Raw genomic sequence first — 56675 nt, 5'->3', positions numbered from 1 at the left:
CGTTCGACCGGGTGATCGCCTCCCCGGCGGTACGGGTTCAGGAAACGCTGGACGACGTCGGCCAGGGATTCGGGCGGATGACGCCGGAATGGGACCGGCGGCTGTATCTGGCATCCGCCGCCAGCCTGCTGGACGTAATCCGCGAATGCCCGGCCGATGTCGGCTCACTGCTGGTGGTCGGGCACAATCCGGGACTGGAGGATCTGGTGCTGATGCTGGTCCCCGACGAACGCGGCGGGCTGCGCGACAGCGTGGAGGAGAAATATCCCACCGCGACGCTGGCGCAGATGACCTTCGCTGTGGACGACTGGGCGGCGGTGGCGCCCGGCGGCGCCACGCTGACGCGCTTCATCCGCCCGCGCGACGTCGATCCCGAACTCGGCCCCGAAGCCTGAGCGTCAGCGCGCCGCCGCGCCGGCGCACCGCACCTGCGAATCGGCCGACGACCGCACCGTGCAGGCCGGGTTGCCGGCGACATCCACCACGCTGCCCGCCGATGCGCGGACCGTCGCCATAGAACGCGCGGCCCCGCGCACTCGCGCCGCATCGCCCGCCTGAATGACCAGCCGGTCAGCGACCAGCCCCGCCGCATCGACCGTCCCGGCCTGCGATCCGATCCCGCTCGCCGCCAGCCGCACCTCGGCCGCGCGGCCCGACAGCGACATGCTGCCCGCGCCGATCAAGGTCGCGACCAGTTGCGGCGTGTCGAGCGCGGTAACGGTCAGCGCCCCCTTCCCCGTCACCGTCAGCATGACGCGGTCGCCGCGCATCCCCGCCACGGTCACCGGCGCGTCGGCGAACAGCGCCACCGACCGGAGCCGCGGCACCGCGACCGTGACGACGCCGCGCAGCGACGTCGCCGGACGCACCGCATTGCCCGCCAGCCGGATCAGCAGCGTGCCCGCGTTGACGGTGACCTCCAGCCCATCCAGCACGCGCGGATCGTCCGCGGTCGCGCGCACGGCATTGCCCGCGCCGGTGGTGACGGTCACCGCCAGCGGGGCCTCGACCTGCAACCGCTCGGCGCTGCCCAGATGCCAGCTGCGCTCGGACGCGGACGCGGGGATCGCGCCCAGCGCCAGCACCGTCCCGGCGATCCATCGCATCGTCCGCCCGATCATCGTCGCCCCCAATGTTGTCAATGTTGAGTCGATCGCAGGGTTTGCGCAAACGAAAAGGGGCGACCCGTGCGGACCGCCCCCTGTCGTCATCGGAAAGGATGCCGGATCAGGCCGGCACCTTGTCCTTGTTGTAGATCGCCGCGGCGGTGCGCAGGATCTCCAGGATCTTCTCCTGTGCGGCCGGCTCGTCGATCTGCTCCATCGCCGCCAGTTCGCGCGCCAGGCGGCTGCACGCGCCCTCGAAGATCTGCCGCTCGGAATAGCTCTGCTCGGGCTGGTCGTCGGCGCGGAACAGGTCGCGGACCACCTCGGCGATCGACGCCAGGTCGCCCGAGTTGATCTTCGCTTCGTATTCCTGCGCGCGGCGCGACCACATGGTACGCTTCACCTTGGGCTTGCCCTTCAGCGTTTCCATCGCCTCGCGCATCGTCTTGTCCGACGACAGCTTGCGCATGCCGACCGATTCGGCCTTGTTGGTGGGAACGCGCAGCGTCATGCGCTCCTTCTCGAACCGCAGCACGTACAGCTCCAGCTGCATGCCCGCGATTTCCTGTTTCTGCAGCTCGATCACACGGCCGACACCGTGCTTGGGATAGACGACATAGTCACCGACATCGAAATGCAGAGCCTTGGCAGCCATAGGTGGCCTTTCCGGTGTTGTTGCCCGGGACGCGGCGCCGCGACACGGACCGTCGCGGGAGGGCGTCGTCAGGGACAGATAGGTTGGACGTCTCCATCGGGCGCGGGAAATGACAAAGCGCCCGTGCCGGACGTATGTAGCATCGCCGCAACAAAATTTCCAGCGCCTTTGGGACAGCACGGCTGACGCGCGGGAACCTTTCCGGTTCCGCGGCGGGACGGTGGCACCGGCAGGAGCGGCGGGCAGTGCCCGCGCGCGGCAACGATCTCAGTCGCCCGCGCCCGGCTCCGGCGAGAAATACTTGTCGTACTTGCCGTCCTCGCCCTTGTGCTCGTCGGCATCCGCGGGGGTCTGATCGGCCTTGCGGGTGACGTTGGGCCATTGCGCGGAGAAGGTGTTGTTCAGCTCCAGCCACTGTTCCAGCCCGCTTTCGGTGTCGGGCAGGATCGCCTCGGCGGGGCATTCCGGCTCGCACACGCCGCAGTCGATGCACTCGGACGGATTGATGACGAGCATGTTCTCGCCCTCATAGAAACAGTCGACCGGACACACTTCGACGCAGTCCATATATTTGCAGCGGATGCAGGCGTCGGTGACGACGTAGGTCATGGATCGGGTTCCTCTGTTCCGGCGCACGCTTTTGCGAAGCCTGACGCCTGCGTCAACGCCCCAGCATCGTGATGCGACACGTTCGCGGGCGGATCGACCACCAGATCCTGGTAACAGGCCTGCGCCTCCGGTGCCGGGCCGCGCCGGTGCGGCAGCGCCTCGACACGCAGCACGCGCACCCGCCCGGCGTGGACGAAGGTCAGGATGTTGCCGATACGGACCGGCGCGTGCGCGCGGTCGATCGCGCGTCCGTCGATGCGCAGATGGCCCGCGCACGCCATGTCCTGCGCCGCGTCGCGCGACCGCGCCAGCCGTGCGAACCACAGGAAGCGGTCGAGCCGCATCGACGCGCCGCTCACGCCGCACCGCTCACGCCGTGTCACTCACGATCGCCCCCAGTCGGCCAGCGCGGCAAAGGCATTGTCCGGCGCGGGGCGCACCGGCGCCGCCACGGCGCGCGCGCGGCCACGCCAGACGTAGCGCGGCGGGCCGTCGCCCCCCGCGGCCGGGCGGAACCCCAGTTCGGCCATCAGCCGCGCGATCGTCGCCGGCTCCAGCCCGATCGACACCGCCAGCGCGGGATCGGGGGTAAAGGGCGCGCGCGGCGAATCGCCGCCGCGCGCGTCGTGCACCGCGCGGGCGATCCGCTCGACCATGTCGATCCGCACCGCCTGTGCGGCGATCAGGCGATAGCCCATCGCCGGTACCGCCCCCGCCGCGCCGCGCGGCAGCACCGTCGCCCCCTGCGCCGGCGCCTCGGCCACGGGCGCACCCGCCGCCCGCAGCAGCGCGCGCCGCCACCGCTGCGCGCCGGGCTTGAGCAACCGCGGGTCGAACAGGTCCAGCGCGCCGATCGTCACCCCCTGCCGCCGCAGCCAGCGCCGCTGGTCGGGCGTCAGCGCCTCCACCGAGCTGCGCAGCGGCAGCCGCTCGGCAAAGCCGCCGCCCGCCTCCAGCGCGCCCGCGATGCTGCGCAGCGCAGGGCCGGCGGATTCGGCCCGCGCCGCCTGCGACAGCGCGGCAAGCGCGGGGAGCGCCGTCCCCGCCGCGCTCGCCACCCAGTCGCGCAGCCGCGCCGCGACCCGATCGCGCACGCCCGGATCGAGACAGTCGAGTGCGGGATCGAGCATTAGTTGCGGCCGCATCAGCGACGACCCGCGCGCCAGCCGCGCCACCGCCAGCCCCTGCGACAGGATCGCGCCGTCCTCGCCCAGCGCGAAGCCGTGGTCCTGCGCGGCGATCAGCGCCTCCGCGCGGCGCCGTCGTTCCCCGGCGAGCCGCTTTTCGGCGGTGGCCAGCAACAATCGCTTGTCCGCGGCATTGGCATCGGGCGCGACCAGGAAGCGAAAGCCCTCCAGCCGGCCGATCGGGTGGGTGTCGATCGTCACCTCGCCTTGCGCATCGATCTCCACGGGCAGCGCGCCCGCGCCCCCCCCGATCTTGCGCGCCAGTGCGGTCGTCCGCTTGTCGACGAAGCGCTGCGTCAGCCCGGCGTGCAGCGCATCGGACAAACGCTCCTCGATCGCCAGCGTGCGCGCCGCCCAATGCGCCGGATCGGCCAGCCAGTCGGGGCGCTGCGCGATATAGGCCCAGCTGCGGATTGCCGCGATGCGCCCCGCGATCGTCTCCACATCGCCCTCGACCCGGTCGAGCCGCGCGACCTCGTCCGCGAACCACTGGTGCGGGATATACCCCTGCGCGAGGTAGCCGAACACGCGGCCGACGAAACGCGCATGCGGATCGAGGCCCAGCTTCGCGAAATCGGGAATGCCGCACGCCGCCCACAGCCGCGCGACATTGGCGCCGCGCGCCCGGTCACGCACGCCCGCCTCCTCGGCCAGCCGCTTCAGCACCTTGACGTCGATTGCCTCGGGCGCGGCGCGCAGCCGTTCGTGGTCGGGGCGCCGCGCCAGGCTGGCGATCAGCGCGTCGAGGCTCGACAGATCCGGTTCGCCGTCACGCCAGTACAGCCAGTCGAGCCGCGGGAAGCGATGCCCCTCGATCGCGGCGACCTCCTCCGGCTCGAACGCATCCGGCCCCTCGGCGACCAGCGCGCCGAACGTCCCGTCGCGCTGATGCCGGCCCGCGCGTCCCGCGATCTGCGCCATCTCCGCCACCGTCAGCCGGCGGCGCTGATAACCGTCGAACTTGGTCAGCCCGGCGAAGGCGACATGCCCGACATCGAGGTTCAGCCCCATGCCGATCGCATCAGTGGCGACGAGATAGTCGACCTCGCCCGCCTGGAACATGGCGACCTGGGCGTTGCGGGTCCGCGGCGACAACGCCCCCATCACCACCGCCGCCCCACCGCGCAGCCGCCGCAGCATCTCGGCGGTGGCATAGACCTCCTCCGCGGAAAAGGCGACGACCGCGGACCGGCGCGGCAGCCGCGACAGCTTCTTCGCGCCGGCATAGCTGAGCGTCGAGAAGCGCGGCCGCTCGACGATCTCGACGCCGGGGATCAGCGCGCGCAGCACCGGGCGCAGCGCCTCCGACCCCAGGATCATCGTCTCCTCACGCCCGCGGGCGCGCAGCAGCCGATCGGTGAAGACGTGCCCGCGCTCACGATCGGCGCCCAGCTGCGCCTCGTCCAGCGCCACGAACGCGACGTCGCGCTGCAGCGGCATGCTCTCCGCGGTGCACAGGAACCAGCGCGCGTCGGGGGGGACGATCCGCTCCTCCCCGGTGATCAGCGCCACCCGTTCGCGCCCCTTGATCGCGACCACGCGGTCGTACACCTCGCGCGCCAGCAACCGCAGCGGGAAGCCGATCATCCCGCTGGAATGGGCGCACATCCGCTCGATCGCGAGATGCGTCTTGCCCGTGTTGGTCGGCCCCAGCACGGCGGTGACGCGCGGGCGATCGTGAAGCGTCATGACGATGGTGTACATCGGGTGTCGGCGCGCGCGATGCAATCGCTGTCGCACATCGCGCGCGATTCGGCGCGGCGCGCCCACGCTCTGGCGCAGGCGCGCGCGCCAAGTCACCGGGTTAATTTGACTTTAGCCTTTGGCGTCCACAACGCTTCCCACCTCACGCCGGGGGGTAGTCGGCGTTCGTACAAAGGGGCTGACGCGGGCGTGTTCCTACGCGAGCAACAGGGTTGGGAGTTCGCCGGCGGGGCTGGCGCGCGCGCATTCGGGCGGCAACTCGTCCCGCTCGCCGACCGCAGCCTGTACGATCGCCTGCGCATCGCCGCCGCCCATACCGATTGGACGCCGGACCTGGGGCAGCGCATCGGCAGCCGCGACTGGTGGCGCGGGCTGGCGACCTGCACCGCTTTGTGCGCGGGCGCGTGGATGCTGGCGCCCGGCTGGCACCCGATCATGGGCTATGCCGCCCCGGTGGAAACCGGCGCCGCGTTCGAGGAGACGCGCACCCAGTCGATCGCGCCGATCGCGCTGGGCGCCACCACCGGCCGCCGGATGGCCGCGGGCGCGCTGGTCCGCCCGCTCGCCGAAACCCCCGAACGCCCGCAGGTGGAACTGACCGCCGCGCTGGCCGACGGCGATACGCTGCGCAACGCGCTGCAGCGCGCCGGCGTCGGCGGTGGAGAGGCCGGGCGCGTCGCCGATCTGGTCGCCGGCGCGGTGAAGCTGGACGATATCCGCCCCGGCACCGTCCTGTCGCTGACGCTGGGACGGCGCGCGACGCGGTTCCAGCCGCGGCCGCTGGAACAACTGGCGTTCCGCGCCGCCTTCGACCTCAACCTGACGATCCGCCGCAGCGGCGACGGCCTGTCGCTCGACCGGCGGCCGATCGCGATCGACCGCACCCCGCTGCGCGTCCGCGGGATCGTCGGCCCCAGCCTGTACCGTTCGGCGCGCGCCGCGGGGGTGCCGGCGCGGATCGTCGAAGGCTATATCAAGGCGCTGGCCGCGCGCATGTCGATCGGCGACGTGCGCGCGTCCGACACGTTCGAGATCGTCGCCGACCAGGCCCGCGCCGCCACCGGCGAGGTCGAGGTGGGGCAGCTGCAATATGCCGGGCTGGACCAGGGCGGGCGCAAGCTGCAACTGGTCCGCTGGGGCGACCGCGACGGATCGGGCGGCGGTTTCCAAGACGCCAACGGCCAGTACGAACAGCGCGGCGGCATGGGCATGCCGGTCGCGGGCCGTGTCACCTCCACGTTCGGGATGCGGATGCATCCGCTGCTCGGCTTCATGCGGATGCACAAGGGGATGGATATCGGCGCCCCCTATGGCAGCCCGATCTATGCCGCGATCGACGGGGTGGTGCAGTTCGCCGGCCGGTCGGGCGGCTATGGCAATTTCGTCAAGCTCGCCCATCCCGGCGGCCTGGCCACCGGCTATGGCCATATGAGCCGGATCGCGGTGGGGCCGGGCGCGCATGTGCGCCGCGGCCAGGTGATCGGCTATGTCGGGTCGACGGGCATCTCCACCGGCCCGCACCTCCACTGGGAAGTCTGGAAGAACGGCCGGCCGGTCAACCCGCGCTCGCTGTCGCTGTCCAGCGTCCAGGTGCTATCGCGCGAGACGATGCGCGCGATGAAGGCGAAGATCGGGCGGCTGCTGGGCCGCTGACCCGGCGGAGCGGCCGGCGGGCGTCACCCCGAAAGGAGCTCAGGCTAGCGCCCCAGCCGCCAGCGCTGGATCGTCCGCGCGATGCTCTGCTCCTCGCCGCCCTGATCGCACCACAGTTCCGAGAAGACCGGGTCGGCGGATGCCGGCCGCCGCTCCTCTTCCAGCGTATCGAACGAGGCACGGATCGGGATCGACACGCCCTCGCCGCAGATGATGCATTCGCGGTTGCGCAGCGCCGGCAGCGTGTCGAGGAAGCCGCGTGCCCCCTCCGGCATCGCCGCGCGGACGAACGCCTGGTCGCGTTCGTTGTTGAGCCGCATTGCGATGATCGTGCCGCATTGCGACAGCACGCCTTCGGCCAGATCGGACGGGCGCTGCGTCACCAGCCCCAGCGCGACGCCGTATTTGCGCCCTTCCTTGGCGATCCGGCCCAGGATCCGCGACACCGAACTGACCGCCTCGCGATCGGAGGGGACGTAGCGGTGCGCCTCCTCGCATATCAGCAGCACCGGGCGGCGCGGTTCGTTGCGCGACCAGACCGCGAAGTCGAACACCATCCGGCTCAGCACCGCGACCACCACCGACGTCACCTCGCTGGGCACGCCCGACAGGTCGATGATCGAGATCGGGCGGCCATCGCCCGGCAGGCGGAAGACGCGGCTGACGAATGCCGCCATCGAATCGGCCACCAGCATACCGGCGAACATGAACGCGTAGCGCGGATCGGTCTTGATCTCGTCCAGCTTGTTCTTGATCCGCAGATAGGGCGCGACATCGCCTGCGCGGTCCATCTTGCCCATTTCCTGCTGCAGGATCTGCGACAGGTCGCTCAACAGATAGGGGACCGGCGCATCGACGGTCAGCTTGGGAATGTCCTGGCCCAGCCGGCTCTTGGCGCGCGCGGCCAGCAGGCATTTGGCCAGGATGTCCGATTCCAGCTGCCGGTCGGCGCCGCTCGACTGCAGCAGCACCTCGCAATGTTCCTCGAAGTTCATGAGCCAGTACGGCATCTGCAGGTTCGACACGTCGAGCAGTTCGCCGCGCCCGCGGAATGCCGCGCCATATTCGCCATGCGGGTCGATCATGACGATGTGCGCCTGTGGCGCGCTTTCGCACAAACGGTGCAGGATCAGCGCCGCGGCGGTCGATTTGCCGGTGCCGGTCGAACCGAGCAGCGCGAAATGCTTGCCGAGCAGCGAATCGACGAACAGCGATGCGCGGACGTCGCGCGTGGGATAGACGCGGCCGATCGTGATCGCGGGCTTGCCGGTGACCGCATAGACCTGCCGCAGGTCTTCCTCGGTCATCGGATAGGCTTCGTCCCCCGGCATCGGATAGCGGGTCACCCCGCGCCGGAATCCGCGCAGACCGTCGCCACCGGTATCGACCTGCGCCTCGCCCATGAAATCGATCTGCGCGACGATCCGGTCGGTGCGGTCGTTCGAAAGGCCGAGCGAGCGGACGCTGGCGACCAGCCAGCGATCGTCGACGCGCACCTTCACCTGCCCGCCCATCTGTCCCGCCGCGGCGACGATCGGGTCGGCATGGCGCGCCAGCGGCGCGAGCGCCGCCACGTCGAACACCAACTGGCTGCCCGCGCCGTCGACGCCGGACACGTAGCCGATCGGTTCGGCGGTCGGCGCACAGGCGCCGAAAGCGGCCTGGATCGCACTATGGAAGCTGCCGGTGGCGGACAGGTCGTTCAAGCGGGCTTCTCGCACGATGGCCGATGATCGCGCGATGGTTACCGGGAAACGGTTAACGTAGCGTGCAACGGGTCACGTCCGCGCGGCGATCCGCCCCGCCCCCCAGCCCAGCAGCACCGACAGCGCCACCGCGAACAGTCCGTAGAGGATCGCGTGACGATCCGCCGCCTGCGCCACGAACCGTTCGAACCCGGATTTGCGGATGTCGATATCGCGCACCGCCGCCGCCAGCACGCGCCCGTCGCGGATCAGGAAGGTTTCCGCGGTGAACCGTCCGACGGGGACGCGCGCGGGGATCGACACGCGCGCGCGGTACAGGACGCCGTCGGTGATCTCCACCGCGCCCGGCGCCTCGTAGAACAGCCCTGCGCGGCGACGCAGGTCGACCAGCCCGCGCGTGAACCGGTCCTGCACCGCGGACGGTGCGGCCGAGGCGGGGGACAGCTGGAGGCCGTCGAGGCCCAGTTCGTAGATCGCGCGGGTACGCGCATCGACCAGCCGATCGAGCGGGCGGGACGAGGCGACCGCGTAGAAGGACGGCGCCGAACGATAGCGCAGCCGGCCGGCGTTGACCCAGATGCCGGCGACCTTCTCCTTCTCACGGATGACGATCGACTGGGTCGGCCCCTTCACCACGATCACGACGTCGGTCGGCGCATTGCCCTCGGGCGAGCGTCCGCCGGGGTAGAGGATCGCGCCGAACAGCAGCAGTTCGGCGCCGGTGAAGCTGTAGGCGATGTCGATGTTGCGCTGGGACACGTCGGGGACCAGCACCGGCTTGGCCTGCGCGGTCAGCAGCGGTGCCGCCAGCGCCAGAGCCAGCGCGCCGCGCCTCACGACAGCTCCACCGAATAGATGTCGTCGGGCCGCCACCCCAGCCCCAGCCCGATGCGGAACGCCACCGCCAGCACCATCAGCGCGAGCGCGAGGCGCAGGTATTCGGGCTTCGCGCGTGCCGCGAATCGTGCGCCGACCTGCGCGCCGACCACCGATCCGACCAGCAGCAGACCGGCCAGCACGATGTCCACCGCCTTGGTGGTGGTGGCGTGAACCATCGTGGCCGCGGCGGTGACGAACAGGATCTGGAACAGGCTGGTCCCCACCACGACCTGCGTCGACATGCCCAGCAGGAAGATCATCGCAGGCACCAGCACGAAGCCGCCGCCCACCCCCAGCAGGATCGTCAGGATGCCGGTCGCGAAGCCCAGCAGCAGCGGCGCGAGCGGCGAGATGTACAGGCCCGAGGCATAGAAGCGCATCCGGAACGGCAGCGCCGCGACCAGCGGGTGATGCCGCCGGCGGCGCGGCGGCGGGGCGCGGCGCCCGCGCGCCACCGCGATCGCCCCCACCGCCTCGCGCAGCATCAGCAGGCCGATCGTGCCGAGCAGCAGGACGTAGGTGATCGCGATCGTCGTATCGATCTGCCCCCATTGCTGGAGCAGCCGGAACAGCCAGGCCCCAAACAGCGACCCCAGCACGCCGCCGGCCACCAGCACGCCGCCCATCACGGTATCCACCCCGCCGCGGCGGAAATGCGCGAACACGCCGGACACGCTGGCGCCGGTCACCTGCGACGCGGCGGAGGCGGCCGCGACGGTCGGCGGGATGCCATAGACGATCAGCAGCGGCGTCGTCAGAAACCCGCCGCCCACGCCGAACATGCCCGACAACAGCCCGACGCCGGCCCCGAGCGCGATCATCACCCAGGCGTTCACCGACAGGTTCGCGATCGGCAGGTAGATGTCCATCGTACGTCCGTCGCTAGCGAATTCGCGGCCGCCGCGCCATCAGAAGTCGGTGCCGATCGACAGCGCGGGGCCGGAGACCGGGCGCGCATCCCCCGCGATCCGTTGCCGCCAGTCGAGCGACACGCGCAGCGCACGGTCACCCAGCGGCAGGGTGATCGCGGCGGAGGGACCGATGTCCAGCCGCGCGGCACCGCGCTGCGCCGCCCCCCACGCACCGAGTCCCAGATCGACCGCCATGCCGCCGCCCAGGTCGGCCACCGGGCGCGCGACGCGCAGGGCGCCGTCGGCATAGCCTTCCCCGCCGCCCCGCGCGATCACCCCGGCCTGCCCATAGCCGTCGAGGCGGAAACCCAGCGGCAGCGGCCGATCGCTGACCCCGCCGACCAGCCCCAGCGCGAAGCCGCCGGTGGTGCGCGCGATGCCGATGCGGCGTTCGGCGACCAGCCGCAGCGGGCTGCCGCGCGGGCGCCATTCCACGCCGATCGCCGCTTCCTGCTGGCGGGTGGACAAGGCGCCGGCGACACGCCCGGCGATCGCCAGCGCGCCGCGATCGTCGAGGGCATAGGCGATCCGCGCACCCGACTGGCTGCCCCCCAGTTGCGGCGTCGCGACGCCGGCCAGCTGTCGCCCGCCCCGCACGACCGCCCACACGCTCGCCGACCAGCGCCCCGGCCCGGCGGGCGGCGGCTCGGCATTGCCGTAACGGACCAGCCCGAGCATCGCGAGCGTATAGGCGTCAGCGCGTGTCCGGGCGTCGGGGGCGGACGGAGCCGAAGCCGGAGCTGGCAGGGGCATGTCGTACCGATCCGATATCCGCCGCGACGCCGGGCTGGCCGGATGGCCGCGCACGGGCATTCCCGGCATCGCGGGCCTGATCGACCACAGCGGCAGCGGGGCGCCCGCAATCGCCAACGTGCCGCGCATCACCGGCCGGTCCGCGATGACCAGGGCCGCAGGTCCGGGTGGGGCGCCCGCCTCCCCCCGCTCGGCGACCACCGGCGTGGCGGGCCAGACGAACCAGATGCGCATCGCCACCCAGCCGCCCAGCACCATCGCCAGGAACCGCAGTGGCCGTCCGCCGCGCCTCACGCGCGATCCGGCAGGGTGGCGGGGAAGCGATGCGCGGTCTTGTCCCACCGCGGCGGGCCGCCCCACAACAGCCGCCAATATTGGGCGAGCGCCCGGCGCGCGGCCATCATCGCTATCATGTTCGCCACCACCACCCGCGGGATGGCGCCGATCCCTTCGCGCCAGCCATGGTCCACCGCGGTCAGCCGCATCCGCATCGACAACCGCCACGCCAGCAGCCCGGCATTGACGATCAGCAGCACGCGCAGCCCGGCCCCGGCGACCGGCGCCGCATCGCCGCGCCAGCCATGCGCCGCCAGCGACAAGGCCTCCCCCGCCAGCGCGCCATAGGCGGCCAGCAGGACCAGCGCCGCCAGCACGCCGCGCCGATCACGCATCCGCATCCACAGTTCGGCCGGGCGCCGCTGCGGCCCCCAGCCGATCCGGTCCCAGCCGGCCAGCGCGATCCCGGTCAGCCATCGCGCCTTCTGCCGCACGGCAGCGTCGACGCTGTCGGGAAAATAGGCGCGCGTCGCCACCAGCGGCCCGCCCGCGCGCTCCCGCCAGCGCGCGAAACAGGCGCCCAGCCCCATCGCCCCGACGCGTAGCCCCAGTTCGTAATCCTCGGTCAGGCTCTGCGCCTCGAACGGGGCGCCGTCACGCGCGGCGGCAAGCCGCTCCAGCGCGTCGCGGCGGATCGCGCAGCCCACGCCGGCAAGCGGCAGCGCCGCACCCAGCGCCGCGCGCGCCGGCAGGTCGCGGGAATGGGCGCCTGCGAATTCGTCGGCATAATGGCCCGACACCAGACGCGTGCGCGGGTCGATCAGCGGCACGACCGGGACCTGCACCAGTGCGGCGGTGCGCAGGTGATGGTCGAAGACGCGCAATTCGGCGGGATGGACGACATCCTCGGCATCGTGGAGGACGATCGCATCGGTACGCCGCCCGTCCGCCGCATCATGCACGACCAGCGCATGCCACAGGCTGTTGAGGCAATCAGCCTTGGTGGTCGGACCGGGCACGGGATTGAGCACCAGCCGCACCCGCGCGTCCTGCGCGGCGACCGCCCGCACCGCCGCGATGGTCGCGCCATCGTTGGGATAGCAGCCGACGCACAGCGCATAATCGGGGTGATCGTAGCGGGCGAGCGCGGCGCGCAGCATCGCGCCGATGACGCGCGCCTCGTCCCACGCGGGGATGAACACCGCCAGCCGCTTCGGCGGCGCGGACGGCAGGCCGGCGAGCAGCGGGTCGGCGCGGCGATGCCGGCGCCACACGATGTCCACCGCCAGATCGTCCAGCCCGCCGATCAGGATCATCACGCCCGCGAACAGCGCGACCTCCCCCAGCGCCGCGTCGAGCAGCGCCAGGGCCGCACCCGCCATGTCCGTCATGATCCCCCCGTGCAGCCCCCTTGCACGACGATCATCCTGACGTGGGTGTGGCCGATCCGCAACGCCTTTCGGCCAAGGTGACGACGGCGCGCCGACGCGCGAACCAAAGTCCGAACGGGGCGTTAAGCGCCCCGGTCCCTTTCCCCCTTTCGGGACCGGTGCCGACCCCAAGCCGGTACCGGCCGCGTCGTCGCGTCTCGGCGGCGCGGCCGAACCGTGCGGGACTTACCAGTAGAAGCCGCGGATCACGTCCAGCACGACGCCCCGGCGGTAGTCGACCAGCAGCGCATCGTCATAGTGCCGCACCCAGCGCGCCGTGCGCGGGGCGGCGGGCAGGCGATACCGCCACGGATCGGCGATGACGTAGCGCGTGCCGTAATAGGCCGGGGCGATCCGCACGCCCGGGCGGAACGTCTGGTAGCGGAACGGCGCGCGCCAGTTGCCGCGGGCATAGAGCGGGCGGTTGGCATCGTGCCAGCGGCGCCAGTCGTCGCGTCGCCAGTCGCGCTGCCATTCGCGTCGATCGCGCAGATCCTCGCGATATTCACGCCGTGCATCGCGCAGGTCGCCGCGCTGCTCGCGCACGTCGCGCCAGTCGCCACGGGCATAGGCGCGGTCCAGCTGGCGCTGTTCGCGGTGGATTTCCTGCCGGTCGCGGTACAGTTCGGCGCGCGACTGGGCGAAGGCCGCGCCGGGCACCAGGGTCGCGGCGATCAGCGCCGCGGTCATCAGCTTACGCATCACATACCTCCGTTCACGACGATGGCGTGTCGATGCCACCGTTGCAGGAGGGCTACACCGCGCCGGCTGAACCGCGCGGGAATGGTCGCGTCAGCGAAACGACAGCTTCGCGGCGCCGATGCCGGATCAGTTCGGCCCGGTCGGCCCGCGTCCGCTCGGCCCGCCGGCACCCGCACCCGGCGCACCGACCGTGCCGATGTTGCCGAACAGATCCTGGAAGAAGCCGCGCTTGCGGCCCAGCGTCGGCGTCGTCTTGCTGTCGGGCTTGATCGCGGCGACCTGATCCATCCCGGACTTGCGCACCGCGGTGACGTTGCCGGCCTGGTCGAAGCTGATCTGCAGCGTCAGCTGATCCTTGGGCTTGGGTGGGTTGAACGCCAGGTTGCGGCTGTCGCGCGCGATATAATACCAGTCGCCCTGGTTGAACTGCGCCGCGAAGCTGGGCGTGCCCAGCGTCGCCAGCACCGACTGGCGGTTGTCCACGCCCGGCTGGATCGCGTTCACCAGATCGGCATCGACGATATAGCCCTGGTGCGAGCGGAGCGGGGTGCAACCCGCGGCGGCGACGCCGGCGAGAAGCGTCAGGACGAGAAGGGGGCGCATCGATACTCCGCTCAACAGGCGATCGGCCGCCAATGTCCGGTCCGGGGCACATGGACTTTGCGGCCGTCCGCCTCAATATGCCGCCCGAACCGGCGAGACAAGCGCGCCGCGATACGGGATGGACGCATTTGGGTTGGTGGCAACGAATAACCGGCGGGCGCGGCGACCAGCAGGCGGCGCTGCCGCTGTACGATGCGGTGGTCGCGCGCGCGCGCCAGCCGCACTGGTACCTGGCCGGGCACGTCCCCGACACGCTGGACGGGCGGTTCGACATGGTCGCGGCGGTGCTGTCGATGGTCCTGCTGCGGCTGGAGGCGGAGGAGCCGGCCGGCGCCACGCCGACCGCGCAGCTGACCGAACGCTTCATCGAGGACATGGACGCGCAGGTCCGCCAGATCGGCTTCGGCGACATGGTGGTGGGCAAACATGTCGGGCGGATGATGGGGATGCTGGGCGGCCGGCTGGGCGCGTATCGCGACGGGCTGGCGGGCGCGGGCGACATGGATGCGGCGCTGGTGCGCAACCTGTACCGCGGCGAAGCGCCGCCCGCCGATGCGGTGGCGCATGTGCGTGACGGGCTGGCGGCGCTGCGCCGCGCGCTGGACGAGGTGTCGATCGACGCGATGATGCGGGGGGAACTGCCGTGACGCCGGAATTTTCGCGGATCGAGCGGCTCGACACGATCGGCGGCGACGAGCGGGTGGTGTCGATCGCCGCCGACGAGGGCGAGCGCGCGGCGCTGGCGGCGCGATTCGGGCTGGTGGCGGTCGAGCGGCTGGAGGCGCGGCTGGCGATCCGGCGCGGCGCCAACGGCATCGACGTGCGCGGCACCGTCACGGCGGCAGTGGTGCAGGCCTGTTCGGTGACCGGCGATCCGTTGCCGGCGACGGTCGACGAGCCGGTCGCGCTGCGCTTCGTCGAGGCGGCCGCGGACGAGATCGAGCTGGACGAGGTCGAACTGGAGGGAGACGCGCTCGACGTCGTCGAGATCGAGGGCGGGGGAATCGACCTGGGCGAAGCGGCGGCGGAGACGATGGCGCTGGCGCTCGATCCCTTTCCGCGCAGCCCGCGCGCCGCCACGGTGCTGAAGGAAGCGGGCGTCGTCAGCGAGGAGGAGGCCGGACCGTTCGGCGCGCTGGCCGGGCTGAAGGCGAAGCTGGCCGGCGAGGACCGCGGCTAGATCAGCGCCAGGTCGCTGAGCCGGCCGATCAGCGCGGGGGGCATCGCGGCGAGGCTGTCGCTCGCTTCCCCGCCCAGGTCGCCGGGGGCGTCCGCCGCCTCCAGATAGCGCCAGCCCTGATGCGCGCGCTTCGGGCGGGAGTGGACCAGCCGCAGCGCCGGGTCGATGTGGATCGCGACGCGCCCGCCGTCGGCCTCTCCGAAGCCGAGGATCGGCGAGCGGGCGACCAGCGTGTGCTTGATGATCCAGAACAGCGAGCCTTGCCCGGCGATCTCCTCGTGCCGCTTGGGCAGGTAGCGGGTGGTCAGGAACACCGGGCCGTCGGCGGCGCGCGCGGCGAGCCGCTGGCCCAACAGGTCGACACTGGCCGCGCCGAACGCGACTTTGGTGAGGTGAAGCGGCATCGTCGCGCCGATGTGGGTCAGCCCCCCAGCCCCCACAAGGTCGCCAGCCCGAGGAACGACAGGAAGCCCATGACGTCGGTGATCGTCGTGACGAACACCGCCGAGGACACCGCCGGATCGACGTTCGCCTTGTCCAGCGCGACCGGCACGATCACCCCGACCAGCCCGGCGACGACGCTGTTGATCATCATCGCCAGCGCGAACACCACCGACAGCCCGCCATGACCGAGCAGCACGTAGCTGCCCGTCGCCCCCACCGCGGCGAGCGCGATGCCGTTGCAGATCGCGACGCGGAACTCCCGCAGCAGCATCCGCAGCGTGTTCGAACTGGTCAGCTGATTCGTCGCCAGCGCGCGGACCATCACCGCCAGCGTCTGCGTGCCCGCATTGCCGCCCAGCGCCGAGACGATCGGCATCAGCGCGGCGAGCAGCGCGAAGCGCGCTATCTCGCCCTGGAACAACCCGACCACCGAGGCGGACAGGATCGTCGCGCCCAGATTGACGATCAGCCAGGCGACGCGCGTGCGCACCGTCACCGCGATCGGTTCGTTGATGTCGCCGTCGCCCGCACCGGCGAGGCGCAGCGTATCCTCGCCCGCTTCCTCCTGGATGATGTGGACGATGTCGTCGACGGTGATCATGCCGACCAGCCGCCCCGCGGCATCGGTGACCGCGGCGGAGATCAGCGCATATTTCTGAAAGCGCAGCGCGACCTCTTCCTGGTCCATGTCGACCGGGATCAGCGTCTGTTCGCGCTTCATCACGTCGCCGACCGGGATGCTGCGGGGCGTTCGCAGGATCCACGACAGCGCGCAGGTGCCGATCGGGCGATGCCCGGGATCGACGACGAAGATCTCCCAGAAATCGGTCGTCAGTTCCTCGTCGCCGCGCAGATAGTCGAGGACGTCGCCGACCGTCCAATGTTCGGGCACCGCGACCAGATCGCGCTGCATCAGGCGCCCGGCGGATTCCTCGGGATAGGACAGCGCCTCCTCGATCGCGGCGCGATCGTCCGGCTCCATCGCGCGCAGGACCTCGCGCTGGTCCTCCGGCTCCATGTCCTCGATGATCGCGACCGCGTCGTCGGTATCGAGTTCGCTGGCGATGTCCGCGACCTGCCGCGCGTCGAGCGCGTCGATCAGATCCTCGCGGACGTAATCGTTCATCTCCGCGAACACGTCGGCATCGACGAGGTCGGCGATCGCGGCGGCCAGATCCTTGCGGCGGTCCTCGGGCGTCAGTTCGAACAGGTCGGCGATGTCGGCGGGATGGAGCGGCTCCACCAGCGCGCGCGCGGCCTCGGCATCGCCGTCCTCGACAGCGTCGAGCACCGCGGTGACGAATTCGGGCTTCAGCCGGTCATCCTCGTCCAGCCGGGTGTCGTCGGCCGGGTCCAGCGTATCGGGAAGATCGGTGTCGTTCATGGTCCGCCTCCCGGAACGTTAACGGCGCCGCCCCTAGCGCGGCGGTTGCGCATTTGCCAGCCGCGCCCGGCATCACTACGTGCGCGCCCAAGCAAACGGAAGGATTCCCCATGGCCGATACCTATTCGACGCTGACGATGACGCTGGACGGCGGCGACGTCACGATCAAGCTGCGCCCCGACCTGGCGCCCAACCACGTCCAGCGGATCGCCGAGCTGGCGAACGAGGGCTTCTATGACGGCGTGCCGTTCCACCGCGTCATCCCCGGCTTCATGGCGCAGGGCGGCGACGGCGGGAACCACAACGGCACCGGCGGTTCGTCCAAGCCCAACCTGAAGCAGGAATTCAACAAGGAACCGCATGTGCGCGGCGTCTGCTCGATGGCGCGCACGATGGACCCTAACAGCGCCAATTCGCAGTTCTTCATCTGCTTCGACGACGCGCGCTTCCTGGACGGCCAGTATACCGTGTGGGGCGAAGTGACCGAGGGCATGGAGCTGATCGACGCGCTGCCCAAGGGCGAGCCGCCCGCGAACCCGGGCAAGATCGTCACGATGAAGGCCCAGTAAGGCGGATAGCGCAGTGAGGCGCACCGGCGGGGCGGGATCGCGATCCGTGCCCCGCCGGTGGCCCGAATGTTGCGAATGTTGAGGCCCCGGACGTGTTTCGCGCGCGTCGGTGGCGCATTGGCGGCGCGTGAGCGGGGCGCGGGCGTGGCGCGATCCGGGCGGGGGCAGTGCGTCATCCTGCCGGGCAGGCTGCGCGATGTTGGCGCGTGTAGGACAGGTGTGGCGGGACGCTTCGCGGAACGCGCTCCCCGCGCCGCTCTCGACCCTTCACCCCGGACCCTTCGGCTTCGCTAAGGAGAGCCTCGTTCCGGGGTCCATGGCGCCGCAAGAGCAGCGGCTGGTGCGTTCGTGGAAACATGGATGCCGGAACAAGTCCGGCATGACGGTCAGGAGCGGGGAAACGCCCCCTCAATCCTCGCGCAGGGTGCGGATCAGCCAGTCGCGGAACAGCCGCACCGGCTTGGTCTGCAGCGCGCGCGGGCGGCAGGCGAACCAGTAGCTGTACGGGCTGGTCACCTGGAAATCGAACAGCGTCACCAGCCGCGAATCGTTGGCGTCGTGGAAATGGCTTTCGTGCATGAACGCCACGCCCAGCCCCTGCGCCGCGGCCTCCAGCATCAGCGCGCCCGAATCGAAATAGTCGATCGCCGCCGGCTCGATCGCGGTCAGCCCGGCGGCGTGGCGCCAGGCGACGAACGTGTCGATCATCTCGCGGTGGAGCAGAACGGTATGGCGCGCCAGCTGTTCGGGGGCGACCAGCGGGTCCGGCCCCTCCACCAGCCGTCGCGCCGCGATCGGATAGACCATGTTGCGGTCGAGCCGTTCGGCATGGAGCGTGGGGTCGATATCGCGCGCCAGCACGATCACCGCGTCCAGCCCCTCCCCCAGCCGCGCGATCGCATTGCTGCCGGTGTCGATATCCAGATGCAGTTCGGGGTGCGCGGCGCGCAGGTCGCCGAGCCGCGGGAACAGCCGCTGCGAGGCGTAGAGCGGCAGCACGCCGAGCCGGAGGCGCAGCACCTCCGTCCCGCTGGTCATCGATTCGATCGCGTCCGACAGCCCGTCGAGCGCCGGGGCGATCGCGGACAGCAGCCGGTCGCCATCGGCATTGGGCACCATCGCCTGGTGCCGGCGATCGAACAACGGGCGCGCCAGGAAGCGTTCGAGCGTCTGGATCCGGCGGCTGAGCGCGGGCGGAGAGAGCGCCAGTTCCTGCGCCGCGGCCTTGATCGAGCCAAGCCGCGCCACCGCCACGAAGGCCTCGATCGCGGTGAGGGGCGGGAGGCGGCGCATCGATCATCAACCTGCGTTTTGTGCGCCGCATCATGCAAGCGAAACGTTATCATGCCGGCGCGATGACGATCTGATTGCACTTTATGCAATCGTGCGCAACGATTTTCGCATTTGCACATGCCGATGCTGCGCTGCACATAGGGCGGGCCTTTCAGGCATCCTCTCCTATAAAACTTTCATGGGCCGGCCCTTCGGGGCTGGCCCTTTTTTCGTTTCGCGGTGTGGCCAACCGCGCGCCGCGCCCTCGCAATCGGGAACCCGGCGCCTATCTCCTGCGCTCGATCTTTCCCCCGGGCCGCCGGGGCCCTGCGCACGAAAGGAACCCCATGGCCGACGCCGACGAACGCACGATCAGGCTGCAGGTCGCCAATGCCCGGCCCGAGGACAGCGGGCGCGGGATCGCGCACCTGCCGCGGTCGGTGATGGCGGCGCTGGGCGTGGGCGACGGCGATGTCGTGGAGATCGTCGGCAAGAAGACGACGCCGGCGCGCGCGGTCGGCCCCTATGCCGAGGACGAGGGGCTGGAGCTGCTGCGCATCGACGGGTTGCAGCGCGCCAACGCCGGGGTCGGCTCGGGCGATTTCGTCGAGGTGCGGCGCGTGGAGAGCAAGGCGGCGACGCGCGTCGTCTTCGCCCCCGCGCAGCAGAACCTGCGGTTGCAGGGATCGACCAACGCGCTGAAGCGCACCTTCTTCGGCCGGCCGCTGTGCGCGGGCGACGTGGTGGCGACCGCCGGGCACCAGCGCGTGCAGAACATGCCGCCGGGGATGGAGCGGTTCGTCAACGCGCCCGCCTATGCCCTGCAGGAAATCCGCCTGACGGTGGTGTCGGCCAGCCCCAAGGGCGTCGTCCATATCGACGAGCATACCGACGTCGAGCTGCGCCCCGAATATGAGGAACCGGATGCCGCGCGGCGCGCCGACGTCACCTATGACGACATCGGCGGGATGGCGACGACGATCGACCAGCTGCGCGAGATGGTGGAACTGCCGCTGCGCTACCCCGAATTGTTCGAGCGGCTGGGCGTGGAGCCGCCCAAGGGCGTGTTGCTGCACGGCCCGCCCGGCACCGGCAAGACGCGGCTGGCGCGCGCGGTGGCGAACGAATCGGACGCGCAATTCTTCCTCATCAACGGGCCGGAGATCATGGGATCGGCCTATGGCGAGAGCGAGCAGCGGCTGCGGCAGGTGTTCGAGGAAGCGACCAAGGCCGCGCCGTCGATCGTGTTCATCGACGAGATCGATTCGATCGCGCCCAAGCGCGGGCAGGTATCGGGCGAGGCCGAGAAGCGGCTGGTCGCGCAGCTGCTGACGCTGATGGACGGGCTGGAGGCGCGCGCGAACCTGGTGGTGATCGCCGCGACCAACCGGCCGGAGGCGATCGACGAGGCGCTGCGCCGGCCGGGCCGGTTCGACCGCGAGATCGTGGTCGGCGTGCCCGACGAGCGCGGGCGGCGCGAGATCCTGGGCATCCACACGCGCGGCATGCCGCTGGGCGACCGGGTGGACCTGGACGAACTGGCGCGCACGACCTTCGGCTTCGTGGGCGCGGACCTGTCGGCGCTGACGCGCGAGGCGGCGATCGAGACGGTGCGGCGGATGATGCCGCGGCTGAACCTGGAGGACCGCACGATCCCGGCAGAGGTGCTGGAGACGCTGGCGGTCACGCGCGAGGATTTCATGGAGGCGCTCAAGCGCGTCCAGCCCAGCGCGATGCGCGAGGTGATGGTGCAGGCGCCGACGACGCAGTGGAGCGACGTCGGCGGGCTGGACGATGCGCAGATGCGGCTGAAGGAAGGCGTCGAACTGCCGCTGAAGGACCCCGATGCGTTCCGCCGGCTGGGTATCCGCCCGGCCAAGGGCTTCCTGCTGTACGGGCCGCCGGGCACGGGCAAGACGCTGCTGGCAAAGGCGGTGGCGCGCGAGGCGCAGGCCAATTTCATCGCCACCAAGTCGAGCGACCTGTTGTCCAAATGGTATGGCGAAAGCGAGCAGCAGATCAGCCGGTTGTTCGCGCGCGCACGGCAGGTGGCGCCGACGGTGATCTTCATCGACGAGCTCGATTCGCTGGTGCCCGCACGCGGCGGCGGGCTGGGCGAGCCGCAGGTGACCGAGCGGGTGGTCAACACCATCCTGGCGGAGATGGACGGGCTGGAGGAATTGCAGTCGGTCGTCGTGATCGGCGCGACCAACCGGCCCAATCTGGTCGACCCGGCGCTGCTGCGCCCCGGGCGGTTCGACGAGCTGATCTATGTCGGCGTGCCGAGCGCGGAGGGGCGGCGGCGCATCCTGTCGATCCAGACGCAGAAGATGCCGCTGGCCGACGACGTCGACCTCGACGCGATCGCCGCGCGGGCGGAGCGGTTCACCGGCGCGGACCTGGAGGATGTGGTGCGGCGCGCCGGGCTGATCGCGCTGCGCGAATCGCTGGAGACGCGCGCGGTGCGGCACGAGCATTTCGAGCGCGCGCTGGCCGAGAGCCGCGCCAGCGTGACGCCCGAGGTGGAGCGCGAATACGAGCAGATGGCCGCGCGGCTGAAGCAGGAGGCGAACGCGATCCAGCCGATCGGGTTCATCGCGCCGGGGCAGCTGTCGCCGCGCGGTCCGAAGGGGAGCGACTGACCGCTACGGCGCCGCCGACTATACCACCGGATCGTCGTAGGCGGCGACCGCGGGGGCCGCGTCGCGCAGCGCGGCCCAGCACCAGACGAACAGCAACAGGCACGCCAGCCCCGCCGCCAGATACGGCAGCGGGTGCCACCATTCGTACAGCCCGACGCCGATCGACGGGCCGAGGACGAAGCTGGCGCCGTTGATGCTGGTCACCTTGCCCGCGACCGACCCCTGCGCCTCCGGCCCGACCGCCAGGCTGGACCCGGCGGTAAAGCCGGGGCGGGTGAAGCCGAACCCCAGGCTGGCGAGCGCATAGGCGGTGGCGATGCCGTACAGCGACGGCGCGATCCCGGTCAGCGCGGTGCCCGCCGCCGCCAGCACCAGCCCGACCAGCACCAGCGCGCGCGGTTTCAGGTTCAGCAGCGGGATCAGCCCCCATTGCGCCAGCAGCGCCGCGCCCGCGCCCATCATCAGCACGATGCCGGTCGATTCCAGCGCCATGCGCGGCGGCAGGCCCAGCCGGTCGATCACCAGGAAGCCGATCGCCTGGCCGGTCATCGCCTGCGCATGGCCCATCACCAGCCCGGCGGCCATCCAGGTGCGGATGCGCGGATCGAGATAGCCGACGCGCGTTCCCGGCGGCGCGATTGCGGCCTGGACGCTCGCGCCCGACGACTGGCCGCCGATCGACGGATAGCCGCTGGCCGCGCCATGCGCCTCCGCCGTCAGCCCGCGATCGTCGGGCAGGATCCGCCGCACCGTCAGGAAGATGACGAGGCCGAAGGCGGCGAAGACGAAGGCGGGGCCGGCCAGCCCGACCTCCACCGTGCCGACATGCCCCAGCAGCAGGTACGGCGCGATCGCCGGCCCCAGGATCGTCCCCAGCCCGAACGCGGACGCCAGCAGCGTCAGCGCGCGCGTCCGCTCCTCACGCGTGGTATTGCCCGCGACCAGCGCCTGCACCGCGGGCGGCGCGGCGGACCCGAAGGTGCCGTAGATCAGCCGACCGGCGATGAAGAGCAGGAAGGCGGTGGTCCCGCCGATCCAGCCGTTGATCCCCGCCGCCAGGAACAAGCCGCACAACAGCAGGCTGACGCAGAACCCGCCCAGCCCGAGCAGGATCATCAGCCGCCGCCCGTGCCGGTCCGACCGGTTGGCCCAAAAGGGCGCGGCGAGCACCCACAGCAGCGCCGACACCGAAAAGGCCGCCGCCACCGCCGAATCCTTGACGCCCAGCGAGCGCCCCAGCGCAGGGAGCACCGATTGCAGCGCGGTATTGCCCGCCGCGATCGTCAGCATGACGAGGAACATCAGCCCGAAGGTGGATTCGACCTGGCGCCGCATCGGCCTTCCCCTCCCTCCATCTGTCCCGTTCGTCGTATCGCCACCCCGATTAGGCGCTTGGGAGCCGCGCGCAACCCCGCTATGGCAACCGGGTCGCTTGCAGCGCGTTCGTCATGAAGGTGTCGTCCAAACGTCACCGATCAGGGTTCAGGAGTCCGATCTTTCGACATGGCTAGTTCGACCAACGCCATCCGGCGCAGCCGCCGCAACGCCGCCGGCGTGCCCAGTCCGTGGCAGATGTTCTTTTCGGGCTTCCTGAAGCACCCGGTGATGGTCGGTTCGATCATCCCGTCGTCCGACCGGCTGATCGCCAAGATGCTGGGTCCGGTCGACTGGGCGAACACCAAGCTGTTCGTCGAATACGGCCCGGGCGTCGGCACCTTCTGCCGCCCGATCCTGGAGAAGATGGCGCCCGACGCGATGCTGATCGCGATCGACACCAACCCGGACTTTATCCGCTACCTGGACCATACGATCACCGATCCGCGCTTCGTGGCGGTGCACGGGTCGGCCGCAGACGTCGAGCGGATCGTCGCCGAACACGGGCATGAAGCCGCCGATTACGTGTTGTCGGGCCTGCCCTTCTCCACCCTGCCCGACGGCGTTGGGCCGCAGATCGCCGCGGCGACGCAGCGCGTGCTGCGCACCGGGGGGGCATTCCTGGTCTATCAGTTCAGCCCGAAGGTCCGCGACTTCATCGCGCCGCATTTCGAGCGGATCGACCACGACATGGAATGGTGGAACGTGCCGCCGGCGCAGCTGTACTGGGGCTGGAAGGACTGACGGTCGGCTTGCCACGCCGGGTGCGCGGCGGGGGTGCAGGTGCGACGGGGTGGCCGCGGTTGCGTGCGTCGCGCTAGGCTCCGGTCTTCGCCGGAGCACGGTAGTGGTCGTGGCGGTGCGGAGGCTTCCCCGATGGCCACGGTGTTCCGGCGCAGGCCGGAACCTAAGTTAGTGACGAACTGACCGGGTTTGCCCGCGTCCGCCTCGGCTCCGGCACGCGGTCGCGGCTCAGTCGTGGCGCGCGAGGCCGCGTGCCAGCATCGCGGCGATCGTGTCGGCGATCGCGGCGGGGTCTTCCTCGGCGGACCAGATGCCGTAGCGCAGCCCCAGGAACACGTTCATCCCCATGATCGCCCAGGCGTGCACCTCGCCCGCATCGGCGATCACCTCGCCGCGGTCGGCGGCGCGGCGCAGGCGGGCGGCGATGCGGTCGGCGGTGGTGGCATAGTGGCGGCGGAAGCTGTCGGGGTCGACGAATTCGGATTCGTCGATGATCCGGTAGATTTCCTTGTGTGCGCGCGCGAATTCCAGAAAGCCGAGCAGCCCGGCGCGCTCCGCCGCGATCTGGTCCGGCGCGGCGCCGATCGCGGGGGCGACATGATCGCGCACGCGGTTCGACATGTCCGCCACCAACGCGCGGAACACCGCGTCCTTGCTGTCGAACCAGGTATAGAAACTGCCCAGCGCCACGCCCGCGCGGCGGGTAATCCCGCTGATCGAGGCGTCGTGGAAGCCGCGTTCGCCGAATTCCGCCGCCGCCGCATCGAGGATCGCGCGCTGCGTCCGCCGCCCGCGCTCGGTCCGCGGCACCTTGTCGCCGCTATCCGCGTCCGTCGCGGCCCGTTGATCGACCATCCGCACCCCTCCCGATCCGGCGTCCTTCACGATCGCATCATGAAAGTTGAAAGCCGGTTCAAGTTTCAGTATAGCGCGATCGACGCGCCGACAACCCGCCAGAGGGATCGGCCAACAAAGGGGAGGAAGGCGATGCGCCGCACCACGACGACCGTTCGATCGATCCTGCTGCTGGGCAGCGCGCTGGCCGCGATACCCGCCGCCGCGCAAGGCACGCCGCCGACCGCCGAGACCGCACCCACGCCGCAAACCGCCACCGCCGCCAGCGAGGAGACGGGCGAGAACATCGTCGTCACCGCGCGCCGCCGCGAGGAAAGCGTGATCGACGTGCCGATCGCGATGTCGGTGGTGTCGGGCGACCTGCTGGAGAAGCAGGGCGCGGTGGATATCACCGCCTTGCAGGACAAGACGCCGAACCTGACGCTGCAGATCGCGCGCGGCTCCAACTCCACGCTGATCGCGTTCAGCCGCGGCGTGGGCCAGCAGGACCCGTTGTGGGGATTCGAGCCGGGCGTGGGCCTGTACATCGACGACGTCTATGTCGCGCGGCCGCAGGGCGCGGTGCTCGACATCTTCGACGTGGAGCGGGTGGAGGTGCTGCGCGGGCCGCAGGGCACCCTGTACGGCCGCAACACGATCGGCGGGGCGATCAAATACGTCACCAAGCGGCTGGGCCACGACGTGTCGGGCATGGTGCGCGGGTCGTACGGTTCGTACAACCAGTTCGACCTGGTCGGGCAGATCGCGCTGCCGATCACCGACACGCTGTCGATCGGCGCGGCGGTGGCGCGGTACAAGCGCGACGGGTTCGGCACCAACCTGACCACCGGCGCGGACCAGTATGACAAGGACGTCATCGCCGCGCGCGTGTCCGCGGAATGGGCGCCCACCGACGCGATCTTCGTCCGGCTGGCGGGCGACCGCACGCTCGACAAGTCCAACCCGCGCCACGGCACCCGGCTGGTCGGCAACGGCGGCGATCCGCGCTACGCGCCGACGGCCAGCGTGTACGACACGCGCGCCGGGATCGGCGACAGCAACCGCGTGCTGGCGCAGGGCCTGTCGCTGACCGGCGAATTCGGCCTGTCCGACACGCTGACGTTCAAGACGATCAGCGCGTATCGCGACGGCAAGACGAACACGGTGATCGACTTCGACAACACCGCGCTGCCGACGCTGGACGTACCCGCCTATTACGAGGACTGGCAGTTCACGCAGGAACTGCAGCTGCTGTACCAGGGCAGCAGAGTGCAGGGCGTGTTCGGCCTCTATTACCTCGACGCGCGCGCGTCGGGGGCGTTCGACACGGTCGTCGGGCTGCTCAACGCCACCACGCTGACGTCGGGGTCGGTCAAGACGAAGAGCTATGCCGCGTTCGGGGACTTCAGCGTCGACGTGACCGACCAGCTGAAGGTGTCGGCCGGGCTGCGCTATACCAAGGACGACAAGACCGGCACCGTCTTCCGCCGCAACTACACCGGCATCCGTTCGCCGCGGTTCGGCAATGCCGCCGCGGTGCCCGGGCTGATCCGCACCGATTACACCAACGACCGCAGCTTCGACCAGGTCACGCCGCGCATCTCGATCAGCTACGAGCCGCGCCGCGACCTCAACCTCTATGCCTCATGGGGCAAGGGGTTCAAATCGGGCGGGTTCGACATGCGCGGCGACGCGGTGTTCACCCCCACCACGGTCAACGGATACGATCCGGAGAAGATCAGCAGCTACGAACTGGGGATGAAGGGCGCGTTCCTGGACCGCACGCTGTTCCTGAACCTGGCGGGCTATTATTCGCGCTACACCGACCAGCAGGTGACGATCCAGGTGCCGAACGTGGCCGGCGGCATCGCCAGCTTCGTCGACAATGCCGGCAAGGCGGATATCTACGGCGTCGAGATCGAGGCGCGGGCGGTGCCGTCGCGCTGGTTCTCGGCGCAGGCGTCGTTCGGGTACACCCATGCCAAGTATCTGGAATTCCTGACCTTCATCAACGGCGGGACGACCCCGGTGGACGTCGCGGGCCAGCGCGTGTTCCAGAACACGCCGCGCTTCACCGCCGCGGCATCGTTCACCGCCTCCGCCGATCTGGCGGGCGGCACGATCTCGATCACGCCGGAAGTGACGCTGCGCAGCGACTATACTTTGTTCGAGATCCCGACCCCGGCGCTGGACCAGGACGGCTATGCGCTGGTCAACGCATCGGCCAACTGGATTTCGGGCGACGGGCATTATCGCGTCGCGATGAACCTCAGGAACATCGCCGACCAAAGGTACCGTGTCGGCGGATACAATTTCCCGGGCGCGGTGTTCGGCAATTCGATCATCGGCTATTACGGCCCGCCGCGCACCGCGACCGCGACGTTCGAGGTGCGGTTCTGATCGTGACACCCCCTGCCACCTTCGTCACCCCGGCGCAGGCCGGGGTCTCCCTGCGGATCGCGCGGCGTCCGGCCGGGGGGAGATCCCGGCCTTCGCTGGGATGACGTCGATGGTGGCAACCGCCCGAACCCCCACCCGCCCCGGCGTGACGCTGGCGATGCTGCTGCTGGTCTACAGCTTCAACTTCCTCGACCGGCAGATCCTGTCGATCCTGGCGCAGCCGGTGAAGGCCGACCTGGGCCTGACCGATGCGCAGCTGGGGATGCTGGGCGGGCTGGCGTTCGCGATCCTGTATTCCACGCTGGCGATCCCGCTGGCGCTGCTGGCCGATCGCACCAGCCGCACCTGGGTCATCACCGTCAGCCTGGCGGTGTGGAGCGGGTTCACCGCGCTGTGCGGCGCGGCGGGCAGCTTCACGCAGATGTTCCTGTTCCGGCTGGGCGTGGGCGTGGGCGAGGCGGGCGGGGTGGCGCCGTCCTATGCGTTGATCGCCGACACGTTCCGCCCCGAATGGCGCGCACGGGCGCTAGCGATCTACTCGCTGGGCATCCCGCTGGGCGCCGCCGCGGGCGTGCTGCTGGGCGGCTATATCGCCGCAGCGGTGGAATGGCGCACCGCCTTCTTCGCGGTGGGCATCGCGGGGCTGGGAATCGCCCCGGCGTTCCGCTGGCTGGTGCGCGATCCGCCGCGCGCCGCACCGGCCGCGGACCGCGAGCCGATCGGGCGGGTCTTCGCGATCCTGGCGGGCAAGCCGGCCTTCTGGCTGCTGGCGTTCGGCGCGGCGGCGGGGTCGATGTGCGGCTATGGCGTCGCCTTCTGGCTGCCCAGCCTGATGATGAGGAGCTTCGGGCTGACCCTGGTGGGGACCGGGCAGTTCATCGGCGCGCTGCTGCTGAGCGGCGGGGTGGCGGGGATCCTGCTGGGCGGTACGCTGGGCGACCGGCTGGGCGCGCGCGACCGGCGCTGGTACGCGCTGCTGCCCGCGCTCTGCTATGTCGCGGGCACGCCGTTGTTCATCGCGGGCGTGCTGTCGGGCAGCGCCATCGCCGCCTTCGCGCTGTTCGTGGTGCCGCAGGCGCTGGTGTACGTGTGGCTCGGCCCGGTGCTGACCGCGGTGCAGCATCTGGTGCCCGCGCACCTGCGCGCGACCGCATCGGCCAGCTTCCTGCTCATCAACAACCTGATCGGGCTGGGGCTGGGCAGCTGGGTGATCGGGCGGCTGTCGGATGCGCTGGTGCCGGCCTATGGCGACCAGTCGCTGCGCTATGCGATCGCGGCGGGGCTGTGCCTGTACCTGATCGCCGGCGCGCTGATGGCGCTGGCGAGCCGGCGGCTGGCGCGCGACTGGGTGGCGTGACGGGGCAGCCCTGCCCTTCGAGACGCCGTTTCGACAGGCTCGACGGCTCCTCAGGGCGAACGGTCATCCTCAGCGTTCGCGGGTCGCGGCGAAGCGGACCTTGGGATAGCGATCCTGGATGTAGCCGACTTCCCACGCGCTCTTGGCCAGGAACACCGGGTTGCCGTCGCGGTCCCTGGCCATCGCCGCGCGGTTGACGTCGGTGAAATCCTTGAGGTCGGCGGGATTGTCCGCCGACACCCAGCGCGCGGTGTCGAACGGCGCGGGTTCCAGCGCGGCGGCGACCTTGTACTCCGCCTCCAGCCGCGACAGCAGCACGTCGAGCTGGAGCTGCCCGACGACGCCGATCACCCAGTTGGAGCCGATTTCGGGGTAGAAGACCTGCGTCACCCCTTCCTCCGCCATGTCGTCCAGCGCCTTGCGCAGCTGCTTGGTCTTGGTGGGGTCCTTCAGCGCGACGCGGCGCAGGATTTCCGGCGCGAAATTGGGCAGGCCGGTGAAGCGCACGTCGGCCTTTTCCGACAGCGTGTCGCCGACCCGCAAGGTGCCGTGGTTGGGGATGCCGATGATGTCGCCGGGGAACGCCTCGTCGGCGACCTCGCGGTTCTGCGCGAAGAACAGGATCGGCGAATGGACCGCGATCGGCTTGCCGTGGCCGGTCGGGGTCAGTTTCATGCCGCGCCGGAAAATGCCCGAACACAGCCGCATGAAGGCGATCCGGTCGCGGTGCTGCGGGTCCATGTTGGCCTGCACCTTGAAGACGAAGCCGGTCACTTCCTTCTCGTCCGGGGACACCGGCGCGGGTTCCGCCGGCTGCGGGCGCGGCGGGGGCGCGAAATCGGCGAGCGCGGCGATGAGGTCGGCGGGGCCGAAATCCTTGAGCGCCGACCCGAAATAGACCGGCGTCAGATCGCCGTGACGATAGGCCGCCGCGTCGAAGGCGGCATAGCCGGCCTGCGCCAGTTCGATCTCCTCAGCCACGTCGTCGGGCAGCGCGGGATCGGCCTCCACCTTCCCCTGGAAGGTACGGCTGTCGCCCTCCGGCCGGGTGATCTGCCGCGTCGCCAGGTTCAGGATGCCCTGGAACGTGCCGCCCATGCCGACCGGCCAGGTCATCGGGCAGACGTCGAGCGCCAGCATGTCGGCGATCTCGTCCAGCAGCTCGAACACCGGGCGGCCTTCGCGATCGACCTTGTTGACGAAGGTGATGATCGGGACGGAGCGCAGCCGGCACACCTCGAACAGCTTGCGCGTCTGCGGCTCGATCCCCTTGGCCGCGTCGATCACCATGATCGCCGAATCGACCGCGGTCAGCGTGCGATAGGTATCCTCGCTGAAATCCTCGTGCCCCGGCGTGTCGAGCAGGTTGAAGGTGATGCCGTCATGTTCGAACGTCATCACGCTGGACGTGACCGAAATGCCGCGCTGCTGTTCGATCTTCATCCAGTCCGACCGCGCGCGGCGGTTCTGGCCCCGCGCCTTCACCTCGCCCGCCAGATGGATCGCGCCGCCGAAATACAGCAGCTTTTCGGTCAGCGTCGTCTTGCCCGCGTCGGGGTGGGAAATGATCGCGAAGGTGCGGCGGGGGGAGGTCATGAACACGTCCGGGGAACAGGCGCGGCGCGGGGCCGCGGGAAACGGGAGCGCGCAAGGCCACGCGCGCGGCGTCGATAGCAGGGGTTGCACGGCATGCACAGGGGAGCGCGGTGATCGTCACGGTTGATCCGGGGCTTGCCCAACCGCTACGGCGGGGCGGGCCGATCGCGCGCGACCGGCAAGCAACGGATAGGCGAATGACCGATATCGACGAGCTGAAGACCCATCTGCTGACCGCGATCGAGGCGTCGGCCGCGCTCGACGCGCTGGAGGCGGTGCGCGTGGAGGCGCTGGGCAAGCAGGGACGCGTGACCCAGCTGCTCAAGACGATGGGCGCGATGTCGCCCGAGGAGCGGCAGGCCAACGGCCCCGCGATCCACGGCCTGCGCGAGGCGGTGACGAACGCCATCGCGGCGCGCAAGGCGGTGCTGGAGCAGATCTCGCTCGACGCGCAGCTGGCGGGCGAGGCGCTGGACATGACGCTGCCGGTCGATGTGCCCGCGCCGGGGACCGTCCACCCCGTCAGCCAGGTGATGGACGAGCTGGCGGAAATCTTCGCCGACCTGGGCTTCGCGGTGGCGACCGGGCCGGAGATCGAGGACGACTGGCACAATTTCGGCGCGCTCAACATCCCCGAGACGCATCCCGCGCGCGCGATGCAGGATACGTTTTATATCGCGCAGCCCGAGGATTCGGCCGACGCGCCGATGGTGCTGCGCACGCATACCTCGCCGGTGCAGATCCGCACGATGGTGGAGGTGGCCAGGCGTCATGCCGGTGCGGGCGCGCCGATCCGCATCATCGCGCCGGGGCGCGTCTATCGTTCCGACTGGGACGCCACGCACACCCCGATGTTCCACCAGGTCGAAGGGCTGGTGATCGACAAGGGGATCACGCTGGCGCACCTGAAATGGACGCTGGAGACGTTCCTGCGCGCGTTCTTCGAGCGCGACGACGTCGTGCTGCGGCTGCGCCCGAGCTATTTTCCGTTCACCGAGCCGTCCGCCGAGGTCGACGTCGGCTTTTCGATCGAGAAGGGCAAGCGCGTGATCGGCGGCGACGAAGGCTGGATGGAGGTGCTGGGCAGCGGGATGGTGCATCCGCGCGTCATCGCCGCCTGCGGGCTGGACCCGGCCGAATGGCAGGGCTTCGCGTTCGGATGCGGGATCGACCGGCTGGCGATGCTGAAATACGGCATCGACGATTTGCGCCCGGTGTTCGAGGCGGACGTGCGCTGGCTGAAGCATTACGGCTTTGCCGCGCTGGACGTGCCGACGCTGTCGGGCGGCGTGGGGACGGCGGCCTGAGATGGCGGCCTAGCTACCACGTCATCCCGGCGAAGGCCGGGATCTCCCGCGGGGGAACGATCCGCCCGCCCCGAAAAGGCCCCAGCCTGCGCTGGGGCGACGGAAGAAGAAGAACATGAAATTCACGCTTTCCTGGCTCAAGGACCATCTCGACACCGATGCGCCGCTGGACGCGATCCTCGATGCGCTGACGCGCGTCGGGCTGGAGGTGGAGGGGGTGGAGAATCCCGCCGCGAAGCTGGACGGCTTCACCGTGGCGCGCGTGCTGACCGCGGAGCGCCACCCGCAGGCCGACAAGCTGCAGGTGCTGTCGGTCGATGCCGGGGACGGCCCGCTGCAGGTGGTGTGCGGTGCGCCCAATGCGCGCGCCGGGCTGGTCGGCGTGTTCGGCAGGCCGGGGGCGGCGGTGCCCGCCAACGGCATGGTCCTGAAGGTCGCGGCGATCCGCGGGGTCGAATCGAACGGGATGATGTGTTCCACGCGCGAGCTGGAACTGGGCGAGGATCACGACGGGATCATCGAACTGCCCGAGGACGCGCCGGTCGGCGCCGCCTTCGCCGATTATGCCGGGCTGAACGATCCCGTCATCGACGTGTCGGTGACGCCCAACCGCCAGGATTGCATGGGCGTGCGCGGGATCGCGCGCGATCTGGCGGCGGCGGGGCTGGGGACGCTGGTGCCGCTGACCGTGCCCGTGGTGGCGGGGAGCGGCGCCGGGCCGGACGTGCGGATCGAGGATGCGGCGGGCTGCCCGGCGTTCTACGCGCAGGGGGTGTCGGGGCTGACCAACGGCGCCGCGCCGGAATGGATGGCCAAACGGCTGCGTGCGATCGGGCAGAAGCCGATCAGCGCATTGGTCGACATCACCAATTACCTGACCGCCGATCTGGGTCGGCCGCTGCACGTCTATGACAGGGCGACGCTGTCGGGCGGGCTGGTGGCGCGCGCGGCACGGGAAGGCGAGACGGTCGAGGCGCTGAACGGCCGGACCTATACGCTGGCGGCGGGGATGACGGTGATCGCCGACGACGTGGCGGTGCACGATATCGGCGGGATCATGGGCGGCGCGCATTCGGGCGTGTCGGACGCGACCACCGACGTCATCATCGAATGCGCGTATTTCGATCCCGATGCGATCGCGCGGACGGGGCAGAAGCTGCAGCTGACCAGCGACGCGCGCCAGCGGTTCGAACGCGGGGTGGACCCGGCGTTCCTGGACGACGGGCTGGCGATCGCGACGTTCCTGGTGCTGGAATATTGCGGCGGCACCGCCAGCGGCGTGACGCGCGCGGGCGCGGCGCCGCTGGGCACGCGCCGCTATGCCTATGATCCGGCGCGCGCCGAGACGCTGGGCGGGCTGTCGATCGCGGCGGAACGGCAGCGCGAAATCCTCGAATCGCTGGGCTTTGCCGTATCCGGCGACTGGCAGGTGACGCCGCCGACGTGGCGCCGCGACATCGACGGTCCGGCCGACCTGGTCGAGGAAGTGATCCGCATCGAGGGGCTGGACAAGGTGCCGTCGGTGCCGCTGCCGCGCGTCGCCGGGGTGGCGCGCCCGACCGCGACGCCCGAACAGAAGCTGGAGCGCCGCATCCGCCGCGCCGCCGCCGCGCGCGGGCTGGACGAGGCGGTGACGTGGAGCTTCGTCCCCGAAAAGCATGCCGCACTGTTCGGCGGGGGCGCGTGGCGCGTCGCCAATCCGATCAGCGAGGAGTTGAAGGTGATGCGCCCGTCGCTGCTGATCGGCGTGCTGGCCGCGGCCGAGCGCAACCTGCGGCAGGGGGCGGAGGGCGTGCGGCTGTTCGAGCTGGGCCGCCGGTACCTGGACGAGGGCGGCGCCCCGCGCGAGCGGGCGACGCTGGGCATCGTGCTGGCGGGCGACCGCCGCCCGCGCGGCTGGCGCGAGGGCAAGGCCGCGCCGTTCGACGCCTATGACGCCAAGGCCGAGGCGCTGGCGCTGCTGGCCGCGTCGGGCGCGCCGGTCGACAATCTCCAGGTGATGGGCGAGGCGGGCGCGGCGTTCCACCCCGGCCGGTCGGGGACGCTGCGGCTGGGGCCGAAGACGGTGCTGGCGGCGTTCGGCGCCGTCCACCCGGCGGTGCTCAAGGCGTTCGACCTGTCCGGGCCGGTCGCGGCGGTGGAACTGTACCTCGACGCGATCCCGGCGAAGCGCGGCGCGGGCGGGTTCATGCGCGCGGCCTATACCCCGCCGGCGTTGCAGCCGGTGCGCCGCGACTTCGCCTTCCTGGTCCCCGCCGCGGTCACCGCCGAGGCGCTGACCCGCGCGGTGAAGGGCGCGGACAAGGCCGCGATCGTACGCGCGCGGGTGTTCGACGTGTTCACCGGCGCGGGCGTGCCCGACGGCCATGCCTCGGTCGCGGTCGAGACGGTGCTGCAACCGGGCGACAAGAGCTTCACCGACGCCGATCTGAAGGGAATCGCGGACAAGGTGATCGCCGCCGCCGCCAAGCTGGGGGCGCAGCTGCGTGGCTGAGCGGGGGACTGAGGGGGACTGGATCCGCATCGGCAACGGGACGCTGTCGGCGGCGATCAACCCGCATGGCGCGGAGCTGTCGTCGCTGACCGACGCGGACGGGCGCGAATTGATGACCGATGCCGATCCGCGCTTCTGGACCGGGCGCGCGCCGATCCTGTTCCCGGTGGTCGGGCGGCCGAGCGGCGAGACGATCCGCATCGACGGGCGCGCCTATCCGATGAAGCAGCACGGCTTCGCGCGGCACCGCGACTTCGCGGTGGTGGAAGCGGGCGCGACGCGCGCGGTGTTCGCGCTGGAGGACGACGCGGCGACGCGCGCGATCTATCCGTTCGCGTTCCGGCTGGAGGTGGCGTTCGAGGTGCGCGGCGCGACGCTGGCGGTGGAGGTGACGATCGCCAACCCGGCGGCGGACGCGACGCTGTACGCCAGTTTCGGGTTCCACCCCGCCTTCGCCTGGCCGCTGCCCTATGGCCGCGCGCGCGGCGACCATCGCATCACCTTCGCCGCGGACGAGCCGGGGCGGCTGAAGACGATCGCGGCGGACGGGACCATCGCGGCGCATGCGGTCGAATCGCCGCTCGACGGGCGCGTGCTGCATCTGAAGGACGCGCTGTTCGCGCATGACGCGCTGGTGTGGGCGCCGGTCGCGTCGCGGGCGGTGCGCTATGGCGCGGCGGACGGGCCGCAGCTGGACATCGCGTTCCCCGACACGCCGATGCTGGGCATCTGGACCAAGCCGGGCGCGGCCTATGTCTGTGTCGAGCCGTGGCACGGGATCGCCGACCCGGAGGGGTATGAGGGCGAGTTCCGCGACAAGCCGGGCGTGTTCGCGGTGGCGCCGGGGGCGGACAAGCGGATCGGGATGACGGTGACGCTGAGCGAGGGGTGAGCTGGACCGAGGGGTGGGGGGATGCCGTCACCCCGGCGGAGGCGGGACCTTTGCGAAACCCACGCCGTCATGCCGGACCTGTTCCGGCATCCACGTTTCCGCACAAAGGCAGGCGCCTGATATCGCGGCACGGTGGATGCCGGAACAAGTCCGGCATGACGAAGAGGGCCACGGAGGCCGGGCCACGAGCGTCGCCCCAGCGCAGGCTGGGGCCTTTGGCGAGGGGGCGTGCTGGCCGCGGGAGATCCCAGCTTTCGCTGGGATGACGTTCCGGGTTTGGGACCGCGACACGAAAAGGCCCGCGACTCGTCTGCCGAATCGCGGGCCTGTTCAGCCGTATCGCGGGCGCGGATCAGCCGTCGTAGTCGGCGCCGACGTTCTGGTTGCGCGGCGGGGCGACGGCGGTGAGGCGCAGCGCCTCGGCCGAGGCGGCCAGGCTGCCGATTTCGTCGGCCTCTTCCTCATCGTCGATCTGCACGCGCTGCAGGCTTTGCACCACGGCTTCCTGAAGGTCGCGCGGCTTGACCGTCTCCTCGGCGATCTCGCGCAGCGCGACGACCGGGTTCTTGTCACGATCGCGGTCGATCGTCAGTTCCGCACCGCCCGACACCTGCCGCGCGCGCTGCGCGGCCAGCAGGACCAGATCGAAACGGTTCGGGATCTTGTCGACGCAATCCTCGACAGTGACGCGCGCCATCCGCGTATCCTCTTGAAGGTAAGCTAAGGGAAGGGTCGGGCATCTAGAGACTTGCCCGCCATCCGTCAAGGAAAGCCCGCGCTTGCGGTGCGCGCGCGCACCCGCCATGCCCCGGCGCGATGGAGGATGCCACCGCCCAGCCGACCTTCGCGGTCGACGGCAACCGGCTGACGCTGCTCGATACCGGGCCGCGGCGGCTCGACGCGCTGCTGGCGCTGATCGACGGCGCGCGGCGGTCGCTGCGCATCCTCTACTACATCTATGCCGACGACGAATCGGGGCGGCGCGTCAATGCCGCGCTGGCGGCGGCGGCGCGGCGCGGGGTGACGGTGGCGCTGATCGTCGACGGATTCGGCAGCGCGGCGGACGAGGCGTTCTTCGCACCCGTCGAGGCCGCCGGGGTGAGCGTGTGCCGCTTCGCGCCGCGGCCGGGGCGCCGGTACCTGCTGCGCAACCACCAGAAACTGGCGCTGGCCGATGCCGAGGAGCCGGGCGCGGCGCGGATCATCATCGGCGGGTTCAATATCGAGGACGATTATTTCGGCACCCCCGCCGATCGCGCGTGGCGCGACCTGGGATTGCTGGTGGAGGGCGCGGCGGCGGCGCGGATCGCGGGCTATTTCGATGCGCTGGAGGACGGCATCCGCCACGGCGGGCGCATCCGCCGGTTGAACAGGGCGCTGGCGCGGTGGAGCGAGACGCGCGGCGCGCTGCGCTGGACGATCGGCGGGCCGACGCGGCGGCTGTCGCCATGGGCGCGCGCGATCCGCGACGACATGAAGCGCGCGACGCGGATCGACGTGATCGCGGGCTATTTCACCCCCTCCCCCACGATGCTGCGGCGGCTGGACCGCGCGGGCAAGCGCGCGGCAACGGTGCGCGTGGTCACCGCCGCGATGTCCGACAACAACGTCACGATCGCGGCGGCGCGCTTCACCTATGCCGGGCTGCTGAAGCGCGGGGTGCGGGTCTTCGAATATGCGCCGACCAAGCTGCACACCAAGCTGTACGTCGTCGACGATGCGGTGTGGGTGGGCAGCGCCAACTTCGACATGCGCAGCCTGTTCATCAACCTGGAGCTGATGCTGCGGATCGGGGATCGCGCGTTCGCCGACCATGTCCGCAGCTATGTCGACGCGGAGATCGCGCGGTCGAACGAGGTGACAGCCGAGGCATATAAGGCGGCGACGGGATGGTGGCAGCGCGCCAAGCAGTTCGTCGCCTATCTGCTGACCGCGGTGGCCGACCCGGCGATCTCGCGCGGGCTGAACTGGGGGATCGACGCGGAGGAATGAGGCACGCCGCTCAGCGCGGGCGGGTCCACAACAAGGGATCGCGGGGCGTGGCGGGGATGGCGTGGCGGCGGGTGGCCTGCGCCGCGGCGCGCGCGATCCAGGCGAGCTTGGCGGCCTTTCCGGTGGTGACGCGCCGGTCCCAGGCGTGCGCCCCGCGACGCGCGACGGTGCGCGCGATGTCCCCGTAGATGCCCGCCGCCGCCAGCACCGCCCAGGCCGAGCGCCACGACAGCGCGCGCGTGCCGACGCGTGCGCTGTCCTCATGCAGCGCGGCGCGGTCCGCCAGCCGCCGCGCCATCGCGACCAGCGCGTCGCGGTTGGCGGGTGCCATCACCGCATCGGCCGCCACCCCCGCCTGCGCCAGCCACGCCTGCGGCAAATAGCAGCGGCCGGCGCGCGCATCCTCGTCCAGGTCGCGGGCGATGTTCGCCAGCTGGAACGCCAGCCCCAGGTCGCACGCGCGGTCGAGCGTCGCGTCATCCTCCGGGGGCACACCCATGACGATCGCCATCATGCACCCGACCGCGCCCGCGACATGGTAGCAATAGCGGTAGAGGTCGTCCTCGCTCTCCGGGCGCCAGTCGTCGGCGTCGAGCTGGAACCCGTCGATCAGGTCGTGGACATAGGCCGGCGGCAGCCGCGTTTCGGCGGCGACGACGCCCAGCGCATCGAACGCCGGATCGCCGGTCGGCTGACCGGCGAGCGCCGCGACGCTCAATGCCCGGACCCGCGCGACGCGCGCCTGCGCATCGGTGACCGCGACCCGTTCGCCGCCATGGTCCTGCCCGTCGACCAGATCGTCGCACGCGCGGCACCAGGCGTAGAGCAGCCATGCGCGCTCGCGCACGTCGGGGGCGAACAGCGTCGAGGCGGCGGCGAAGCTCTTGGAGCCGCGCGCGATCGACACGCGCGCCGCCTCCACCAGCGCCGCGCGCTCCGCGATCACAGGTCGGACGCCGCCATGCGCACGATCGGCTGGGTCGGGACATGCGCCGCCATCCGGTCGAGCAGCGCGTCGAGCGTGTCGGCGACGATCAGCAGGTCGCGATGCTGCGCGCGCAGGAAGCCGACGTCGCCCATCTTGTGCCAGAAGGCGACGATATCGTCATAGTAGCCGCGCGCGTTGAGCAGCCCGACCGGATCGGCGTGATAGCCCAGCTGCGCCCAGCTGAGCGCCTCCCACAGCTCATCCATCGTGCCGGTACCGCCCGGCAGCGTGACGAAGCCGTCGGCCAGATCGGTGAACGCCTGCTTGCGCTGGTGCATGCCGGTGACGACGTGGAGTTCGGTGAGGCCGCGGTGCGCGACCTCCGCATCGACCAGCGCCTGCGGGATGACGCCGATCACCTCGCCCCCCGCGGCCAGCGCCGAATCGGCGATCGCGCCCATCAGCCCCAGCCGCCCGCCGCCATAGACGACGCCGACGCCGCGCCGCGCCAGCGTGTCGCCGACCTGTCGCGCCAGATCGAGGTAGAAGGGATCGGCGGGCGTGGCGGAGCCGCAATAGATGGCGAGGCGCTTCATCGCGCCGCGCTACTGCGTCGGGGGGCAAAGGGGAAGGGGGCGGCCTTACCCCCGCTCCAGCATCAGCGCCGCGGTCGCCTTCGCGCTGCCGACCACGCCGGGGATGCCCGCGCCGGGATGCGTGCCCGCGCCGGTGAAGAACAGGTTGTGGATCGAATCGTCGCGGTTGTGGACGCGGAAATAGGCGCTCTGCGTCAGGATCGGCTCCAGCGAGAAGGCGCTGCCGAGGTGCGCGTTGAGATCCTGCGCGAAGTCGCTGGGCGCGTAGCTGAACTTCGTGACGATGCGGTCGTGGATGTCGGGGATCAGCCGGCGCCCTACCTCGTCCAGGATGCGCTTTTCCAGGATCGGGCGCACCGTTTCCCAGTCGCCGGCGTACTTGCCCATGTGCGGCACCGGGGCGAGCGCGTAGAAGGTCGAATGCCCTTCCGGCGCGAGCGACGGATCGGTGACGGTCGGGTGGTGGAGGTAGAGCGAGAAATCCTCGCTCAGCATCCCGTGTTCGTAGATGTCGTCGAGCAGCCCCTTATAGCGCGGGCCGAACAGGATCATATGGTGCGGGATGCCCGGCCACGTCCCCTTGATACCGAAATGGACGACGAACAGCGACGGCGAGAACCGCTTGCGCTCCAGCCGGGCGGCGGTGCGCCGCGCCGCGCCCGAACCGGGCAGCAGATCGCGATAGACGTGCATGATGTCGGCATTGGCGGCGAGCATGTCGACCTCCGCCCGGAAGCCGCCGGCCGTCTCCACCGCGGTGACGCGGTCGCCCAGCGTCTCGATCCGGGCGACCGGATCGGCGAGGCGCAGCGTGCCGCCCAGCCGCTCGAACAGCGCGACCATGCCCGCGACCAGCCGGTTGGTGCCGCCGCGCGCGAACCACACGCCGCCGTCGCGCTCCAGCTTGTGGATCAGCGCGTAGATCGCGCTGGTGGTCATCGGATTGCCGCCGACCAGCAGGGTGTGGAACGACAGCGCCTGGCGCAGCCGTTCGTCCTGCACGAACGTCGACACCATCGCATAGACCGAGCGCCATGCCTGATATTTCATCAGCGCGGGCGCGGCCTTTATCATCGAGGCGAAGTCGAGGAAGGCGACGTGCCCGAGCTTCTCATACCCCTCGCGGTAGACGCCGGCGGAATATTCGAGGAACTTCGCATAGCCGGCATTGTCGGCCGGGTTGAGCTTCGCGATCTCGGCATGGAGCAGCGTGTCGTCGTTGGTATAGTCGAACGTCGATCCGTCCGGCCAGTGCAGGCGATAGAACGGTTGGACCGGTTCGATCACCACGTCGTCGGCCATGCGGTTGCCCGACAGCGCCCACAATTCCTCCAGACAGGCCGGGTCGGTGATGACGGTGGGGCCGCCGTCGAACACGAAGCCGTCGCGTTCCCAGTAATAGGCGCGCCCGCCCGGCTTGTCGCGCGATTCGAGGATCGTCGTCTCGACCCCCGCCGACTGCAGCCGGATCGCCAGCGCCAGCCCGCCGAAGCCGGCGCCCACCACCACCGCGCGGGTCATGCCGCGGCCCCCGCGAGCGCGGTGATCGCACGCCCGATCGGCACCGGCGGGCGGCCGCTGAGCACGCGCAATTTGTCGAACGCGGTCGATCGCGCGGCGTAGAAGCGCGCCACCAGCGGCGGCGACAGGCGGTAGAAGCGTTCCAGCACGCGATAGCGCTGGTCGGGGTCGGCGGCCTTGAAGAGCATGAGGTCGAGCATCCGGTAAAAGCGCCGCGCGGCCCAGGCGCGCGCCGCGTGATCGTGGGTCACATCATGGAGCGCCGCGCCCGACAGGTCGCGCTGCGCGGCGATCAGGGTGGCGAGCCGCGCGGCATCGGGCAGGGAATAGCCGGTGGTCGGGTGGAACAGCCCCGCACGCGCCCCCGCCTTCGCCACCTTCACCCCCCCCGACCGCCAGTATCGCGCGAAATCCCCCCCCATGACGACCGGGAGCACGCCTTGTTCCCGATGGAGCGGTTCGCCCGCCCGCCAGCCGCGCGCCGCGGCATAATCGGCGATGCGCCGCGTCAACAGCGCGCGGTCGAGCGTGGGCGTGTCGCTGTAATAGGTGTCCTCCACCAGCAGCGTGTCGGCGCTGAACGGCAGCAGGTAGACGAAGCGATAGCCGTCGTCCTGCGCGACCGTCGCGTCCATCACCAGCGGGCGTTCGACGCCGTGCCCGCCCGCGACCGCCAGTTCGTGGCCGACGAATTTCTGCCAGCCGCAATCGAGCAGCGACAGGTCGGCGGGGCCGCGCGCGTCGATCACCGCCGCAGCATTCAGCCGGTCGCCCTCCCCCAGGATCACCGCGGTCGCGCTGCACGCCACGACCTGCCGCCCGGTCATGATCGCGCGGCGCGGCAGGGTGGCGCGGACATGCGCGTCGAGCCGGTCGGACCGCACCGAATAATAGGATTGCGTCAGCGTGCGCGCATGCGCGGGAAAGCGCACGTCGTAGGACGGCCAGGCATGGCCGACGACCGGCGCCAGCAGCGCGCGTTCCGCCTCCCCCACGTCGGCGCCGAAGAACGACCAGACGTGGCGCCCGCCGATCGTGTCGCCGCCCTCGATCAGGCGGACGTCGCACTGCGGGTGCCGCGCCGCCACCGCCAGCGCGATCAGCGCCCCCGACAGGCCGCCGCCGACGATCGCCAGATCGCATTTGTTGATCGTCGCCATCCGCCCTGCGCTACCCGATTGCGCGACCCGGCGGAAGGGCGGCGGGCCGGTCAGTGATGATGATCGTGGCCGGTATTGCGCAGCGCCTCCAGCACCTCGTCGGTGCGCGCCGGATCGCCGATCGCCAGGACGTGGCCGGCGCTGTCGGCGGTCAGCGGATCGCCGTTCCAGTCGCACATCCGCCCGCCCGCGCCCTCCACGATCGGGGCCAGCGCGGCGAAGTCGTACAGCTTCAGCCCCGATTCGCACACGATGTCCAGGAAGCCGCTGGCGAGCAGACCGTAGTTGTAGCAGTCGCCGCCGTAGACCGGCCCCTGCCGCGCCGCGCCGCCGCTGGCCGCGGCGACCAGCGCGAGGTAATGCGGCACGTCGCCGTCATCGAACAGGTGCGGGCTGGTGGTGGCGACGATCGCCCCCTCCAGCGCGGGGCAGGCGCGCGTCGCGGCGGGCGCGCCGTTGAACAGCGTCGGGCGCCCCGCCACCCCCAGCCAGCGTTCGCGCTGCACCGGCTGGTCGATGACGCCCAGCACCGGCCAGCCATCCTCCACCAGCGCGATCAGCGTGCCGAAGATCGCGCGCCCGGCGGTGAAGCTGCGCGTGCCGTCGATCGGATCGAGCACCCACTGGCGCCCGGTCACGCCGTCCTTGGTGCCATGTTCCTCCCCCACGATGCCGTCGCCGGAGCGTTCGGCGTCGAGGATGCGGCGCATCGCCTCCTCCGCCTCGCGGTCGGCGCGGGTGACGGGGGAGCGATCGGCCTTCATCTCCAGCCCGGCGGGGCGGCGGAAATAGGGGCGGATGACCGCGCCCGCCGCATCGGCGAGGCGGTGGGCGAGTTCGATGTCGGAAGGGCGCACGGGCATGACCCCGGGCCTATCGCGCCGCGCCGCCGCGCGCTAGGTGCGATCCAGCGAGTTGGATCTGTGCGGCACCGGCCCGCTCCCCCACCCGACCGCCCACAGCGTATCCTGAATGGGCGGTCGGGTGGGGGAGCGGGCCGGTGCCGCTTCCACGCACGTGGATCAAACGCTAGAGTGCGAGGCAACCAAGGAGTAACCCCGATGCGCTTCCTGACTGCCGCGGCGACGCTCGCCGCTTTCGCCGCCTCGTTCTCGCTGGGGGCCGCGCCGGCCGCCGCCGCGCTGGCCCCCGGGGCGGTCGCGCCCGATTTCAGCACCCGCGGCGCGATCGCGGGCAAGGTGGTGGCGATCAACCTGAAGCAGCAGCTGCGCCGCGGGCCGGTGGTGCTGTACTTCTTCCCGGCGGCGTTCACCTCCGGCTGCAACGCCGAGGCGCGCGCCTTCGCCGAGAAGGTCGATGCGTTCAAGGCGGCGGGCGCGACGGTGATCGGCATGTCGGCGGACGATGTCGCCGAGCTGCAGAAATTCTCGTCCAGCGAATGCGCGGGCAAGTTCGCGGTGGCCAGCGCCGGGCCGCGCGTGATCGCCGGCTATGACGTCGCGCTGGGGCGGCAGGTGAAGGGCCGCGACGCGACCACGCGCACCAGCTACGTCATCGGGCGCGACGGGCGGATCGCGTTCGTCCATTCCGACATGAACCCGGCGGAGCATGTCGCGTTGACGCTGGCGGCGGTGCAGAAGCTGCGCACGCGGTAAATTCCCTGCACATACGATCTGTTAGCACCTGTCACGCTATATCCCGACCGTTCGATCATTGCAGCGCCGTAACGGCGCCGGGAGACGGTGGTGGCAGGGAAGACGGATCACGCGGCGCAGGCGTCGACCGGGGATCGGCTGTTTGCGAAGATCGGTGCGTTCCTGACCGCCAACCGGCTCAGCCCCGATCCGGCGCATTACAGCTTCGCCCATGCCGTGCTGGCCAATGCCGACGGCCTTCTGGCGCGGCGCGTGGCGGAAATCACCGACGGCGGCGTGCGGCTGACCGCGCAGGATATCGTGCGGCTGGGCGGGCAGGCGATCACCGGCGCGCCCGTCGCCGGTGCGACCGATGCGGACAATGACGACGACGACGACCGGATGGTCGCCGATCCCGCCACGCACCAGGCGATGATCGAGCGCGTGCTGATGCAGATCGCCGGGTTCGACGACACGATCACGATCGCCCATGCCGAGGCGAACAATTTCGGCCGCGACCTGGAACGCAGCGCCGCGCAGATGCGCGATGTCGGCCCCGCCGCCAGCGCCGAGGAGATCGGGCGGCTGACCAACGACATGATCGCGCGCGTCCACCAGGCCGAGGAGCGGCTGGACGCCGCCCGGCGCGAAACCGAGGAACTGCGCGCCGCGCTGGACGAGGCGCGCGGATCGGCGCGCACCGACCCGTTGACCGAATTGCCCAACCGCCGCGCGTTCGACGAAACCTTCGCCGGGCTGGACCGCGAGCGGCCGGTCGCGGTCGCGATCTGCGACATCGACCATTTCAAGAACATCAACGACAATTTCGGCCATGCGGTGGGCGACCGGGTGATCCGCGCGGTGGCGCATACGCTGGCCAGCGAATGCGGCTGCCTGGTCGCGCGCTATGGCGGCGAGGAATTCGCGCTGCTGTTCGACCGGATCGGGCTGGACGAGGCCGCGGAACGGATCGAAAGCGCGCGCCAGGCGATCACCGCCCGCCGGCTGCGCGTGCGCGAAACCGGCGAGCTGATCGGCACCGTCTCCTTCTCCGCCGGGGTCGCCGAAGGCTGCCCGGGCGAGGGGCGCGCCGCGTTGATGCTGCGCGCCGACGCCGCTTTGTACCGCGCCAAGGACCAGGGCCGCGCGCGCACGATCACCGCGCCACATGTTGGCGAAACGTGCGAACGACAGGTGGCGTGATTCGCCGTCCGGCGATGCCGCGGACCCACAACGCCCTGTAATACCGCCACTTTCCATTTCTGGCACAATCGATGCTGTTGCGGTGGCGTGACCGGATCGTCCGGTCGATCGCTACCGGAGACCTGCCATGTACCGTTCCACCGACCTCAGCCGTATCGCCGCTTCGCTGTTCGCCGCCGTCGCGGTCGCCGCGATGCTGGTGGGCGCCGCCGTGCCGCTGACGCCGATCGCCTGACCCGCCCGGAGCCAGATCGCCATGCGCCGCCACCCCGATCCGTATCGCACCGTCATGCTGTTCGCCGCCGCCTTCTCGACGACCGGGCTGCTCCTCTACGTCGACGCGGCGAGCGCGTTCGGCATCTGACCGGCACGCCGGCCGCGCCCGTGCGTTGGGCGGACATGGAGCTTGACCGGTTCGCCGCCGCCCAGTCGCACGACTACGCCATCGCGCTGGCGGAACTGCGCGCGGGGGAAAAGCGGCACCACTGGATGTGGTACGTCTTCCCGCAGATCGCCGGGCTGGGGCGCAGCGCGACCGCACGCCATTACGCCATCGCCGACTTGGCCGAGGCGCGCGCCTATCTGGCGCATCCGCTGCTGGGGCACGCGCTATATCGCGTGCGTCACCGCGATCGCGGGCCACCGCGACCGGTCCGCCGAGGCGATGCTGGGATCGGTCGACGCGATGAAGCTGCGATCGTCGCTGACGCTGTTCGCCGCGGCGGGCGCGCCGCCGATCGTGGCGGCGACGCTGAACCGGCTGTTCGGCGCGCCGGACCCGGCGACGCTGGCGCTGATCGCGGGTTAGCTGGGGGCAACCGGGGCGACGGCGGCGATGCCGTCGTTGCCGATCGCGACCAGCCAATGCGAATTGTCGTCGCACGTCGCCACCCAGGCGGGCTTTCCCCCGACCGCGGGCGCCGCGGTCGAGCGTTCGACGCGCTGGCAATCGCGCTGGGCGTCGCGGATCGCGCGGAACAGCACCGCATTGCGCTCGCCTTCGTTCATCGCGGTGATTCGCGCGACCGTGTCGCCGGCGTTCGACGCCTCCGCGGTGTTGGTCGGCGCGGCCCCGCCGCCCCCGCACGCCGCCAGCGGCGCGGCGGCCAGCATCACAAGCGCAAAACGACGCATTCGCTCTCCTTCCCGGTCGTGGCGGGCCGGCGATGGCGACGACCCGTGACGGCACGCGAAACGCCTGATGACGCGCGCCGGTGCCCGATATAACGTAGGGCAGCTTCAGGGGGTATTGGTGATGCGTAGTGGTCGGCGTTCGGTGGTGGGACTGGTGGCGCTGGCGGCGATGCTCGCCTCGTGCGGCGGGGGCGACGGCGGCGGATCGGGCGGCACCGGCTTCGGCGGATCGACCGGCGCCGCGCCTACACCGTCGCCCTCCCCGGCCAGCAGCGGATCGTGCAGCCTGCGCGCGCGCCAGGACTGGGTGCTGGCGCAGATGCGCGAATGGTATCTGTTCCCGGATACGCTGCCGTCGTCGATCGACCCGTCGCGCTATGGCGATGTCGACACCTTCCTCGACGCGCTGACCGCGACCGCGCGGGCGCAGAACAAGGACCGCTATTTCACCTATCTGACGTCGGTGAAGGAGGAGAACGCCTATTACAGCTCCGGCGCGACCGCCGGGTTCGGCGTGCGGCTGACGCTGGACCGGTCGAACCGGCTGCTGGTGACCGAGGCGTTCGAGGGCGGGCCGGCGCTGGCCGCCAACGTCGACCGCGGCGCGCAGATCGACGCGGTGGGGACCAGCAGCAGCAACCTGCAGACCGTCAGCAGCCTGTTGTCGTCGGGCAATACCGATGCGCTGAACAACGCGCTCGGCCCCGACACCGCCGGCACGACGCGCACGTTCCGCGTCATCGATTCGTCGGGCACGCGGCTGGTCACGCTGTCCAAGGCGGATTTCTCGCTGGCACCGGTATCACCGCGCTATGGCTACAAGGTGATCGACGACGGCGGACGCAAGGTCGGCTATGTCAACCTGCGCACCTTCATCAGCACCGCCGACGACCAGCTGCGCACCGCGTTCGGCGCGTTCCGCGCGCAAGGGATCACCAACGTCATCGTCGACCTGCGCTATAACGGCGGGGGGCTGCTGGCGACGGCGCAGACGTTTACCGACCTGCTGGGCGGCGCGCGCAGCACCAGCGACGTGCAGACCTATGTCGCGTTCCGCCCGAGCAAGTCGAGCAACGACGAGACGATCTATTTCGGGCGCGAGGCCAATGCGATCACGCCCACCAAGGTGGCGTTCATCGGCACCGGCGGTACCGCATCGGCCAGCGAATATGTCATCAACGCGATGATCCCGTACCTGCACGGCAATGCCGCGCTGATCGGCAGCAACACCTATGGCAAGCCGGTCGGGCAGATCCCGCTCGACAACCCCGCCTGCCCCGACGACCGGCTGCGCGTGATCGCGCTGGCGTTGCAGAATGCCGCGCGGCAGGGCGATTACTACAACGGGCTGGCGGGCAAGGTGGAGGCCAGCTGCCAGGCGAGCGACGACCTGACCCGCCCGCTGGGCGATGCGAACGAGGCGTCGGTGCGCGCTGCGCTGAACTATCTTGGCGGGCGCGGCTGTACCCCGATCGGCGCGAGCGCATCGGCGCAGCGCACCGCCGGGCTGACCGCCGAGGCGCGCACCTTGCTGTCCCCCGCCCGCCCGCACACCGCGCAGCGCGAGACGCCGGGGTTGTTCTGAAGAGGGCGCAAGGCGCGCGCTCCGGGGCGCCCCCCCCGGCGGCGGTGAAGGCCGTTGCGGGACGTTACTGCACCACCCCGGCGAAGGCCGGGGTCCATGGTGGCGCAAGAGCATCGGCTGGTGCGTCCGCGGCAACATGGATGCCGGAACAAGTCCGGCATGACGAAGGGGCTTTCGCAGGCGTGTCGGACCGGTGCGGGGTTTGGCCCACCGCCGGCCCGCGTGCGCCAGAATCGCGGGTTATGGCCGGGATCGCGTTTTTCGCTGTCGCGCGCGCCGGCGATATGATGTTCTGCGGCGCATGATCGCGCTTTTCCTGGCCCAGGCCGCCGCCGCCGCATCCCCAGCCCCCGCCCCCGCCGCCACCCCGCCGGTGCCGGCACGGATCGAGCGGTTGCTGGAACGCACCCCGGTGATCGACGGACACAACGACCTGCCGTGGGAAATCCGCCAGCAATATGGCGCGAGGGTCGAGGCGCTGGACCTGCGCACGGATTCGAGGCGCTGGCCCTATCCGCTGCAGACCGACATCGCGCGGCTGCGGCGCGGGCATGTCGGCGGGCAGTTCTGGTCGGTCTATATCCCCGCCAGCGCCACCGGGCCGCGCGCGGTGGAAATGACGCTGGAGGAAATCGACATCGTCCGGCGGATGGCGGCGGCCTGGCCCGACGCCTTCGCCCTGGCCGACAGCGCCGACGACGTGCGGCGCATCCAGAAGAGCGGGCGGATCGCGTCGCTGATCGGGGTCGAGGGCGGGCACCAGATCGACAAACGGCTGTCGGTGCTGCGCCAGTATCGCGCGCTGGGCGTGCGGTACATGACGCTGACCCACGGCAAGAGCCTGGAATGGGCCGACAGCAGCACCGATGCCCCACGCGCCGGCGGGCTGAACGATTTCGGCCGGCAGGTGGTGAAGGAAATGAACCGCATCGGCATGATCGTCGACGTCAGTCATGTCGCCGACACGACGATGGCCGCCGCGCTGGACGCCTCGCGCGCGCCGGTGATCGCGTCGCATTCCTCGGCGCGCGCGATCGCCGATGCGCCGCGCAACATCCCCGACGCGCTGCTGAAGCGGATCGGCGACGGCGGCGGGGTGGTGATGGTCAATTTCTATCCCAGCTTCGTGTCCGCGCGCTGGCGCGCCTGGGATGCGGCGCGCAGCGCGTTCGCGAAGGGCGCGGGGCTGCCGACCGACGAATATGGCGCGCGTGCGCCCGCGCCGCTGGTGGCATGGGACGCGCAGCACCCGGAACCGGCGGTGACCGTCGCCGACGTCGCCGACCATATCGAGCATGTCGCCAAGGTCGCGGGGCGCGGCGCGGTGGGGCTGGGCGGCGATTTCGACGGGATCAGCGGGACCGGGCCGATCGGGCTGAAGGGCGTCGAAGGCTATCCGCTGATCTTCGCCGAACTGGCGCGGCGCGGATGGAGCGATGCCGACCTGTCGGGACTGGCGCAGGGCAATGTGCTGCGCGTGATCGAACGGGTCGACGCGGTGGCGGCGTCGATGGCGAAGGAACCGCCGGTCGACGCCACCGCCCGCGACTGACGCGCGCCGGCCGCGACCGGGCCGGCGCGCGCGATCGTCAGGCCGCGGCCGGCTCCAGCGCGGGATAGTCGATATACCCCTCCGGCCCGGGGGCGTAGAAGGTCTTCGGATTGGGCGTGTTGAGCGCCGCGTCGCGGCGGAACCGCTCCACCAGGTCGGGATTGGCGATGAACAGCCGGCCCCAGGCGATCGCATCGGCGACGCCCGAATCGAGATCGGCCTGCGCGGCCTCCTTCGAATAATCCTGGTTCAGCACCAGCGGGCCGGTGAACACCTGACGGATCTTCGGGCTGAGCTTGGGCACCGACGTGGCCCCGAAGGTACCGTTCTTGGCCTGCTCGCGCAGTTCCAGGAAGGCGATGCCCAGGTCGTTGAGCACCTTCGCCGCGGGGACGAACACCGCTTCCGGGTTCGAATCGTCCGCGCCCTGGGTCTCGCCGTTCGGCGACAGGCGGATCGAAGTGCGGTCCGCGCCGACCTCCGCGATGACGCGCTCCACCACTTCGCGCATCAGGCGGATGCGGTTTTCCGGCGAGCCGCCGTAATCATCGTCGCGATGGTTGGTGTTGTCGCGCAGGAACTGGTCGATGAAATAGCCGTTCGCGCCGTGGATCTGCACCCCGTCGAAGCCGGCGGCGATCGCGTTGCGCGCGGCGGCGGCATAATCGTCCAGCGTCTGGCGGATGTCGTCCAGCGTCGCGGCGCGCGGCGTGTCGTAGGGATTCTTGTCGGGATCGTGATAGGGCGCGCGGTCGGTCGAGGACGACAGCGACTGCAGCCCGGTGACGTCGGGACGCGCCAGCCGGCCCATGTGCCACAATTGCGCGACGATCCGCCCGCCCGCGTCATGTACCGCGGCGGTCACCGGCTTCCATGCCTCGGTCTGTTCCTGCGTCCACAGCCCCGGCGCATTCGGCCAGCCCAGCCCCTGGCGGCTGATCCCGGTCGCTTCCGAAATAATGAGGCCAGCGCCGGCGCGCTGCCGGTAATATTCGATCATCAGATCGGTGGGGACATGGCCATCGGTGGCGCGGGTGCGCGTCAGCGGGGCCATGAAGATGCGGTTCGGGGCAGTGATCGCGCCGATCGTGATCGGGTCGAACAGGCTTGGCATAGGGATGATGTCCTTTGTCACGAAGATACCTGACGGCGCCAAGCTAGGAAGCTAAGGGGCGACATGCACGCGTCATCGTCGCCTAGAAAAGCTATTCCGGCACAAAGCCGCGGGCATACCGCCGGTTTCGTCGCCGCGGTGGTGGCCAATGTGGCGCTGGCGTTCGGGCCGCTGTTCGTGCGGCTGACCGATACCGGGCCGGTCGCGGCGGCGTTCTGGAGGATGGCGCTGGCGCTGCCGTTACTGGCGGCGGCGGCGTGGATGGCGCGGGGCCGCAGCGCGCGCGTGCCGTTGTCATGGCGCAGCGGGTTGTTGCTGGCGGGCGCGGGCGTCGCCTTCGCCGCGGACCTGGGCAGCTGGCATATCGGCATCCTGCGCACGACGATGGCCAATGCGACGCTGTTCGGCAATGCCGCGACGTTCATCTTCCCGATCTGGGGCTTCCTGGTCGCGCGGGCGTGGCCGTCGCGCGGGCAGGCGCTGGCGCTGGTGCTGGCGGCGGCGGGGGCGGGGCTGTTGATGGGGCGATCGTACCAGCTGGACCCGCGGCATCTGGTCGGCGACCTGCTGTGCGTCGCGGCGGGCGTGCTGTACGCGGTCTATTTCATCATGATGGCCGATGTGCGCCGGACGATGGCGCCGCTGCCGGCGCTGGCGCTGTCGTCGGCCGCCGCGCTGCTGCCGCTGCTGGGGTTCGCGCTGCTGCTGGGCGAGCGGGTGGTGCCGACCGACTGGACCCCGGTGATCGCGCTGGCGCTGGTCAGCCAGGTGGTGGGGCAGGGGTGCATGATCTATGCGCTGGGCACGCTGTCGCCGCTGGCGGTCGGACTGGCGCTGCTGATCCAGCCGGTGGTTGCCGCGGCGATCGGCTGGATCGGGTTCGGCGAACGGCTGGGCGCGCCCGATCTGGTCGGCGTCGCGATGGTCGCCGCCGCACTGGTGCTGGTGCGACGCGAGCCGGGACCTGCTAGGGCAGGCGCCAACACACCCGCCAACCCCGTCACGGAGGACATAGGATGACCGAAGACCTGACGCTGGACGAGGTGCGCGCGCGGCTGGCGCCCGATCTGGCCGCCAATGCCGCGTTCGACGGCTGGGGCGACGCCGCCCGCGACATGGCCGCCGACGCCGCCGGGATCGACCGCGACATCGCGACGCTGGCGTTCGCGGGGGGGGCGGTGGCGATGATCGATGCGTGGTTCGACGCCATCGACGCGCGCATGGCGCAGGCGCTGCCGCCCGAACGGCTGGCGACGATGAAGATCCGCGAGCGGATCACCGCACTGGTCGCCGCGCGGCTCGACGCGCTGGCCCCCGACCGCGAGGCGTTGCGGCGCGCGCGCGCGATCCTGGCGCTGCCGACCAACCTGGCCGCCGCGGCGCGGCTGGGCTGGCGCAGCGTCGACCGGATGTGGCGGCTGGCGGGCGATACCGCCACCGATTACAACCATTATACCAAGCGCGCGATGCTGCTGGGCGTCTATACCGCGACGATCACCGTGTTCCTGGACGACGAGAGCGAGGGGCAGGCGGACACGCACGCGTTCCTAGCGCGGCGGATCGACGGGATCATGCGGTTCGAGCGCGCCAAGGCGGGCATGGCGCGCCGCGCGATCCGCCGTCCCAGCCTGAGCCGGTTCGTCGGGCGACTGCGCTATCCGGTGGTGTAACCGCCAATTGATAATCACTCGCAGTCGTTATATAGCCGCGGCGTGACCTCTTCGCTGCCCCCGGAAACGCTGACGCTGGAAACGCTGCCGCGCCATCAACGCGCCGCGGTGGACATGATCGAGTGGGAGCGGCTGGCCGTGCCCGAGGCGCGGCGGCTGCGCGAACTGGGCTTCGATCAGGGCGTGCCGGTGGAGGTGCTGCACCGCGCGCGGATGGGCAGCGGGCCGATCGCGTGCCGGATCGGGCGGATGACGGTGGCGCTGCGCCGCGCGGTCGCGCGGTCGATCCGCGTGTCCACCGCCGCATTGCCCGCCGAATGACCGCGCCCCGCCCCGCAGCAGCATCGGCGCGGATCGGCTGATGGAGCTTCCCCCGCTAGTCGCGATGGTCGGCAACCCCAATGCCGGCAAGAGCGCGCTGTTCAACGCCCTGACCGGCGCCCGCCAGAAGGTGGGCAATTACCCCGGCGTGACCGTGGAACGCCATTCCGGGCGCCTCGCGCTCGACGACGGGCGCGCGGTCGAGCTGGTCGACCTGCCCGGCGCCTACAGCCTCGACCCGTCCTCCCCCGACGAGCGGGTGACGCGTGACGTCGTGACCGGCACGCAGGCGGGGGAGCGGTTGCCCGACGCGCTGGTGGTGGTGGTGGATGCCGCCAATCTCGACAATCACCTGCGCTTCGCGTTGCAGCTGATCGCGCTGGGGCTGCCGGTGGTGGTGGCGCTCAACATGGTCGACCTGGCCGAGCGCGACGGGCTGGTGCTCGACCCTGCGGTGCTGGAGCGCGAGCTGGGCGTGCCGGTGGTGCCGACCGTGGCGGTGCGCCGCCGCGGGATCGACGTGCTGCGCGCGCGGCTGACCGCGCTGGTCGGCGGGACGACCGCCGAGCTGCGCCGGCTGCGCCCGTCCGACGGCAGCGTCGACGACGATATCGTCACGCTGCAACGCCGCGCGCGCACGATCGCCGCCGCCGCGACGGTCAGCGAGACGCCGGTGCGCCGCTGGAACCACGCGCTCGATTCGGTCGCGCTGCATCCGGTGTTCGGGCCGATCCTGCTCGCCACCTTGCTGTTCGTGATGTTCCAGGCGGTGTTCAGCTGGTCCGAAGTGCCGGTGTCGTGGATCGAGAGCGCGTTCGCCGCGCTGGACGGCGTCGTCCGCGACGCGATGCCCGACGGGTTCCTGCGCTCGCTGCTGACCGACGGGGTGATCGCCGGGGTCGGCGCGGTGGTCGTCTTCCTGCCGCTGATCCTGATCCTGTTCCTGTTCATCCTGGTGCTGGAGGCATCGGGCTATATGGTCCGTGCCGCGTTCCTGATGGACCGGATGATGGCGCAGGTCGGGCTGTCGGGGCGCGCGTTCATTCCGCTGCTGTCCAGCTTCGCGTGCGCCGTGCCCGGAATCATGGCGACGCGCACCATCGACGACGAGAAGGACCGGCTGACCACGATCCTGATTGCGCCGCTGATGACCTGTTCGGCGCGGCTGCCGGTCTATTCGATCATCATCGCCGCGTTCATCCCGGCGCGAAAGGTGGCGCCGTTCATCGGCCTCCAAGGGCTGGTGCTGTTCGGGCTGTACGTGATGGGGATCGTCGGCGCGTTCGTCGCCGCGCTGGCGCTGCGCCGTACCGTGACGAAGGGCGACAGTTCGGGCTTCATGATGGAGATGCCCAAGTACCAGATGCCGCGGATGGGCGATATCGCGATCGGGCTGTGGAGCCGGGCGTGGATCTTCCTGAAGCGCGCCGGCACCACGATCGCGCTGACCACGGTGATCCTGTGGGCGCTGCTGAGCTTCCCGCAGGCGCCCGCCGGGCAGAAGCAGGCGGATTATTCGGTCGCCGGGCGGATCGCCAGCGGGCTGGAGGTGGTCGTCCGCCCGATCGGCTTCAACCACGATATCGCGCTTGCGCTGATCCCCGCGATGGCCGCGCGCGAGATCGCGGTGGCGGCGATCGGCACCGTCTATGCCATCGACGACGTCGAGGACACGCGCGGCGAGCGCACGCTGGTCGACAACCTGCGCGGGCGCTGGTCGCTGCCCACCGCGCTGGCGTTCCTGATGTGGTTCGTGTTCGCGCCGCAGTGCATCTCCACCATCGCGGTGACGCGGCGCGAGACCAACGGATGGCGATGGCCCGCGTTCATGGTTGGCTATTTGTTCGCAACCGCCTACGTGATGGCGGGCATTACATACTGGGCCGCGGTGTTCGCCGGCCTGTAAGAGGTTTCCATGGCAGGCAGCGTCAACAAGGTCATTCTCGTCGGCAACCTGGGGCGCGACCCCGAATCGCGATCGTTCCAGAACGGCGGCAAGGTGGTCAACCTGCGCATCGCCACGTCCGAATCGTGGAAGGATCGCAACACCGGCGAGCGCAAGGAAAAGACCGAATGGCATTCGGTCGCGATCTTCAACGAAGGGCTGGCGAACGTCGCCGAACGCTTCCTGCGCAAGGGCAGCAAGGTCTATATCGAGGGCCAGTTGCAGACCCGCAAGTGGCAGGACCAGAACGGGCAGGACCGTTATTCGACCGAAGTGGTGCTGCAGGGGTTCAATTCCGTCCTGACGATGCTGGACGGGCCGGGCGGCGGGAACGGCGGCGGCGGTGGTGGCGGCGCGCGTGACGATTTCGGCGGCGGCGACGATTTCGGCAGCAGCGGCGGCGGTTACGGCGGCGGCGGCGCATCGCGCGGTGGCGGATCGCGCGGCGGTGCGCCGGCCGGTGGTGGCGGGTCGCGCGGCGGCAACTTCGGCGGCGGCTTCGCGGACGATCTCGACGATGACGTGCCGTTCTAAATGATCGAGCTTCCCTGCATCGCAGCCGAGGCGGGCGACGAGGCCGAGCGGCTTCGCGTGCTCGCCGCGCATCACCCCGCGATGCTCGACGGGGCCGCGGCGCTGCGCCAGATCACCGATTTCGCCGCGCGGCTGTGCGACGTGCCGACCGCGCTGGTCAGCCTGGTCGACGATCATCGCCAGTTCTTCCTGGCGCGCACCGGGCTGGACGTGGCCGAAACGCCGCGCGAACAGTCGTTCTGCGCCCATGCGATGTGGGAACGGGTGCTGATGGTGGTGCCCGACGCGCGCGACGACCTGCGCTTCGCCGACAATCCGCTGGTCACGGGCGAGATGGGGCTGCGCTTCTACGCCGGCATGCCGCTGATCTCCGAGGACGGCTATCCGCTCGGCTCGCTATGCGTGATCGACACCAAGCCGCGGCCCGAGGGGCTGACCGAGCTGCAACGCGAAGGGCTGGCGGTGCTGGCGCATACGGTGATGGCGCGGCTGACCGAGACGCGCGAGGGCATCGTGCGGCGCGATTCGGAACGCGCCGCCCGGCGCGCCGCCACCGACAGCGAGACGCGGTTCCGCACGCTGGCCGATACGATGCCGCAGATGGTGTGGTCGACGCTGCCCGACGGCTATCACGATTACTACAATGCGCGCTGGTACGAATTCACCGGCGCGCCCGCGGGCACCACCGATGGCGAGGGGTGGAACGACATGTTCCATGCCGAGGACCAGGAGCGCGCCTGGACGGTGTGGCGCCATTCGCTGGAGACCGGCGACCCGTACCAGATCGAATACCGGCTGCGGCACCATGACGGCACGTACCGCTGGGTGCTGGGCCGCGCGCTGCCGATCCGCAACGCCGACGGGCGGATCACCCGCTGGTTCGGCACCTGCACCGACATTCACGAACAGAAACTGGCGATCGAGGAACGCGAGGTCATCAGCCAGGAGCTGAGCCATCGCATCAAGAACATCTTCTCGGTCATCGCCGGACTGATCCAGTTCGCCGCGCGCACCCATCCGGAGGCGGCGGGGGTCGCGCACGACCTGCGCCATCGCATCACCGCTTTGGGCCGCGCGCACGATTTCGTCCGCCCGCACAGCCCGCAGTCACGCCCCAGCGTCCAGCAGGACAGCCTGCACGGGTTGCTGGGCGAATTGTTCCTGCCGTACCGGCGCGACGACGGCGAGCGGGTGCGCGTATCGGGCGACGATGTGGCGGTGGACGATCGCGCGGCGACCCCGCTGGCGCTGCTGTTCCATGAGCTGGCCACCAACGCGAGCAAGTACGGCGCGCTGTCGGTGCTGGACGGCTGGGTCGACCTGTCGATCGCGCGGACCGGGGAGGTGGTGACGCTGACCTGGGCGGAGCGTGACGGCCCCGCGGTGTCGGCGCCGCCGGACACGCAAGCCGGGTTCGGCAGCCAGTTGATCGAGATGAGCGCGGTGCGTCAGCTGGGCGGCAGCGTCGCGCGCGACTGGAAGCCCGCCGGGCTGGTGGTGACGATCGAGGTACCGGTGCCGGCGTTCAGCCGGGTTTCCGCCACCTGACGAAATCCTGGCTGGCGCTGGTCGCCTCCCCCGCGGTGGCGATCTGCGCCGCGGTCAGGATCGCTTCGTCGTTGAACGGCTTGCGGATGTAGCCCAGCGACACGCCGGGGTCGGCGATCTGCCCGGGATTGGCGGTGACGAACACCACCTTCACCCCGTAATCGCGCATGATCCGCTCCGCGATCAGCGGGCCGGTCGGCCCGTCGCGCAGGTTCACGTCGACGAAGGCGAACGAGCAACCCGGTGCCGCCTGAAGCGCGGTATCGGCATCGGCGGCGATCGCGGCGACGCGATATCCGGCATCGATCAGGATGCGTTCGAGGTCGAGGGCGACGAAAATCTCGTCTTCAACGATGAGCGCGGTGTTCTGCATCAAAATGGTTCCGATCGCCGCCTTAACCGAAATCAAACCGACTTGTTCCGAGTCAGCAGAAATACGGCATGTTCGGCGAACATGTTCGCCGCGGCGCGCCCGGTGCTCTTGTCCCCCGACAGGAACCACGCCCCCTCCACCGTGACCGCGCGGTCGCGCAGGTGTGCGCGAAAATCGTCGATCGTCAGATGGTGGATGTTGGGCGTGTCGTACCAGCGTTCGGGCAGCAGCCGCGTCACCGGCATCCGCCCGCCCCACAGCAGCGACAGCCGCACCCGCCAATGCGCGAAATTGGGGAAGCTGACGAAGGCGTGGCGCCCGATCCGCAGCAGTTCGTCCAGCACCCGGTCGGGCGCGCGCGCGGTCTGCAGCGTCTGGCTGAGGATCGCATAGTCGAAGCTCTGGTCGGGATAGCCGGCCAGATCGGTATCGGCATCGCCCTGGATCACCGACAGGCCGCGCGCCACCGCGGCGGCGACATTGCCGCGATCCAGCTCCAGTCCGCGCGCATCGACGCCGCTGGCATCGCGCAGCGCGGCCATCAGCTCGCCGTCGCCGCAGCCGACGTCCAGCACGCGCGCGCCCGCCGGGACATGCCGCGCGATGATCGCCAGATCGGGTCGCAGGCTCATCGCACCGCCCCCAGGAAGCCGGCGATCACCCGATCGAGGTCGGGCGAATCGAGCAGGAAGGCGTCATGGCCATAGGGGCTGGACAGTTCGACGAAGCTGGCCGGCGCGCCGGCGGCATTCAGCGCCTGCACGATGCTGCGCGATTCGGCGGTGGGATACAGCCAGTCGGTATCGAAGCTGACCAGGCAGAAGCGCGTGCCGGTGCCGCGGAAGGCATTGGCGAGCAGCCCGCCATGTTCCTCCGCCAGATCGAAATAATCCATCGCGCGGGTGATGTAGAGGTAGGAATTGGCGTCGAACCGGTCGGTGAAGGCCAGCCCCTGGTGACGCAGGTAGCTTTCGACCTGGAAATCGGCGTCGAAGCCGAAGCTCTTGCGCTCGCGCGACTGCAGTCGGCGGCCGAACTTCTCGGTCAGCCCGGCTTCGGACAGATAGGTGATGTGCGCCGCCATCCGCGCCACCGCCAGCCCCGCGGCGGGCGGATCGCCGTCGTAATAATCGCCGCCGCGCCAGTTGGGATCGGCCATCACCGCCTGTCGCCCGACTTCGTGGAAGGCGATGTTCTGCGCGGTGTGGCGCGCGGTGGAGGCGATGACGACCGCGGCGGGC

53 protein-coding genes and 1 pseudogene (2 of these 54 cut by a window edge) are annotated in these 56675 nt (G+C 70.5%); 25 read left to right on the top strand and 29 right to left on the bottom strand.

Annotation, left to right across the window (positions count from 1 at the left end; translation table 11 throughout):
* A protein-coding gene (locus COA07_RS12850; protein WP_066712931.1) for a SixA phosphatase family protein crosses the window boundary here: on the top strand, positions 1-395 show its 3' portion. 139 nt of this gene lie to the left of the window's left edge; 395 of the gene's 534 nt are visible here — the last part of the coding sequence; its start codon lies off the left edge, out of view; it ends in the stop codon at positions 393-395.
* 3 nt (positions 396-398) lie between these two features.
* Here COA07_RS12850 and COA07_RS12845 read toward each other — a convergent pair whose 3' ends face one another.
* The 5 genes from COA07_RS12845 to COA07_RS12825 form a co-directional block, all read right to left on the bottom strand.
* Entirely contained in the window at positions 399-1106 is a 708-nt protein-coding gene (locus tag COA07_RS12845) for a GIN domain-containing protein (RefSeq protein ID WP_169803584.1), read from the bottom strand.
* A gap of 121 nt (positions 1107-1227) precedes the next feature.
* Positions 1228-1761: a CarD family transcriptional regulator gene (locus COA07_RS12840; protein ID WP_066491301.1), complete on the bottom strand. Its 534-nt coding sequence runs from the start codon at positions 1759-1761 to the stop codon at positions 1228-1230.
* A gap of 267 nt (positions 1762-2028) precedes the next feature.
* Positions 2029-2370, bottom strand: coding sequence for a ferredoxin FdxA (fdxA, locus tag COA07_RS12835; RefSeq protein WP_066712919.1), 342 nt, complete (start codon positions 2368-2370; stop codon positions 2029-2031).
* Complete coding sequence (locus COA07_RS12830; RefSeq protein ID WP_096641198.1) at positions 2367-2714, bottom strand: RNA-binding S4 domain-containing protein; 348 nt, start codon at positions 2712-2714, stop codon at positions 2367-2369. Before COA07_RS12830 ends, fdxA begins: the two co-directional genes overlap by 4 nt.
* 39 nt (positions 2715-2753) lie before the next feature.
* Positions 2754-5246, bottom strand: coding sequence for a DEAD/DEAH box helicase (locus tag COA07_RS12825; RefSeq protein WP_096641196.1), 2493 nt, complete (start codon positions 5244-5246; stop codon positions 2754-2756).
* 204 nt (positions 5247-5450) lie between these two features.
* Between COA07_RS12825 and COA07_RS12820 the strand changes: the two genes are divergently transcribed.
* Entirely contained in the window at positions 5451-6914 is a 1464-nt protein-coding gene (locus tag COA07_RS12820; RefSeq protein WP_066711862.1) for a M23 family metallopeptidase, read from the top strand.
* Between the two features lie 44 nt (positions 6915-6958).
* Here the strand turns inward: COA07_RS12820 and COA07_RS12815 are convergent, their stop codons facing one another.
* From COA07_RS12815 to COA07_RS12785, 7 genes are all read right to left on the bottom strand, one after another.
* Positions 6959-8620, bottom strand: a complete 1662-nt coding sequence (locus COA07_RS12815) for an ATP-binding protein (protein WP_083956945.1) — start codon at positions 8618-8620, stop codon at positions 6959-6961.
* Between the two features lie 72 nt (positions 8621-8692).
* A complete protein-coding gene (locus COA07_RS12810) occupies positions 8693-9457 on the bottom strand; it encodes a TIGR02186 family protein (protein WP_066711863.1) in 765 nt (254 codons plus the stop codon).
* Positions 9454-10368, bottom strand: a complete 915-nt coding sequence (locus COA07_RS12805; RefSeq protein WP_066489408.1) for a sulfite exporter TauE/SafE family protein — start codon at positions 10366-10368, stop codon at positions 9454-9456. Before COA07_RS12805 ends, COA07_RS12810 begins: the two co-directional genes overlap by 4 nt.
* Positions 10369-10407: 39 nt before the next feature.
* Positions 10408-11457, bottom strand: a complete 1050-nt coding sequence (locus COA07_RS12800; protein ID WP_141396537.1) for a hypothetical protein — start codon at positions 11455-11457, stop codon at positions 10408-10410.
* The gene (locus COA07_RS12795) at positions 11454-12821 is read right to left on the bottom strand and encodes a glycosyl transferase family protein (RefSeq protein ID WP_096641194.1); all 1368 of its coding nucleotides are present in this window, start codon (positions 12819-12821) and stop codon (positions 11454-11456) included. The genes COA07_RS12800 and COA07_RS12795 overlap by 4 nt, the downstream gene beginning before the upstream one ends.
* A gap of 234 nt (positions 12822-13055) precedes the next feature.
* Complete coding sequence (locus COA07_RS12790; RefSeq protein WP_066712148.1) at positions 13056-13571, bottom strand: RcnB family protein; 516 nt, start codon at positions 13569-13571, stop codon at positions 13056-13058.
* A gap of 126 nt (positions 13572-13697) precedes the next feature.
* A complete protein-coding gene (locus COA07_RS12785; protein WP_083956966.1) occupies positions 13698-14174 on the bottom strand; it encodes an outer membrane protein assembly factor BamE in 477 nt (158 codons plus the stop codon).
* A 128-nt stretch (positions 14175-14302) separates the two neighbouring features.
* Between COA07_RS12785 and COA07_RS12780 the strand changes: the two genes are divergently transcribed.
* The gene (locus tag COA07_RS12780) at positions 14303-14821 is read left to right on the top strand and encodes a ubiquinol-cytochrome C chaperone family protein (RefSeq protein ID WP_245842149.1); all 519 of its coding nucleotides are present in this window, start codon (positions 14303-14305) and stop codon (positions 14819-14821) included.
* A complete protein-coding gene (locus COA07_RS12775; RefSeq protein ID WP_066712152.1) occupies positions 14818-15354 on the top strand; it encodes a YceD family protein in 537 nt (178 codons plus the stop codon). Before COA07_RS12780 ends, COA07_RS12775 begins: the two co-directional genes overlap by 4 nt.
* Here COA07_RS12775 and COA07_RS12770 read toward each other — a convergent pair.
* Both COA07_RS12770 and mgtE read right to left on the bottom strand, forming a co-directional pair.
* The gene (locus COA07_RS12770; RefSeq protein WP_066712161.1) at positions 15351-15758 is read right to left on the bottom strand and encodes a DUF1489 family protein; all 408 of its coding nucleotides are present in this window, start codon (positions 15756-15758) and stop codon (positions 15351-15353) included. The genes COA07_RS12775 and COA07_RS12770 overlap by 4 nt on opposite strands.
* A gap of 17 nt (positions 15759-15775) precedes the next feature.
* Positions 15776-17182: a magnesium transporter gene (gene mgtE / locus COA07_RS12765; protein ID WP_066712156.1), complete on the bottom strand. Its 1407-nt coding sequence runs from the start codon at positions 17180-17182 to the stop codon at positions 15776-15778.
* 110 nt (positions 17183-17292) lie between these two features.
* Between mgtE and COA07_RS12760 the strand changes: the two genes are divergently transcribed.
* The gene (locus tag COA07_RS12760; RefSeq protein ID WP_066489421.1) at positions 17293-17751 is read left to right on the top strand and encodes a peptidylprolyl isomerase; all 459 of its coding nucleotides are present in this window, start codon (positions 17293-17295) and stop codon (positions 17749-17751) included.
* A 408-nt stretch (positions 17752-18159) separates the two neighbouring features.
* Here COA07_RS12760 and COA07_RS12755 read toward each other — a convergent pair whose 3' ends face one another.
* On the bottom strand, positions 18160-19044 hold the full coding sequence (locus tag COA07_RS12755; protein WP_066709594.1) for a LysR substrate-binding domain-containing protein: 885 nt from the start codon (positions 19042-19044) through the stop codon (positions 18160-18162).
* Positions 19045-19370: 326 nt separating this feature from the next.
* Here COA07_RS12755 and COA07_RS12750 point away from each other — a divergent pair, with 326 nt between their 5' ends.
* Positions 19371-21665, top strand: a complete 2295-nt coding sequence (locus COA07_RS12750) for a CDC48 family AAA ATPase (RefSeq protein WP_066709596.1) — start codon at positions 19371-19373, stop codon at positions 21663-21665.
* Positions 21666-21683: 18 nt separating this feature from the next.
* Here the strand turns inward: COA07_RS12750 and COA07_RS12745 are convergent, their stop codons facing one another.
* The gene (locus tag COA07_RS12745; RefSeq protein ID WP_066709599.1) at positions 21684-23000 is read right to left on the bottom strand and encodes an MFS transporter; all 1317 of its coding nucleotides are present in this window, start codon (positions 22998-23000) and stop codon (positions 21684-21686) included.
* Between the two features lie 168 nt (positions 23001-23168).
* Here COA07_RS12745 and COA07_RS12740 point away from each other — a divergent pair, with 168 nt between their 5' ends.
* Positions 23169-23783, top strand: coding sequence for a class I SAM-dependent methyltransferase (locus tag COA07_RS12740; RefSeq protein ID WP_066709602.1), 615 nt, complete (start codon positions 23169-23171; stop codon positions 23781-23783).
* Between the two features lie 228 nt (positions 23784-24011).
* Here COA07_RS12740 and COA07_RS12735 read toward each other — a convergent pair whose 3' ends face one another.
* A complete protein-coding gene (locus COA07_RS12735; protein WP_066709605.1) occupies positions 24012-24638 on the bottom strand; it encodes a TetR/AcrR family transcriptional regulator in 627 nt (208 codons plus the stop codon).
* A gap of 132 nt (positions 24639-24770) precedes the next feature.
* Here COA07_RS12735 and COA07_RS12730 point away from each other — a divergent pair, with 132 nt between their 5' ends.
* Together COA07_RS12730 and COA07_RS12725 are read left to right on the top strand one after the other, a co-directional pair.
* A complete protein-coding gene (locus COA07_RS12730) occupies positions 24771-27017 on the top strand; it encodes a TonB-dependent receptor (protein WP_066709617.1) in 2247 nt (748 codons plus the stop codon).
* 109 nt (positions 27018-27126) lie between these two features.
* On the top strand, positions 27127-28374 hold the full coding sequence (locus COA07_RS12725; RefSeq protein ID WP_066709623.1) for a spinster family MFS transporter: 1248 nt from the start codon (positions 27127-27129) through the stop codon (positions 28372-28374).
* A gap of 69 nt (positions 28375-28443) precedes the next feature.
* Here COA07_RS12725 and COA07_RS12720 read toward each other — a convergent pair whose 3' ends face one another.
* Entirely contained in the window at positions 28444-29970 is a 1527-nt protein-coding gene (locus COA07_RS12720; RefSeq protein WP_066709625.1) for a peptide chain release factor 3, read from the bottom strand.
* Between the two features lie 197 nt (positions 29971-30167).
* Here COA07_RS12720 and pheS point away from each other — a divergent pair, with 197 nt between their 5' ends.
* The 3 genes from pheS (at position 30168) to COA07_RS12705 (ending at position 34663) form a co-directional block, all read left to right on the top strand.
* Positions 30168-31277, top strand: a complete 1110-nt coding sequence (gene pheS, locus COA07_RS12715; RefSeq protein WP_066709619.1) for a phenylalanine--tRNA ligase subunit alpha — start codon at positions 30168-30170, stop codon at positions 31275-31277.
* A 115-nt stretch (positions 31278-31392) separates the two neighbouring features.
* Entirely contained in the window at positions 31393-33771 is a 2379-nt protein-coding gene (gene pheT, locus COA07_RS12710; RefSeq protein ID WP_096641138.1) for a phenylalanine--tRNA ligase subunit beta, read from the top strand.
* Positions 33764-34663 (top strand): aldose 1-epimerase family protein, encoded by a 900-nt coding sequence (locus COA07_RS12705; RefSeq protein WP_066713434.1) that lies wholly within the window; start codon positions 33764-33766, stop codon positions 34661-34663. The genes pheT and COA07_RS12705 overlap by 8 nt, the downstream gene beginning before the upstream one ends.
* Positions 34664-35015: 352 nt before the next feature.
* Here the strand turns inward: COA07_RS12705 and rpoZ are convergent, their stop codons facing one another.
* On the bottom strand, positions 35016-35360 hold the full coding sequence (gene rpoZ, locus COA07_RS12700; RefSeq protein WP_066713432.1) for a DNA-directed RNA polymerase subunit omega: 345 nt from the start codon (positions 35358-35360) through the stop codon (positions 35016-35018).
* Positions 35361-35479: 119 nt separating this feature from the next.
* On the opposite strand from rpoZ, the gene COA07_RS12695 reads away from it, so the two are divergent.
* Positions 35480-36655 (top strand): phospholipase D-like domain-containing protein, encoded by a 1176-nt coding sequence (locus COA07_RS12695; RefSeq protein WP_096641136.1) that lies wholly within the window; start codon positions 35480-35482, stop codon positions 36653-36655.
* A 10-nt stretch (positions 36656-36665) separates the two neighbouring features.
* Here the strand turns inward: COA07_RS12695 and COA07_RS12690 are convergent, their stop codons facing one another.
* Genes COA07_RS12690 through COA07_RS12670 form a run of 5 tightly spaced genes read right to left on the bottom strand, consistent with a single transcriptional unit; the run spans position 36666 to position 41723 of the window.
* Positions 36666-37601, bottom strand: coding sequence for a phytoene/squalene synthase family protein (locus COA07_RS12690; protein WP_066712321.1), 936 nt, complete (start codon positions 37599-37601; stop codon positions 36666-36668).
* Entirely contained in the window at positions 37598-38179 is a 582-nt protein-coding gene (locus tag COA07_RS12685; RefSeq protein WP_066712320.1) for an LOG family protein, read from the bottom strand. The genes COA07_RS12690 and COA07_RS12685 overlap by 4 nt, the downstream gene beginning before the upstream one ends.
* 45 nt (positions 38180-38224) lie before the next feature.
* On the bottom strand, positions 38225-39700 hold the full coding sequence (locus COA07_RS12680) for a phytoene desaturase (protein ID WP_066712317.1): 1476 nt from the start codon (positions 39698-39700) through the stop codon (positions 38225-38227).
* Positions 39697-40860 carry a lycopene beta-cyclase CrtY gene (gene crtY / locus COA07_RS12675; protein ID WP_066712314.1) on the bottom strand — a complete coding sequence of 388 codons (1164 nt, stop codon included), beginning with the start codon at positions 40858-40860 and terminating at the stop codon, positions 39697-39699. Before crtY ends, COA07_RS12680 begins: the two co-directional genes overlap by 4 nt.
* 50 nt (positions 40861-40910) lie before the next feature.
* Positions 40911-41723, bottom strand: coding sequence for an inositol monophosphatase family protein (locus COA07_RS12670; RefSeq protein WP_096641134.1), 813 nt, complete (start codon positions 41721-41723; stop codon positions 40911-40913).
* Positions 41724-41921: 198 nt separating this feature from the next.
* Between COA07_RS12670 and COA07_RS12665 the strand changes: the two genes are divergently transcribed.
* The 4 genes and pseudogenes from COA07_RS12665 (at position 41922) to COA07_RS18815 (ending at position 44466) form a co-directional block, all read left to right on the top strand.
* Positions 41922-42476, top strand: a complete 555-nt coding sequence (locus COA07_RS12665) for a peroxiredoxin (protein WP_066710917.1) — start codon at positions 41922-41924, stop codon at positions 42474-42476.
* Between the two features lie 90 nt (positions 42477-42566).
* A complete protein-coding gene (locus COA07_RS12660) occupies positions 42567-43658 on the top strand; it encodes a GGDEF domain-containing protein (protein WP_245842148.1) in 1092 nt (363 codons plus the stop codon).
* A gap of 399 nt (positions 43659-44057) precedes the next feature.
* Positions 44058-44219: pseudogene (locus COA07_RS18775) on the top strand (DUF1810 family protein); the annotation flags it as partial.
* A gap of 103 nt (positions 44220-44322) precedes the next feature.
* Positions 44323-44466 (top strand): DUF1810 family protein, encoded by a 144-nt coding sequence (locus COA07_RS18815; RefSeq protein WP_373853898.1) that lies wholly within the window; start codon positions 44323-44325, stop codon positions 44464-44466.
* On the opposite strand, the gene COA07_RS12650 is transcribed toward COA07_RS18815, so the two are convergent.
* Positions 44463-44792 carry a hypothetical protein gene (locus COA07_RS12650; protein WP_066710911.1) on the bottom strand — a complete coding sequence of 110 codons (330 nt, stop codon included), beginning with the start codon at positions 44790-44792 and terminating at the stop codon, positions 44463-44465. The genes COA07_RS18815 and COA07_RS12650 overlap by 4 nt on opposite strands.
* Before the next feature lie 121 nt (positions 44793-44913).
* Here COA07_RS12650 and COA07_RS12645 point away from each other — a divergent pair, with 121 nt between their 5' ends.
* A complete protein-coding gene (locus COA07_RS12645) occupies positions 44914-46377 on the top strand; it encodes a S41 family peptidase (protein WP_083956852.1) in 1464 nt (487 codons plus the stop codon).
* Between the two features lie 301 nt (positions 46378-46678).
* Positions 46679-47929, top strand: a complete 1251-nt coding sequence (locus tag COA07_RS12640) for a dipeptidase (RefSeq protein WP_066710907.1) — start codon at positions 46679-46681, stop codon at positions 47927-47929.
* Between the two features lie 37 nt (positions 47930-47966).
* Here COA07_RS12640 and COA07_RS12635 read toward each other — a convergent pair whose 3' ends face one another.
* Positions 47967-49043, bottom strand: a complete 1077-nt coding sequence (locus COA07_RS12635) for an alkene reductase (RefSeq protein WP_066710900.1) — start codon at positions 49041-49043, stop codon at positions 47967-47969.
* A gap of 63 nt (positions 49044-49106) precedes the next feature.
* On the opposite strand from COA07_RS12635, the gene COA07_RS12630 reads away from it, so the two are divergent.
* The 6 genes from COA07_RS12630 to COA07_RS12605 are packed head-to-tail and all read left to right on the top strand — an operon-like array spanning position 49107 to position 55061.
* Positions 49107-50063 (top strand): DMT family transporter, encoded by a 957-nt coding sequence (locus COA07_RS12630; RefSeq protein ID WP_066710895.1) that lies wholly within the window; start codon positions 49107-49109, stop codon positions 50061-50063.
* Positions 50060-50713, top strand: coding sequence for a COQ9 family protein (locus tag COA07_RS12625; protein WP_066710893.1), 654 nt, complete (start codon positions 50060-50062; stop codon positions 50711-50713). The genes COA07_RS12630 and COA07_RS12625 overlap by 4 nt, the downstream gene beginning before the upstream one ends.
* Before the next feature lie 42 nt (positions 50714-50755).
* Positions 50756-51034 (top strand): FeoA family protein, encoded by a 279-nt coding sequence (locus COA07_RS12620; RefSeq protein WP_066710891.1) that lies wholly within the window; start codon positions 50756-50758, stop codon positions 51032-51034.
* Positions 51035-51074: 40 nt separating this feature from the next.
* Positions 51075-52940, top strand: a complete 1866-nt coding sequence (gene feoB, locus COA07_RS12615; protein WP_066710889.1) for a ferrous iron transporter B — start codon at positions 51075-51077, stop codon at positions 52938-52940.
* A 9-nt stretch (positions 52941-52949) separates the two neighbouring features.
* Positions 52950-53513: a single-stranded DNA-binding protein gene (ssb, locus tag COA07_RS12610; RefSeq protein WP_096641132.1), complete on the top strand. Its 564-nt coding sequence runs from the start codon at positions 52950-52952 to the stop codon at positions 53511-53513.
* Positions 53514-55061 carry a sensor histidine kinase gene (locus COA07_RS12605; RefSeq protein WP_066711578.1) on the top strand — a complete coding sequence of 516 codons (1548 nt, stop codon included), beginning with the start codon at positions 53514-53516 and terminating at the stop codon, positions 55059-55061. It begins immediately after the preceding gene.
* Here COA07_RS12605 and COA07_RS12600 read toward each other — a convergent pair.
* The 3 genes in view from COA07_RS12600 to metX are tightly spaced (at most 32 nt apart) and all read right to left on the bottom strand, a layout consistent with a single transcriptional unit that may run on beyond the window.
* Positions 55039-55434, bottom strand: coding sequence for a response regulator (locus COA07_RS12600; protein ID WP_174525830.1), 396 nt, complete (start codon positions 55432-55434; stop codon positions 55039-55041). The two genes, COA07_RS12605 and COA07_RS12600, sit on opposite strands and share 23 nt — an antisense overlap.
* A gap of 32 nt (positions 55435-55466) precedes the next feature.
* Positions 55467-56066 carry a methionine biosynthesis protein MetW gene (gene metW / locus COA07_RS12595; RefSeq protein ID WP_066711576.1) on the bottom strand — a complete coding sequence of 200 codons (600 nt, stop codon included), beginning with the start codon at positions 56064-56066 and terminating at the stop codon, positions 55467-55469.
* A protein-coding gene (gene metX, locus COA07_RS12590; RefSeq protein WP_066711575.1) for a homoserine O-acetyltransferase MetX crosses the window boundary here: on the bottom strand, positions 56063-56675 show its 3' portion. Its footprint extends 518 nt past the window's final position; only the last 613 of its 1131 coding nucleotides appear in the window; its start codon lies beyond the right edge, outside the window; its stop codon occupies positions 56063-56065. Before metX ends, metW begins: the two co-directional genes overlap by 4 nt.

The organism is Sphingomonas adhaesiva (genome assembly GCF_002374855.1).
GTDB classification, from domain to species: Bacteria; Pseudomonadota; Alphaproteobacteria; order Sphingomonadales; family Sphingomonadaceae; genus Sphingomonas; species Sphingomonas adhaesiva.
This window is presented reverse-complemented; position numbering and strand designations above follow the sequence as displayed.

Coding starts and splice junctions, on each gene's coding strand:
- COA07_RS12625 (WP_066710893.1), top strand. CDS start 50,060: ATGACCGAAGACCTGACGCTGGACGAGGTGCGCGCGCGGCTGGCGCCC.
- COA07_RS12665 (WP_066710917.1), top strand. CDS start 41,922: ATGCGCTTCCTGACTGCCGCGGCGACGCTCGCCGCTTTCGCCGCCTCG.
- COA07_RS12635 (WP_066710900.1), bottom strand. CDS start 49,043: ATGCCAAGCCTGTTCGACCCGATCACGATCGGCGCGATCACTGCCCCG.
- rpoZ (WP_066713432.1), bottom strand. CDS start 35,360: ATGGCGCGCGTCACTGTCGAGGATTGCGTCGACAAGATCCCGAACCGT.
- COA07_RS12740 (WP_066709602.1), top strand. CDS start 23,169: ATGGCTAGTTCGACCAACGCCATCCGGCGCAGCCGCCGCAACGCCGCC.
- metW (WP_066711576.1), bottom strand. CDS start 56,066: ATGAGCCTGCGACCCGATCTGGCGATCATCGCGCGGCATGTCCCGGCG.
- COA07_RS12730 (WP_066709617.1), top strand. CDS start 24,771: ATGCGCCGCACCACGACGACCGTTCGATCGATCCTGCTGCTGGGCAGC.
- COA07_RS12760 (WP_066489421.1), top strand. CDS start 17,293: ATGGCCGATACCTATTCGACGCTGACGATGACGCTGGACGGCGGCGAC.
- COA07_RS12795 (WP_096641194.1), bottom strand. CDS start 12,821: ATGGCGGGTGCGGCCCTGGCGCTGCTCGACGCGGCGCTGGGGGAGGTC.
- COA07_RS12790 (WP_066712148.1), bottom strand. CDS start 13,571: ATGCGTAAGCTGATGACCGCGGCGCTGATCGCCGCGACCCTGGTGCCC.
- COA07_RS12745 (WP_066709599.1), bottom strand. CDS start 23,000: ATGCGGCGCCAGGTCGAATCCACCTTCGGGCTGATGTTCCTCGTCATG.
- COA07_RS12720 (WP_066709625.1), bottom strand. CDS start 29,970: ATGACCTCCCCCCGCCGCACCTTCGCGATCATTTCCCACCCCGACGCG.
- COA07_RS12685 (WP_066712320.1), bottom strand. CDS start 38,179: ATGAAGCGCCTCGCCATCTATTGCGGCTCCGCCACGCCCGCCGATCCC.
- COA07_RS12770 (WP_066712161.1), bottom strand. CDS start 15,758: ATGCCGCTTCACCTCACCAAAGTCGCGTTCGGCGCGGCCAGTGTCGAC.
- COA07_RS12725 (WP_066709623.1), top strand. CDS start 27,127: ATGGTGGCAACCGCCCGAACCCCCACCCGCCCCGGCGTGACGCTGGCG.
- pheT (WP_096641138.1), top strand. CDS start 31,393: ATGAAATTCACGCTTTCCTGGCTCAAGGACCATCTCGACACCGATGCG.
- mgtE (WP_066712156.1), bottom strand. CDS start 17,182: ATGAACGACACCGATCTTCCCGATACGCTGGACCCGGCCGACGACACC.
- COA07_RS12830 (WP_096641198.1), bottom strand. CDS start 2,714: ATGCGGCTCGACCGCTTCCTGTGGTTCGCACGGCTGGCGCGGTCGCGC.
- COA07_RS12695 (WP_096641136.1), top strand. CDS start 35,480: ATGGAGGATGCCACCGCCCAGCCGACCTTCGCGGTCGACGGCAACCGG.
- COA07_RS12750 (WP_066709596.1), top strand. CDS start 19,371: ATGGCCGACGCCGACGAACGCACGATCAGGCTGCAGGTCGCCAATGCC.
- COA07_RS18815 (WP_373853898.1), top strand. CDS start 44,323: ATGCTGGGATCGGTCGACGCGATGAAGCTGCGATCGTCGCTGACGCTG.
- COA07_RS12785 (WP_083956966.1), bottom strand. CDS start 14,174: ATGCGCCCCCTTCTCGTCCTGACGCTTCTCGCCGGCGTCGCCGCCGCG.
- ssb (WP_096641132.1), top strand. CDS start 52,950: ATGGCAGGCAGCGTCAACAAGGTCATTCTCGTCGGCAACCTGGGGCGC.
- COA07_RS12735 (WP_066709605.1), bottom strand. CDS start 24,638: ATGGTCGATCAACGGGCCGCGACGGACGCGGATAGCGGCGACAAGGTG.
- COA07_RS12650 (WP_066710911.1), bottom strand. CDS start 44,792: ATGCGTCGTTTTGCGCTTGTGATGCTGGCCGCCGCGCCGCTGGCGGCG.
- COA07_RS12755 (WP_066709594.1), bottom strand. CDS start 19,044: ATGCGCCGCCTCCCGCCCCTCACCGCGATCGAGGCCTTCGTGGCGGTG.
- feoB (WP_066710889.1), top strand. CDS start 51,075: ATGGAGCTTCCCCCGCTAGTCGCGATGGTCGGCAACCCCAATGCCGGC.
- pheS (WP_066709619.1), top strand. CDS start 30,168: ATGACCGATATCGACGAGCTGAAGACCCATCTGCTGACCGCGATCGAG.
- COA07_RS12670 (WP_096641134.1), bottom strand. CDS start 41,723: ATGCCCGTGCGCCCTTCCGACATCGAACTCGCCCACCGCCTCGCCGAT.
- COA07_RS12845 (WP_169803584.1), bottom strand. CDS start 1,106: ATGCGATGGATCGCCGGGACGGTGCTGGCGCTGGGCGCGATCCCCGCG.
- COA07_RS12630 (WP_066710895.1), top strand. CDS start 49,107: ATGCACGCGTCATCGTCGCCTAGAAAAGCTATTCCGGCACAAAGCCGC.
- crtY (WP_066712314.1), bottom strand. CDS start 40,860: ATGGCGACGATCAACAAATGCGATCTGGCGATCGTCGGCGGCGGCCTG.
- COA07_RS12825 (WP_096641196.1), bottom strand. CDS start 5,246: ATGACGCTTCACGATCGCCCGCGCGTCACCGCCGTGCTGGGGCCGACC.
- COA07_RS12605 (WP_066711578.1), top strand. CDS start 53,514: ATGATCGAGCTTCCCTGCATCGCAGCCGAGGCGGGCGACGAGGCCGAG.
- COA07_RS12680 (WP_066712317.1), bottom strand. CDS start 39,700: ATGACCCGCGCGGTGGTGGTGGGCGCCGGCTTCGGCGGGCTGGCGCTG.
- COA07_RS12840 (WP_066491301.1), bottom strand. CDS start 1,761: ATGGCTGCCAAGGCTCTGCATTTCGATGTCGGTGACTATGTCGTCTAT.
- fdxA (WP_066712919.1), bottom strand. CDS start 2,370: ATGACCTACGTCGTCACCGACGCCTGCATCCGCTGCAAATATATGGAC.
- COA07_RS12600 (WP_174525830.1), bottom strand. CDS start 55,434: ATGCAGAACACCGCGCTCATCGTTGAAGACGAGATTTTCGTCGCCCTC.
- COA07_RS12805 (WP_066489408.1), bottom strand. CDS start 10,368: ATGGACATCTACCTGCCGATCGCGAACCTGTCGGTGAACGCCTGGGTG.
- COA07_RS12645 (WP_083956852.1), top strand. CDS start 44,914: ATGCGTAGTGGTCGGCGTTCGGTGGTGGGACTGGTGGCGCTGGCGGCG.
- COA07_RS12640 (WP_066710907.1), top strand. CDS start 46,679: ATGATCGCGCTTTTCCTGGCCCAGGCCGCCGCCGCCGCATCCCCAGCC.